At 38.8% G+C, this 57,671-nt stretch carries 61 protein-coding genes and 1 pseudogene (1 of these 62 running past the window's edge); 31 read left to right on the forward strand and 31 right to left on the reverse strand.

From position 1 onward, the window contains the following. The 5 genes from BST97_RS04705 to BST97_RS04725 form a co-directional block, all read left to right on the forward strand. Positions 1-660, forward strand: partial view of a glutaminyl-peptide cyclotransferase gene (locus tag BST97_RS04705; protein WP_085766147.1) — the 3' portion only. 393 nt of this gene lie to the left of the window's left edge; the window shows 660 of its 1,053 coding nt (coding positions 394-1,053); its start codon lies beyond the left edge, outside the window; the stop codon is at positions 658-660. A gap of 70 nt (positions 661-730) precedes the next feature. Beyond that, entirely contained in the window at positions 731-1,150 is a 420-nt protein-coding gene (locus BST97_RS04710; protein ID WP_085766148.1) for a hypothetical protein, read from the forward strand. 34 nt (positions 1,151-1,184) lie between these two features. Then, positions 1,185-1,592 (forward strand): acyl-CoA thioesterase, encoded by a 408-nt coding sequence (locus tag BST97_RS04715; protein ID WP_085766149.1) that lies wholly within the window; start codon positions 1,185-1,187, stop codon positions 1,590-1,592. A gap of 212 nt (positions 1,593-1,804) precedes the next feature. After that, positions 1,805-3,349 carry a hypothetical protein gene (locus tag BST97_RS04720; protein ID WP_085766150.1) on the forward strand — a complete coding sequence of 515 codons (1,545 nt, stop codon included), beginning with the start codon at positions 1,805-1,807 and terminating at the stop codon, positions 3,347-3,349. A 129-nt stretch (positions 3,350-3,478) separates the two neighbouring features. Continuing rightward, positions 3,479-4,351, forward strand: a complete 873-nt coding sequence (locus tag BST97_RS04725) for a DUF808 domain-containing protein (protein WP_085766151.1) — start codon at positions 3,479-3,481, stop codon at positions 4,349-4,351. 103 nt (positions 4,352-4,454) lie between these two features. On the opposite strand, the gene BST97_RS04730 is transcribed toward BST97_RS04725, so the two are convergent. Then, a complete protein-coding gene (locus tag BST97_RS04730) occupies positions 4,455-5,663 on the reverse strand; it encodes an acyloxyacyl hydrolase (RefSeq protein WP_085766152.1) in 1,209 nt (402 codons plus the stop codon). A gap of 90 nt (positions 5,664-5,753) precedes the next feature. Here BST97_RS04730 and BST97_RS04735 point away from each other — a divergent pair, with 90 nt between their 5' ends. Then, positions 5,754-6,734 (forward strand): DUF6588 family protein, encoded by a 981-nt coding sequence (locus BST97_RS04735; protein WP_085766153.1) that lies wholly within the window; start codon positions 5,754-5,756, stop codon positions 6,732-6,734. Between the two features lie 30 nt (positions 6,735-6,764). On the opposite strand, the gene BST97_RS16245 is transcribed toward BST97_RS04735, so the two are convergent. Continuing rightward, complete coding sequence (locus BST97_RS16245) at positions 6,765-6,890, reverse strand: hypothetical protein (RefSeq protein ID WP_262497059.1); 126 nt, start codon at positions 6,888-6,890, stop codon at positions 6,765-6,767. A 28-nt stretch (positions 6,891-6,918) separates the two neighbouring features. Between BST97_RS16245 and BST97_RS04740 the strand changes: the two genes are divergently transcribed. The 5 genes from BST97_RS04740 to BST97_RS04760 all read left to right on the forward strand — a co-directional run bounded on the left by BST97_RS04740 (position 6,919) and on the right by BST97_RS04760 (position 12,819). Next, positions 6,919-9,123, forward strand: coding sequence for a RelA/SpoT family protein (locus BST97_RS04740; RefSeq protein WP_085766154.1), 2,205 nt, complete (start codon positions 6,919-6,921; stop codon positions 9,121-9,123). Between the two features lie 6 nt (positions 9,124-9,129). Next, positions 9,130-9,597 carry a Fur family transcriptional regulator gene (locus BST97_RS04745; RefSeq protein ID WP_085766155.1) on the forward strand — a complete coding sequence of 156 codons (468 nt, stop codon included), beginning with the start codon at positions 9,130-9,132 and terminating at the stop codon, positions 9,595-9,597. After that, complete coding sequence (locus BST97_RS04750; protein WP_085766156.1) at positions 9,597-10,868, forward strand: adenylosuccinate synthase; 1,272 nt, start codon at positions 9,597-9,599, stop codon at positions 10,866-10,868. The genes BST97_RS04745 and BST97_RS04750 overlap by 1 nt, the downstream gene beginning before the upstream one ends. A 62-nt stretch (positions 10,869-10,930) precedes the next feature. Beyond that, the gene (locus BST97_RS04755) at positions 10,931-12,148 is read left to right on the forward strand and encodes a DUF1015 domain-containing protein (RefSeq protein ID WP_085766157.1); all 1,218 of its coding nucleotides are present in this window, start codon (positions 10,931-10,933) and stop codon (positions 12,146-12,148) included. Positions 12,149-12,150: 2 nt separating this feature from the next. Next, complete coding sequence (locus tag BST97_RS04760) at positions 12,151-12,819, forward strand: YggS family pyridoxal phosphate-dependent enzyme (protein WP_085766158.1); 669 nt, start codon at positions 12,151-12,153, stop codon at positions 12,817-12,819. Here BST97_RS04760 and BST97_RS04765 read toward each other — a convergent pair whose 3' ends face one another. After that, the gene (locus BST97_RS04765; RefSeq protein ID WP_085766159.1) at positions 12,820-13,482 is read right to left on the reverse strand and encodes a hypothetical protein; all 663 of its coding nucleotides are present in this window, start codon (positions 13,480-13,482) and stop codon (positions 12,820-12,822) included. A 498-nt stretch (positions 13,483-13,980) separates the two neighbouring features. Between BST97_RS04765 and BST97_RS04770 the strand changes: the two genes are divergently transcribed. Together BST97_RS04770 and BST97_RS04775 are read left to right on the forward strand one after the other, a co-directional pair. Beyond that, a complete protein-coding gene (locus BST97_RS04770; protein ID WP_085766160.1) occupies positions 13,981-15,090 on the forward strand; it encodes a M42 family metallopeptidase in 1,110 nt (369 codons plus the stop codon). A gap of 70 nt (positions 15,091-15,160) precedes the next feature. Next, entirely contained in the window at positions 15,161-15,853 is a 693-nt protein-coding gene (locus BST97_RS04775; protein ID WP_085766161.1) for an RluA family pseudouridine synthase, read from the forward strand. Between the two features lie 576 nt (positions 15,854-16,429). Here BST97_RS04775 and BST97_RS04780 read toward each other — a convergent pair. After that, a complete protein-coding gene (locus tag BST97_RS04780; protein ID WP_085766162.1) occupies positions 16,430-18,043 on the reverse strand; it encodes a SulP family inorganic anion transporter in 1,614 nt (537 codons plus the stop codon). Between the two features lie 129 nt (positions 18,044-18,172). After that, positions 18,173-18,523, reverse strand: a complete 351-nt coding sequence (locus tag BST97_RS04785; RefSeq protein WP_085766163.1) for a 4Fe-4S binding protein — start codon at positions 18,521-18,523, stop codon at positions 18,173-18,175. A 33-nt stretch (positions 18,524-18,556) separates the two neighbouring features. Here BST97_RS04785 and BST97_RS04790 point away from each other — a divergent pair, with 33 nt between their 5' ends. Further along, complete coding sequence (locus BST97_RS04790; protein WP_157111450.1) at positions 18,557-19,663, forward strand: acyl-CoA reductase; 1,107 nt, start codon at positions 18,557-18,559, stop codon at positions 19,661-19,663. A 234-nt stretch (positions 19,664-19,897) separates the two neighbouring features. On the opposite strand, the gene BST97_RS04795 is transcribed toward BST97_RS04790, so the two are convergent. Then, positions 19,898-20,269 carry an endonuclease domain-containing protein gene (locus BST97_RS04795; protein WP_085766164.1) on the reverse strand — a complete coding sequence of 124 codons (372 nt, stop codon included), beginning with the start codon at positions 20,267-20,269 and terminating at the stop codon, positions 19,898-19,900. Positions 20,270-20,577: 308 nt separating this feature from the next. Here BST97_RS04795 and serC point away from each other — a divergent pair, with 308 nt between their 5' ends. The 10 genes from serC (at position 20,578) to BST97_RS04845 (ending at position 27,991) form a co-directional block, all read left to right on the forward strand. Continuing rightward, positions 20,578-21,639: a 3-phosphoserine/phosphohydroxythreonine transaminase gene (gene serC, locus BST97_RS04800; RefSeq protein WP_085766165.1), complete on the forward strand. Its 1,062-nt coding sequence runs from the start codon at positions 20,578-20,580 to the stop codon at positions 21,637-21,639. Between the two features lie 4 nt (positions 21,640-21,643). Then, on the forward strand, positions 21,644-22,318 hold the full coding sequence (locus BST97_RS04805; protein ID WP_085766166.1) for a GldM family protein: 675 nt from the start codon (positions 21,644-21,646) through the stop codon (positions 22,316-22,318). A gap of 33 nt (positions 22,319-22,351) precedes the next feature. After that, positions 22,352-22,840, forward strand: a complete 489-nt coding sequence (locus tag BST97_RS04810) for an SRPBCC family protein (protein WP_085766167.1) — start codon at positions 22,352-22,354, stop codon at positions 22,838-22,840. Positions 22,841-23,109: 269 nt separating this feature from the next. After that, positions 23,110-23,775, forward strand: coding sequence for a ferredoxin reductase domain-containing protein (locus BST97_RS04815; RefSeq protein ID WP_085766168.1), 666 nt, complete (start codon positions 23,110-23,112; stop codon positions 23,773-23,775). 169 nt (positions 23,776-23,944) lie between these two features. Beyond that, positions 23,945-24,286, forward strand: coding sequence for a hypothetical protein (locus BST97_RS04820; protein WP_157111452.1), 342 nt, complete (start codon positions 23,945-23,947; stop codon positions 24,284-24,286). Positions 24,287-24,384: 98 nt separating this feature from the next. After that, the gene (locus tag BST97_RS04825) at positions 24,385-24,726 is read left to right on the forward strand and encodes a zinc ribbon domain-containing protein YjdM (RefSeq protein WP_085766170.1); all 342 of its coding nucleotides are present in this window, start codon (positions 24,385-24,387) and stop codon (positions 24,724-24,726) included. A 157-nt stretch (positions 24,727-24,883) separates the two neighbouring features. Then, positions 24,884-25,927: a hypothetical protein gene (locus tag BST97_RS04830; RefSeq protein ID WP_085766171.1), complete on the forward strand. Its 1,044-nt coding sequence runs from the start codon at positions 24,884-24,886 to the stop codon at positions 25,925-25,927. 316 nt (positions 25,928-26,243) lie between these two features. After that, entirely contained in the window at positions 26,244-26,783 is a 540-nt protein-coding gene (gene msrB, locus BST97_RS04835; RefSeq protein WP_085766172.1) for a peptide-methionine (R)-S-oxide reductase MsrB, read from the forward strand. Between the two features lie 98 nt (positions 26,784-26,881). After that, positions 26,882-27,493 (forward strand): CAP domain-containing protein, encoded by a 612-nt coding sequence (locus BST97_RS04840; RefSeq protein WP_157111453.1) that lies wholly within the window; start codon positions 26,882-26,884, stop codon positions 27,491-27,493. 222 nt (positions 27,494-27,715) lie between these two features. Further along, the gene (locus BST97_RS04845) at positions 27,716-27,991 is read left to right on the forward strand and encodes a hypothetical protein (protein WP_211277470.1); all 276 of its coding nucleotides are present in this window, start codon (positions 27,716-27,718) and stop codon (positions 27,989-27,991) included. 324 nt (positions 27,992-28,315) lie between these two features. Here BST97_RS04845 and BST97_RS04855 read toward each other — a convergent pair whose 3' ends face one another. The 4 genes from BST97_RS04855 to BST97_RS04870 form a co-directional block, all read right to left on the reverse strand. Beyond that, positions 28,316-28,618, reverse strand: coding sequence for a HigA family addiction module antitoxin (locus tag BST97_RS04855; RefSeq protein ID WP_085766176.1), 303 nt, complete (start codon positions 28,616-28,618; stop codon positions 28,316-28,318). Positions 28,619-28,630: 12 nt separating this feature from the next. Beyond that, positions 28,631-28,912 carry a type II toxin-antitoxin system RelE/ParE family toxin gene (locus BST97_RS04860; protein ID WP_085766177.1) on the reverse strand — a complete coding sequence of 94 codons (282 nt, stop codon included), beginning with the start codon at positions 28,910-28,912 and terminating at the stop codon, positions 28,631-28,633. Positions 28,913-29,109: 197 nt separating this feature from the next. Beyond that, a complete protein-coding gene (locus BST97_RS04865) occupies positions 29,110-29,637 on the reverse strand; it encodes a DMP19 family protein (RefSeq protein ID WP_085766178.1) in 528 nt (175 codons plus the stop codon). Positions 29,638-29,797: 160 nt separating this feature from the next. Beyond that, positions 29,798-30,385: a hypothetical protein gene (locus tag BST97_RS04870; protein ID WP_085766179.1), complete on the reverse strand. Its 588-nt coding sequence runs from the start codon at positions 30,383-30,385 to the stop codon at positions 29,798-29,800. A gap of 342 nt (positions 30,386-30,727) precedes the next feature. On the opposite strand from BST97_RS04870, the gene BST97_RS04875 reads away from it, so the two are divergent. After that, a complete protein-coding gene (locus tag BST97_RS04875) occupies positions 30,728-31,699 on the forward strand; it encodes an IS110 family RNA-guided transposase (protein ID WP_085765559.1) in 972 nt (323 codons plus the stop codon). Between the two features lie 162 nt (positions 31,700-31,861). Here BST97_RS04875 and BST97_RS04880 read toward each other — a convergent pair whose 3' ends face one another. From BST97_RS04880 to BST97_RS04900, 5 genes are all read right to left on the reverse strand, one after another. Further along, positions 31,862-32,251, reverse strand: coding sequence for a hypothetical protein (locus tag BST97_RS04880; RefSeq protein ID WP_157111457.1), 390 nt, complete (start codon positions 32,249-32,251; stop codon positions 31,862-31,864). A gap of 162 nt (positions 32,252-32,413) precedes the next feature. After that, positions 32,414-32,824, reverse strand: a complete 411-nt coding sequence (locus BST97_RS04885; RefSeq protein ID WP_085766181.1) for a putative toxin-antitoxin system toxin component, PIN family — start codon at positions 32,822-32,824, stop codon at positions 32,414-32,416. After that, on the reverse strand, positions 32,814-33,029 hold the full coding sequence (locus BST97_RS04890) for a hypothetical protein (RefSeq protein WP_085766182.1): 216 nt from the start codon (positions 33,027-33,029) through the stop codon (positions 32,814-32,816). Before BST97_RS04890 ends, BST97_RS04885 begins: the two co-directional genes overlap by 11 nt. A gap of 375 nt (positions 33,030-33,404) precedes the next feature. After that, positions 33,405-33,947 carry a phytanoyl-CoA dioxygenase family protein gene (locus BST97_RS04895; protein WP_317043461.1) on the reverse strand — a complete coding sequence of 181 codons (543 nt, stop codon included), beginning with the start codon at positions 33,945-33,947 and terminating at the stop codon, positions 33,405-33,407. A 156-nt stretch (positions 33,948-34,103) separates the two neighbouring features. Further along, a complete protein-coding gene (locus BST97_RS04900) occupies positions 34,104-34,808 on the reverse strand; it encodes a hypothetical protein (protein ID WP_211277471.1) in 705 nt (234 codons plus the stop codon). Positions 34,809-35,148: 340 nt separating this feature from the next. Here BST97_RS04900 and BST97_RS04905 point away from each other — a divergent pair, with 340 nt between their 5' ends. After that, positions 35,149-36,120 carry an IS110 family RNA-guided transposase gene (locus tag BST97_RS04905; RefSeq protein WP_085765559.1) on the forward strand — a complete coding sequence of 324 codons (972 nt, stop codon included), beginning with the start codon at positions 35,149-35,151 and terminating at the stop codon, positions 36,118-36,120. 164 nt (positions 36,121-36,284) lie between these two features. On the opposite strand, the gene BST97_RS04910 is transcribed toward BST97_RS04905, so the two are convergent. Together BST97_RS04910 and BST97_RS04915 are read right to left on the reverse strand one after the other, a co-directional pair. Next, the gene (locus BST97_RS04910; protein ID WP_157111459.1) at positions 36,285-36,884 is read right to left on the reverse strand and encodes a hypothetical protein; all 600 of its coding nucleotides are present in this window, start codon (positions 36,882-36,884) and stop codon (positions 36,285-36,287) included. Positions 36,885-36,924: 40 nt separating this feature from the next. Further along, entirely contained in the window at positions 36,925-37,395 is a 471-nt protein-coding gene (locus BST97_RS04915; RefSeq protein ID WP_157111461.1) for a hypothetical protein, read from the reverse strand. A gap of 357 nt (positions 37,396-37,752) precedes the next feature. Between BST97_RS04915 and BST97_RS04920 the strand changes: the two genes are divergently transcribed. Beyond that, the gene (locus tag BST97_RS04920; RefSeq protein ID WP_085765559.1) at positions 37,753-38,724 is read left to right on the forward strand and encodes an IS110 family RNA-guided transposase; all 972 of its coding nucleotides are present in this window, start codon (positions 37,753-37,755) and stop codon (positions 38,722-38,724) included. Positions 38,725-38,885: 161 nt separating this feature from the next. On the opposite strand, the gene BST97_RS04925 is transcribed toward BST97_RS04920, so the two are convergent. The 5 genes and pseudogenes from BST97_RS04925 to BST97_RS16380 all read right to left on the reverse strand — a co-directional run. Further along, a complete protein-coding gene (locus BST97_RS04925; protein ID WP_085766185.1) occupies positions 38,886-39,413 on the reverse strand; it encodes a hypothetical protein in 528 nt (175 codons plus the stop codon). Positions 39,414-39,742: 329 nt separating this feature from the next. Continuing rightward, positions 39,743-41,407, reverse strand: a complete 1,665-nt coding sequence (locus BST97_RS04930) for a DUF262 domain-containing protein (RefSeq protein ID WP_085766186.1) — start codon at positions 41,405-41,407, stop codon at positions 39,743-39,745. Further along, complete coding sequence (locus BST97_RS04935) at positions 41,407-41,601, reverse strand: hypothetical protein (protein ID WP_085766187.1); 195 nt, start codon at positions 41,599-41,601, stop codon at positions 41,407-41,409. Before BST97_RS04935 ends, BST97_RS04930 begins: the two co-directional genes overlap by 1 nt. A 265-nt stretch (positions 41,602-41,866) precedes the next feature. Then, on the reverse strand, positions 41,867-42,388 hold the full coding sequence (locus tag BST97_RS16070) for a hypothetical protein (protein WP_245833662.1): 522 nt from the start codon (positions 42,386-42,388) through the stop codon (positions 41,867-41,869). Positions 42,389-42,448: 60 nt separating this feature from the next. After that, positions 42,449-42,832 (reverse strand): annotated as a pseudogene (locus BST97_RS16380) (GTP pyrophosphokinase); the annotation flags it as partial. A gap of 105 nt (positions 42,833-42,937) precedes the next feature. Between BST97_RS16380 and BST97_RS04945 the strand changes: the two are divergent. Beyond that, a complete protein-coding gene (locus BST97_RS04945) occupies positions 42,938-43,843 on the forward strand; it encodes an IS982 family transposase (protein ID WP_085765538.1) in 906 nt (301 codons plus the stop codon). Positions 43,844-44,116: 273 nt separating this feature from the next. On the opposite strand, the gene BST97_RS04955 is transcribed toward BST97_RS04945, so the two are convergent. From BST97_RS04955 to BST97_RS04995, 9 genes are all read right to left on the reverse strand, one after another. Further along, entirely contained in the window at positions 44,117-45,124 is a 1,008-nt protein-coding gene (locus tag BST97_RS04955) for an RNA-directed DNA polymerase (RefSeq protein ID WP_169711528.1), read from the reverse strand. Positions 45,125-45,597: 473 nt separating this feature from the next. Beyond that, entirely contained in the window at positions 45,598-46,812 is a 1,215-nt protein-coding gene (locus BST97_RS04960; RefSeq protein WP_085766190.1) for a hypothetical protein, read from the reverse strand. Between the two features lie 272 nt (positions 46,813-47,084). After that, positions 47,085-47,291 carry a GDCCVxC domain-containing (seleno)protein gene (locus BST97_RS16075; protein ID WP_085766191.1) on the reverse strand — a complete coding sequence of 69 codons (207 nt, stop codon included), beginning with the start codon at positions 47,289-47,291 and terminating at the stop codon, positions 47,085-47,087. After that, the gene (merTP, locus tag BST97_RS04970; protein WP_085766192.1) at positions 47,291-47,890 is read right to left on the reverse strand and encodes a mercuric transport protein MerTP; all 600 of its coding nucleotides are present in this window, start codon (positions 47,888-47,890) and stop codon (positions 47,291-47,293) included. Before merTP ends, BST97_RS16075 begins: the two co-directional genes overlap by 1 nt. Then, positions 47,887-48,261 (reverse strand): ArsR/SmtB family transcription factor, encoded by a 375-nt coding sequence (locus BST97_RS04975; RefSeq protein ID WP_085766193.1) that lies wholly within the window; start codon positions 48,259-48,261, stop codon positions 47,887-47,889. The genes merTP and BST97_RS04975 overlap by 4 nt, the downstream gene beginning before the upstream one ends. Positions 48,262-48,595: 334 nt before the next feature. Continuing rightward, on the reverse strand, positions 48,596-49,045 hold the full coding sequence (locus BST97_RS04980) for a UPF0158 family protein (RefSeq protein WP_085766194.1): 450 nt from the start codon (positions 49,043-49,045) through the stop codon (positions 48,596-48,598). Further along, a complete protein-coding gene (locus BST97_RS04985) occupies positions 49,038-49,382 on the reverse strand; it encodes a DUF3024 domain-containing protein (protein WP_085766195.1) in 345 nt (114 codons plus the stop codon). Before BST97_RS04985 ends, BST97_RS04980 begins: the two co-directional genes overlap by 8 nt. A 179-nt stretch (positions 49,383-49,561) precedes the next feature. Beyond that, positions 49,562-50,536: a phospholipase D-like domain-containing protein gene (locus BST97_RS04990; RefSeq protein WP_169711529.1), complete on the reverse strand. Its 975-nt coding sequence runs from the start codon at positions 50,534-50,536 to the stop codon at positions 49,562-49,564. Positions 50,537-50,752: 216 nt separating this feature from the next. Further along, positions 50,753-51,301, reverse strand: coding sequence for a hypothetical protein (locus BST97_RS04995; protein WP_085766197.1), 549 nt, complete (start codon positions 51,299-51,301; stop codon positions 50,753-50,755). Between the two features lie 327 nt (positions 51,302-51,628). Here BST97_RS04995 and purL point away from each other — a divergent pair, with 327 nt between their 5' ends. The 3 genes from purL to BST97_RS05010 are packed head-to-tail and all read left to right on the forward strand — an operon-like array spanning position 51,629 to position 57,269. Continuing rightward, positions 51,629-55,342 carry a phosphoribosylformylglycinamidine synthase gene (purL, locus tag BST97_RS05000; protein WP_085766198.1) on the forward strand — a complete coding sequence of 1,238 codons (3,714 nt, stop codon included), beginning with the start codon at positions 51,629-51,631 and terminating at the stop codon, positions 55,340-55,342. Between the two features lie 17 nt (positions 55,343-55,359). Further along, positions 55,360-56,775 carry a tetratricopeptide repeat protein gene (locus tag BST97_RS05005; RefSeq protein ID WP_157111463.1) on the forward strand — a complete coding sequence of 472 codons (1,416 nt, stop codon included), beginning with the start codon at positions 55,360-55,362 and terminating at the stop codon, positions 56,773-56,775. A gap of 59 nt (positions 56,776-56,834) precedes the next feature. After that, positions 56,835-57,269: an ABA4-like family protein gene (locus BST97_RS05010; protein WP_085766200.1), complete on the forward strand. Its 435-nt coding sequence runs from the start codon at positions 56,835-56,837 to the stop codon at positions 57,267-57,269. Positions 57,270-57,671: the final 402 nt, after the last annotated feature.

Genomic DNA, 57,671 nt, shown 5'->3' on the forward strand with positions numbered 1-57,671 from the left:
CATGATGTAGCAAGTTATACTCAAGGCTTGGAGTTTTATGGTGACTCTTTATATGAGAGTACCGGTCAGTTTAACGAAAGTGACCTACGCATCACAAATGTGGAAACGGGAGAAACGATCAAGAAAATAGACCTACCCAGCAGTCAGTTTGCTGAGGGCATGACGATCATGAATGACAAGATTTATCAGCTTACCTGGCAAAGCGAGATCGGTTACATCTATGACCTTGGCCTGAATAAAGTAGGCGAATTTGCTTATAACGAGAGTAAAGAAGGCTGGGGACTGACTAATGATGGGGAGAAACTCTACAAAAGCGACGGTTCTGATAAAATATGGATCATAGATCCCGAGACCTTTAAAGAAGAGGGGTACATTCAAGTGGTTTCTAATAAAGAAGTCTACAAAAAAATAAACGAGCTTGAATTTATAGATGGTAAGATTTACGCAAATGTCTATCAGCAAAATGTGATCTTCATCATTGATCCCAAAACTGGAGGTATTGAAGCTGCGATTGACTTGCGTACCTTAAAAGAAGAAATTCCCAACTATAGTAGCAATGACAACGTACTTAACGGTATCGCTTACGATAAGAAAAACGATCGTCTTTTTGTGACGGGTAAGCGCTGGGAGAAGATGTTTGAGATTGAGGTGTTGAAATAATGCTTATCGCTTTGAGCTTTGCGCGTAGCGCATTTTGATTTTTCAAGAATAAGCTGAATCCGAGATTTGCATGAAGGAGAATTCTAAATCTGTTATCGTATTCTTAAGTGCCTTGTCTTTAGCAATTTTAATACCTGTCATTTTTGTCGCATTTAACTTTGGTTCTAATTTATGCAGTCAAACTGCGATTCAGGAATTTCACTCTCCTAACCATTTGCATAAAATAGTCCTAAGCCAGATGAATTGCGGAACCACAACGGATTTTACAACAGAAATCCATATTTTAGAAAGCGATGAAATTATAGAAAATGAAGAGATACTTTTTCAAGCTTTTTCCGACAATCTAGTAGCTCAATTTGAAGGAGTAATAGACATAGAGGTTGAGTGGTTAACTGATGAAAAAATTATTATCAAATTTGACAAAAAAGCTAGAAATTTTGAACTTGATAAGTCTTTAGACGGTTTTAAAATTAAGTACCAACGATTTTAGAGACTAAAAACAAACGGCAGATCTATAAAAATTCATGAGTAAAAACGAGCTACCTGTTTTCAAACAAACTTTTGATGTCCAGCCAGAACACATCGATGACCTAAATCATGTCAACAATGTGATTTATGTGCAATGGGTGAATGATATTGCTGTGGCGCATTGGAAAGAGGTTGCCACAGAACACTTGTTAGACACCTATAATTGGTTTTTAATCAAGCACACGATTGAATATAAAAGCGCTGCTGTTCTGGGCGACTCGATCCATGTGAGTACTTATGTAGGTCGAGCAACAAATGTGCGGTACGAGCGTTTTGTAGAAATTAGGAATGCTAAGACTGACGAATTATTAGTCAAAAGCACCTCAGACTGGTGTGCGGTAGATCAGAACGGTAAACCGCAACGCATTACTGATGAGTTGAGAAGGGTCTTTGAAGTGGATTAGGAGTTAGGAGTTAGGAGTTAGGAGTTAGGAGTTAAGAGTTAAGAGTTAAGAGTTAAGAGTTAAGAGTTAAGAGTTAAGAGTTAAGAAAAATCGCGTTTTTCTATTTGATGTCGAAATTCGCCAAATAAATTTTAGAGCCTGGCACTTGGTCCCGATAGCTATCGGGATTGGAACTTGGAACTTAATATCAAGCATTAAATGCTTAAGTTATAATGAAGAACTTATTTACGGTCGTAGTCATAATTATCGGAGTCATTTTGATCTCCTCATGTCGTAACGACTTTGATTTTGAATCAAGCACAGGGTCTTTGGAGTTTTCTCAAGACACGGTTTTTTTAGATACGGTTTTTAGTACAATCGGTAGTAGTACTCGAACTTTTAAAGTGTATAACCGTAGCGATGAAAATATTGTCATACCTACCGTAGGTCTGCGCGAGGGTATCGATTCTAAATACCGTTTATCAGTCGATGGCGTACCAGGAAAGGTTTTTGAAGATGTGGAATTGTTAGCTCAAGACTCTATGTTCATTCAAGTAGAAACTACAGTGGACATCACGGAAGTCAGCAACGGATCCGAATTTCTCTATGAAGATCAGATTGATTTTGATAGCGGTTCTAACTTACAGACCGTCGAATTAGTAACTCTTATTCAGGATGCTATTTTTCTATTTCCCGAACTAGAAGATGATGGTACAATCGCATGCATTCCTATAGGTACAGATCCCGAGGGCAATGAGATCTGCATCGAAGGCTTTGTACTCGATCCAAGTGAACTGCACTTTACCAATGAAAAACCCTACGTGATTTATGGTTTTGCCTTCGTTCCCAATGATCAAGTGATGACCGTGGATGCCGGCGCACGATTACATTTCCATAACAATAGTGGTATTATAGTAACCAATGAAGCCAGTATCCAAATAAACGGCGCTCTCTCCGCAACGGAGGAAATGGAAAACCAAGTCATTTTTGAAGGCGATCGCCTAGAACCACTTTATAGCGAAGTTGCGGGCCAATGGTCCACAATATGGTTAACTGCTGGGAGTAAGAACAATATTTTCAATTACACGACTATTAAAAACTCCAGCGTGGGTCTTTTAGTAGATAGTTTGAATACAAATTCAAATGGCGCCACTGTTCAAATCAATAACAGCCAAATCTTAAACTGTAGTAACAATGGAATACTCGCCACTACAGGGGAAATCGATGCAGAAAACCTAATCATAGGAAATACAGGACAGTCCTCTTTCGTAGGCCGTTTGGGTGGAAGTTATAATTTCAACAATTGTACGTTTGCTAATTACTGGAACAGCAGCTTTAGACAAGATCCTGTTGTTCTTCTTTCAAATGCTATCCCAAATGTCGCAGATCTTAGTGAAGATCTCATTCAAGCCAATTTCACCAATTCCATCATTTATGGGAATCGAGATATCGAGATTGCTTTATTAGACGATGAAACTTCAGCTTTCAATTTTAGTTTTTCAAATTCACTCCTGAGATTAAACGATCGGTTCAACGAATTGAGCGATCTACCAGCTTACGATTTTCAAAATACCAACTTATATAATCAAGTGATCTTTAACCAAGATCCGGCGTTTAAGAATGTGGATTTAAATCAATATCAGATCGATAATTCCAGTGCAGCAAATGCTCTAGCTAACCCTTTAACAGCAACGCAGCAAGATATTTCAGGAAATGATCGTAATGCTACCGCACCTGATGCTGGTGCCTATGAAAGTGAAGATTTGAGCGAGGACTAATCACATGCGCAACTCAACATCTACTACCCCAGTTCAGCAAAAGGTAAAACTCATTATTTACTGAAATAATTAGGGAAACCCTAGATTGAGATTTCTATTTTTGATGTCGACTAACAACCCTAGTATTTTATGGCTTCAAGTTTTTTTGCACTTTTTGACGACATTTCTGTTTTGATGGACGATGTAGCTTCCATGAGTAAGGTGGCTACAAAAAAAACTGCCGGAATCCTAGCCGATGATCTTGCCGTGAATGCAGATAAAGCCTCAGGATTTGTGTCAAAACGAGAGCTGCCCGTATTGTGGAAAATTGCAAAAGGCTCCTTACTCAATAAAGCCATCATTCTCCCCATAACTTTTTTACTGAGTGCATTTCTACCCGTGGCGATAATAGTCATTTTAGTAATTGGTGGAATCTATTTGGCATTTGAAGGGGCTGAGAAAATCTGGGAATACCTTTTCAAAAAGAAAGAGAACAAACAAGAAGTAAAACACGTTAAACTAACTCCTGAAGAGGTTTTAGAGCAAGAGAAAGAAAAAATTAAATCGGCTATTCTAGTAGATTTTATTTTGTCAGTGGAGATTGTAATCATTGCGCTGGGCACCGTTTTAGAAGAACCGTTGGAAGTGCAAATTGCGGTCACCACGGTTGTTGCTTTGCTAGCGACAGTGGGCGTTTATGGTATTGTTGCGCTTCTCGTGCGTATGGATGATGCTGGATTGCGACTCATCGCAGCCGCCGATGGTAAGGAAACTTTAGGCAGTAAAATAGGTCAGGGAATGGTGTTTGTCTTGCCTTGGATTGTAAAAGGACTGGCTATTTTAGGAACGCTCGCCATGATTCTTGTCGCTGGTGGTATTTTTGTCCACAACATTCATTTTTTTGAGGAGATCAATCCTGGGATGCCTTCTATGCTCTGGGAATTTCTAGTGGGTCTGGTTGTGGGATTAATCGCTTTTCTCCTTTTTAGTTTAGTAATGAAGTTGCTGGGTAAGAAGCATTAATACACTCTCAATTTTACTTGTTGTTTTTGTTTTTTCGCTTTCGCGAAAGCGAGACAACTACTTTCCACATTTCAATTAATCTAACGCGAGAGTTTGACCTACCTCAAAACGACTTACCAAACGTAAACATGAGCGGCACCGCTACGCCATCATTCTGATTGAAGATATTTCCATTAGAATAGTGAATGATCTTGAGTTCAAAATTATAACTATGATCCTTCCCAAAATAGGCTCCTACGCCCATAAAATCTTGGTAGGTAAACTCTGGACCGGTTTCAAAACCATCAATATTTTCTTTGCTTATGAAAGTAGGACCGATCAGTGAGTAATTGGCGTACATGGCAAATTGCTTTTCTCGCCAAAAGTAAAAGTCAATCTGCGGATAAATACTCAAAGCAAAAACCCAATCCTTATCCCCACTGCTTTCAAAAGCAGTGGCACTTGCTCCCCAACCCAATGCCAAAATCTTGCGCCCTTTATAAACGGTGCGGTGATAATTCAAATGAACAGTGTTACTAGCCTTCACATCTCCATACCAAAAAACAGGCACTCCAAGATTTTCAAAATTCCCTACCCTAGACTGGAAGGAGAAAAATTTGTTTGCAAAATACCCTATAAAATCATTGCTGTAACCCAGTTGCACAGTGTTTTTTGGGAAGAACACATCACTCGTTTCATGATATTCTTTGGGCACCAATTCTGATAAATTATACTGAAAACCAGCGGTAAACTGACTTATGGATCCTTGACTATCGTTATGCTTGGGGATGTACATCGCCTGTGCAGTCAAATCCCATCTGTTGTTCAATTTGTATTTCAAGCCGCCTACGGCCATTAAACTGAAATATTCTTCATCTTCAACTCCCCTATTCTGGCCCAGTAAAAATCCCTTTCTCGTTACGCGTGCCGGACCGGCCTCTGTATATAAGCTCCATTTATCGTTCAGGGCAAATTGCCTACTCAGTGTTAGAAACCAAGAATTCAAAAAGACACTTTTGGTCAAATTGGTACCGTTGACTTTATCAAATTCAAACCAAATTGCTGGACGCATGACACCGTACTGAATCGCCCAGTTCTCATTAAACTTATACCCGAGCATCAGTCGGCCAGAGAAAGGATTTTTTTTGTAGCCACTTGTGGTAAAACCCTCATTCAGAAGACTTTCATCGTAGGGATAATTTAAATAGCCCAGATTAACCTGAATGAACGTATTTCCTAGAAAAGGATAATCTTTTTTCTGATCCTCAGAGTCCTGACTGAATACCAGTAGTGGTACTAAAAAGACAATAAAAATGAAAACGTTTCTATGCATTATCTAACTTATGGCGAGCAAGATAATTAGAAAGCGGGTGTTCCTCCTATTTTGATTATTTTGCCCGCTTAATATTTTAATTAAGAACCGTTGAGCCGATATCATTTAGCAGTAATTGTTTTGTTTTTTTCGCTGTTTACCACGGCACAACCTGACCTAAATGATGTATTTCATGATTTCTTAATCATTCTGGATCGCTATAATGAACCAGCTGCTGAGGCCAGTACCCAGCAAACAGGTGCCGGTTATTACACTACAGCAAAAAGTCTTAAGAAATTTGAGTTTGCGGCCAGTATTGGTATCAGTGGTTTGCCCTTTCCTAATTCTAAACAATTTTTTGATGTACGAGAAGACGAGTTTCTGAATTTTACGATCAGGGATGCAGATCGCGCGAGCGTCCCCACCGCGTTGGGAGGTGAGAAACGTGTGTTTTTTGATTTTGAAATCGAGGGTGACGATTATGAATTTCAGGCATTGCCAGGTTTGGGAACTGATTTTTTTGCATTTCCCTACGTTCAGGGGCAGCTCGGTTTATGGAAAGAAACGGAGTTTATTATACGTTATGGACCACAAATCACGATTGAAAGTTCTGATTACGCTTTATACGGCGCAGGTTTAAAGCACAATTTGAGCCAGTATTTTCAAAAAGAAAATCGCAAATGGGAAGTAGCCTTTCTGACTAATATCAACTGGAGTGATTTCAATCTCAGGTACAAGCCTCTAGCGCTGGAGCCTGCGAGTGGCGATCCTGCCATTGCTGTTTTGGACGGTACACTCATCGATTTTTACTCTTTAAATGCAGGACTCATCGCAAGTCGTGACTGGAATTCATGGACGGTTTCTGGCGGTTTGATCTATACAAACAGCTGGATCGATTACCGACTCACGGGCGAGAAAAGTCAGTTTTTAGACATTTTCAACCAGGTTCTCGTCGCATTGAGCGAGCGCAAGACCAGCTTCAGGGCAGATCTGGGTGGGGCTTATAATTGGAGCGATTGGACGCTAGCGACGCAAGTGAGTTATTCCCAGTTTTTGAACTTCAACATTCAAGGGGTTTATCAGATTTTTTGATTGGTTGAATCATTGAGTTTCTACCGTTGCTTATTTGTTACGAATAGTTCTTAGTGGTTTACGCTTTCGCGAAAGCGGAATTATAAAATTAATCTTCAAAACTTCATTATTTAAGTCTTTTTGAAGCATTCTAAAGTGCGCTACAAATTGTGCCATAACTTAAAGAGTAGTAACTTTACTTTTCATGACTGAGGCTGAAATCAAAGAGGAGAACAAGTTAATTGCCAGAGGGTATAAAGACTTACTGGCAGTGAGTTACCAGACACTAACTGACGAGGATAAGAAACTCATACGTAAGGCGTTTGACATTGCCGTTGAAGCTCATGCGCCCCAAAGAAGAAAAAGTGGCGAGGCTTATATCTTTCACCCCATAGCCGTAGCAAAAATCGTGGCCAATGAAATAGGTCTGGACGCCACCGCAATCGCCGCCGCCCTACTCCACGACGTCGTCGAGGATACCGAGTACACTCTTGCTGATATTGAACAAATATTCAACGAGACCATTGCCCGAATCGTAGATGGGCTCACAAAAATTGCCCACCTTAAAAAAGATGCAGACATCTCCTCGCAAGCAGAGAATTTCAGAAAGATGTTGCTCACGCTTAATGATGACATAAGAGTAATCATTATCAAGATTGCAGACCGTTTGCACAACATGCAAACCATGGACAGCATGCCTGCGCACAAACAGGTAAAAATCGCCAGTGAGACGCTGTACATTTATGCGCCCATCGCTCACCGTTTGGGACTTTATAATATCAAGGTAGAGCTTGAGGATCTTGGCCTCAAATACACGGAGCCGGAGGTTTTCAATGACATCCAGCAATCCATTAAAGAAAGTAAAGAGGAACAGAAAGAATACATCGAGAATTTCAAAGCGGTTCTTGAAGATTCCTTACAGAAAGAAGGATTGCAATACACCATTTCTGGTAGACACAAGTCCGTTTACTCCATACGCAGGAAGATCCTCAAGCAAAACGTGGATTTTGATGAAGTGTACGACAAGTTTGCCGTACGTATCGTATTTAGGAGCGATCGAGCCAATGAGAAGTTTCTAGCCTGGAAAATCTACAGTATCGTAACCGATCACTTTAGGCCTAATCCCATTAGATTGCGCGACTGGATCAGCTCACCCAAAAGTACTGGTTACGAAGCCCTCCATATCACTGTTATGGGGCCCGATGGAAAATGGGTAGAAGTACAGATACGCAGTGAGCGCATGCATGAAATCGCAGAAAAAGGTTATGCTGCGCACTATAAGTATAAACAAGACGACAAAAAAGAAGATGGCCTAGAACAATGGCTGGGCAAGCTACAAGAAGCTCTTGAAAACCCTGATGTCAATGCTGTAGATTTTGTAGAACAATTCAAACTCAACCTTTACAGCAAAGAAATCTTTGTATTCACGCCACAAGGAGATCTGAAGTCATTGCCCAAAGGTGCTACTCCACTCGATTTTGCTTTTGCCATCCACACAGAAGTAGGAATGCATACCAGAGGAGCTCGAGTCAATGGTAAACTCGTGCCACTATCTCACGAACTCAAAAGTGGTGATCAAGTAGACATTATCACTTCAGAAAATCAGCGGCCTACTAAGAACTGGCTGGATTATGCGCAAACGGCTAGAGCGCGTTCCAAAATTAAAAGTGCGCTCAAACAAGATCAAAAAGAAATTGCAGAGGAAGGTAAAGCCGTCCTTGCCCGAAAATTGCGCGCCCAGAAAATCAGTCTTGACGAGAAAAGTGTGAACCAGATGGTGAACTACTTCAAGTTGAAAACCAGTCATGACCTTTTTTACCGAGTAGGCACAGGAAATATTGATAATAAGGCGATCAAGGATTTTGCGAGCAGTCGCAGCAACGCACTCTACAGCTTCATCAAAAACAAAATACGTAAGCCAAAGGAAAATCCAGATCTTTACAAAGAAGAGCTGACTCAGAATTATGATGAGTTGGTTTTTGGTAGGGAGATGGTGAAGCTGGATTATACGCTATCAAAATGCTGCAATCCGATTCCCGGCGATCCAGTATTTGGATTCACAACTGTAAGTGAGGGAATTAAAGTTCATAAAAACAACTGCCCAAACGCTATCAGCCTTCAAAGTAAATTTGCCTACCGCATCATCACGGCAAAGTGGATCGATTCCTCACAACAAGAACACAAAGCAGAGCTCAAACTTACAGGAATTGATAGAATGGGACTTGTTCAAGAAGTTACTCTCCTGATTTCTGAAAGCATGCACGTGAATATTAAGAATATCAATTTTGGGAGTGACGATGGCGTTTTTAATGGTAAAATCACTGTGGTAGTACCTAATATAGGCATGCTCAATAAACTCATTGAAAAACTGAAAAAGATCAACGGTATCGATAAGGTATCCAGACATTAAGATATTATGGAACAAATCAAACCCCATCTCGATAAAGAACAACAGATCGTTAAAGATGTTTTTACACAATTCTTAAACGATAACAAGCACCGTAAAACTCCTGAACGCTATGCCATTCTCAAGGAGATTTATAGCAGTGGTGAACACTTTGACATTGAGTCGCTTTATGGAAAGATGAAAGATCAAAATTATCGGGTAAGTCGTGCCACGCTTTACAATACTATTGAGTTGCTTATGGAATGTAAATTGGTACGCAAACACCAGTTTGGCGGGAATCAAAGCTACTACGAGCAATCCTATTTTGACCGCCAGCATGACCACCTTATACTTACAGATACAAACGAAGTAGTTGAGTTTTGTGACCCACGATTAGAGAATATTAAAAAGACTATAGAAGAAGTCTTTGATGTGACTATTACCAATCATTCTTTATACTTTTACGGCACTAAAAACATACCAGAAAAAAGCAACTAATGGCTGTAGATCTACTGCTCGGACTTCAATGGGGAGACGAGGGAAAAGGAAAGATTGTTGACGTACTCACCTCAAATTACGATATCATAGCGAGATTTCAGGGTGGGCCCAATGCTGGACACACACTGGAATTTGACGGGATAAAGCACGTATTGCGAACCATCCCAAGTGGTATTTTTCATGAAGACAGCATAAACATTATCGGTAATGGTGTGGTGATCGACCCAGTGGTTTTTGTTCAAGAACTAGATGGATTGGATCAATTTGATATCGATTACAAGAAAAATTTGAAGCTTTCGCGAAAAGCGCACCTCATACTGCCCACACACAGGCTGCTTGATGCAGCTAGCGAGACCTCAAAAGGAAAAGCTAAGATAGGCTCGACCCTTAAAGGAATAGGTCCTACCTATATGGACAAAACCGGTCGTAATGGGATACGCCTAGGTGATCTGGAAATGAAGGGCTGGAAGGACAAGTACAGGGCATTGGCTAACAAGCACGAAGCGCTGATCAGTTTTCACGATGTGGATATTCAGTACAATCTTCCTGAACTTGAAGAAGAGTTTTTTGCAGCAGTAGAACGTTTAAAAGAATTAGACTTTATCGATTCTGAAGAATTTCTACAAAAAGCTCAAAAAAATGGTAAAACCATACTTGCTGAGGGCGCTCAAGGAAGTTTGCTCGACATCGATTTTGGAACTTATCCATTTGTGACGTCAAGTAACACTACTGCAGCTGGTGCCTGTACTGGTTTGGGAGTTTCTCCACGACAGATCGGTGAGGTTTTTGGAATTTTCAAAGCCTACACCACACGAGTGGGTAGTGGCCCCTTCCCTACGGAACTTTTTGACGAAGTAGGCGGCAAAATGGCTAAAGTAGGTCATGAATTTGGCGCGGTAACGGGTCGTCCCAGACGTTGCGGCTGGCTGGATCTCGTTGCTTTGAAATATACCTGTCAGGTAAACGGAGTTTCCCAACTCATGATGATGAAGGGAGACGTGCTTTCAGGATTTGATGAGTTGAAAGTATGTACTGCCTACAAATACAACGGTGAAGAAATATACCACCTGCCCTACAACATTGAATCGGACAAGTTGGAGCCTGTCTACACCACCTTACCATGTTGGAAAGAGGACTTGACCCAAATGCAATCTGCAGATCAGTTTCCAAAAGAGTTGAATAATTACATAGACTTCCTTGAAAAAGAATTGGAAATCCCGATCAAGGTGGTAAGCGTAGGACCTGATCGTAAGCAGACTATTCACAGATAAATGCATCTATCGAATAACAATAATTCTCGCATCCTAAGATTACTAGCAATTAATGTGATTGAATGCCCTTAGTAAAACCTTTTAAAGCTACCCGAGCAACCTCAGACAAGGCTGCGCATCTCATATCGCGCACCTATCAAGACTATGATAAAAAGGAATTAAAGGCTCAGCTTAAGTACAATCCTTATAGTTTCTTGCAGATTCTAAATCCTGGATACAAATACAATCAGGAGATTTCTGGAGAAGAGCGTTTTAACCTCGTTCGCAATCGGTTTTTGGAATTTAAGGAGGAGGGATATTTAACGGAAGACGAGAATTCCTGTTTCTACATTTATGAAAACATAGATCCTCATCATACCTATACTGGGATCATTGCTTCCATGAGCACTGAAGATTATGAGAACAACATAATCAAAAAACATGAAGACACCTTGCATAATAAAGAGGTGTTGTTCAAAGATTATTTAAAAACCGTTGGTTTCAATGCAGAACCCGTTTTATTGACTTATCCTGACCAGTCAGAAATTGATGACATCATCAACCAAATCAAAACGACCGAACCGACCTATGATTTTTCTACTACAGATCATAATAGGCACAAAATCTGGTCAGTAAGCGATAATGCTGTAATTTCAGGGTTGCAGGCTCAATTTGAGCAAATGCCGCATCTTTACATTGCAGACGGACACCACAGATCGGCTAGTTCTGCGCTGCTTGCTGAGGAAATGGGTGCTGAAAAACAGAGCTACAATTATTTTATGAGCTTTCTGATTCCCGAGAGTCAGCTCAATATCTACGAGTTCAACAGAGGAATCATAGACCTCAACGGTCTTTCTAAGGAAGAATTTCTGATTAAGCTCGATCAGTATTTCAGAATACAAAACCGCGGCATGGAGTTGTATCAACCTTCAAAAAAGCACCATTTTTCCATGTATCTGGATGGAGATTTCTACAGCTTGTATTTGCGCAAAGATCTGATTACCATTGAAACGGCTCTCGACGATCTTGATTCTCAAATGTTATACGACCTGATCTTGAAACCTATTCTGGGAATTGAAGACCTACGCACTGACGACCGACTCATTTACAGTTACGGGAAGCACGACATGTTGAAAGTCAAAAAGAAAGTGGATCAAGGCCTGTTTGCCGTAGGCTTCGGTATGTTTCCTGCGACCGTGGAGCAAATTAAGTCCATCGCTGATGCTGATTTGAGAATGCCTCCCAAAAGTACCTTTGTAAGGCCCAAGCTTCCCAGCGGACTTCTAATCTATGAATTTTAGTTATGAGTGATATAGTAACTTCTTTATCTCGCTTTCGCGAAAGCGTACCTGAAAACGTCACCCTCGTAGCCGTAAGTAAAACAAAACCCAATGAGGATTTGCAAGAGGCTTATGAGGCTGGACAACGGGATTTTGGAGAAAACAAGATTCAAGAAATGACTCAAAAATGGGAAGACCTACCTGATGACATTAGATGGCATATGATAGGTCACACCCAGCGCAATAAGGTAAAATATATGGCGCCTTACGTACATCTCGTGCACGGCGTGGATTCCCCTCGATTGCTCAAGGAGATTAATAAGCAAGCCAAAAAGAACGAGCGCGTAATCGATTGCCTGCTACAAATTCACATAGCGCGAGAGCAAAGTAAATTTGGTTTTGATGAAGATGAATTAAAAGAATTCCTCAAATCTGACGCTTTCAAGGATTTACAAAACGTGCGCATTAAAGGTCTTATGGGAATGGCCACCTTTACTGATAATAAAGATCAGGTAAGAGAAGAGTTCAGAGGCCTTAAAAACTTCTATGAGACCTTGAAAAAAGACATCATCGAGCCACCTCATGAATTTGACACGCTCAGTATGGGAATGACTGGCGACTACAAAATTGCCATAGAAGAAGGTTCAAATATGATCAGGATAGGAAGCGCGATTTTTGGCGCAAGGAATTAATTATCTGATCGCGCTGCTGACGTTATAATCAGCAAATTTCTTCATGTAGTATTTAACCGAGGATCCGTATGCATCTCTGCTGGACAACCTACCGTTACTATTGAAAAAACGCTTGACGCCGCCAGGACCTGAAAGGTGGGCAGCAGCGAGAATTCCGCTTTCGGTCACCTTTATACCTCCTACCACCTTTCCATCATATTTCTCAATGTAAGATTTGAGATAATCGTGGTTGTAGTTCAAGTACTGATTAAAAACTCTTTCTTGAACACTAGGTGTATTAAGGAATAGAGAAGTGTTATAGACACCAAAATGCCTCAAAGTCACCGACCCGAACTGGTATTTTCCCAAATAGCCTAAGCTGTTCACCTGCTGGTAGCGACCCAGCGATTCCTTTCTGGCGAGAGCTTCCTTAAAAGCTATGTAACCTTTTGAAGGAATAAGGGGTGCCGAGTGATTGTAAAACTGGAAAGATGATGGATCGTAATCATCGCCCGCGTCATCAACATTAAAAAGCGGTCCTGAAAAATCAGGCTCAAAATCGTCTGCAAAAACCTTTGATTTGCCGAAGTTCTCAGATGAGTCTATTGACACATTTGACATTCCAAGGATGGAAAGACCTATCACGACAGGATAGATGAAGAAGATACTTAGTTGTGATCTCATAAGTGTTTTTTTCGAAAGCTGCTGTCACCCTTTCTAAAAAGCCGCGCAAAGATACTTCTACATTCTAATCGCAAAACAGTTTAATGTTAAATAACGTTATCTAAGACTAAACACTCAAATTTATGTGCTTGTAATCACTTGATTAACAATATGTTTGAGCACTATGATAGAATCAATCTAAAAAGAGGGAGATAGTTAATATTATCATAATTTTGGCTTTATTTTAGTCTTAAAGTAATCCATAATAGTCTGAATAACAAGTTAATGAAAACGTTGTAGTGTCAGATTTTTGAATTCGGGCAGTTCGACTTGAGAATTTGAGATGGAGTTACAGGGTGATGAGATGGTTTTTACGCTTTCGCGAAAGCGTATTAATGAACTATCTCTACTTATACTATAAGCAAGAAACTTTTGTATGAAATCAATCCTATCTATAGCGCCCTGTTTCACCTTTACTTTTGATCCCAATTAGTATCTTCACGCTTTAATTGAAGAACTATGGCAGGCGAAAGCTTATTGAACGACAAATCACTCGAATTTTTAGAAAAGTATCTAAACACTTCCTCCCCTACCGGTTATGAATGGAACGGTCAGAAGGTGTGGATGGATTATTTAAAACCTTACGTGGACACATTTATCACAGATAACTACGGTACCGCGGTAGGCGTTATCAATCCAGATGCAAAATTCAAGGTGGTCATAGAAGGACATGCTGATGAAATCTCGTGGTACGTGAATTATATTACCGATGATGGATTGATCTACGTGGTGCGTAACGGTGGCTCTGATCACCAGATTGCTCCCTCTAAGAAAGTAAATATCCACACTAAAAACGGAATTGTAACTGGAGTTTTTGGCTGGCCAGCAATCCATACCCGCGACAAATCTGATGAGAAATCTCCTAAATTGGATAATATTTTTATCGATGTGGGCGCAGAAGATAAAGCAGGTGTTGAAGCGCTAGGAGTTCATGTAGGTTGTGTGATCACTTACCCAGACGAATTCTTCGTATTGAATGAAAATAAATTTGTCTGCCGTGCGCTAGACAACCGCATGGGAGGCTTTATGATCGCAGAAGTTGCGAGACTCCTGAAAGAAAATGGTAAGGAATTGGATTTTGGACTGTACGTGACTAACAGCGTCCAGGAAGAAATAGGATTGCGCGGTGCAGAAATGATAACCCAAACCATCAAACCTAATGTCGCTATCGTGACTGATGTGACCCACGACACGACGACTCCTATGATCGATAAAAAGAAAGAAGGAGATGCTGCTATAGGAAAAGGACCCGTGGTCGCTTATGCCCCAGCAGTTCAGAATAGACTGCGCAATTTAATTCTTGACACGGCAGAGGAAAAAGAAATTCCATTTCAGAGAAGAGCCACTTCCAGATCTACTGGAACCGATACCGATGCATTTGCCTACTCAAATGGTGGCGTACCGAGTGCTTTGATTTCGTTACCATTAAGATATATGCACACCACAGTTGAGATGGTTCATCGCGATGACGTGGAAAACGTCATACGCATGATATATGAGTCTTTGCTCAAAATCAATAATGATCACAACTTCTCTTATTTTGAGGGGGATCAGGATCGGTTGATTTAATTAGTTTACTAATCTTACGGCCTCTACATTGATTTAAAAAATTGACATAGAGGTCTTTTTTTAGTTTGTTTTGAAAATAGATGATCGCATTCTTTATGAGGACAACCATCTTATCGCAGTTAATAAACTCTCAGGAGAGTTAACACAAGGCGATAAGACTGGTGATACTACATTGCCTGATCTCGTTAAAGATTACATTGCTCGTAAATACAATAAACCAGGAGCTGTTTATTTGGGTGTGATTCACAGATTAGATCGACCTACCAGCGGTACGGTGATTTTTGCACGTACTTCAAAAGCTCTTCCACGCATGAATAAGCTCTTCAATCAGCGAGAGACTGATAAAACCTATTGGACGATTGTTGAGGGAAAACCCGCTCAAAAACAAGCCCGATTAGAACATTACTTGGTCCGTAACCCCAAGCAAAACAAAAGCTACTCACACGATCACGAAGTGCCTCATTCAAAGAAAGCAATTCTTACTTATCAAACCCTGCTGGAGCTAGATCACTATACGCTTCTGGAAATCCATTTAGAAACAGGCAGACATCATCAGATCAGAAGCCAACTCCATAAAATAGGATGTTCCATCAAAGGGGATTTGAAATACGGCGCAAAGCGAAGTAACAAAGATGGCAGCATACATCTGCACTCCAGATCGTTGAGCTTTATCCATCCCGTCAAAAAAGAACCCGTTCACATCATTGCACCACCTAATCAACAGGATAGCTTGTGGCGGACTGTTTCGGAAAATCGAAAATAGTAAGCGGGCCGGCTCTTCGACTCCGCTCAGACTAACAATTGAGAACAGAAAGCCTCCTCCGAGGGGGTTGGGGGTGTTTAATTCCCCTATTTAAAATCGAGATCGAAAAGCCAATTCCCCTACCCTAAAGGGTGTGGCTTTTCCAATTACATTTTTATTTCGAATTAGTGGAAACTCTGCCCTTCAGGGTTAGGGAAAAGGCTTCGGTAAAAAGATTTATGATGTCATGCTGAGTCTGTCGAAGCATATCTTAAATTACCTTAAAATGGTGGCTGAGGCTCTCGAAGTCCGGAATTCAAAATCCGAATCAAACTGCAAACTGACCACTTTAAGCGCCCTTCGAGTACTATGCCCTCAGGGCTCGGCTTTTAATAGTATAACCGAGGGCTGAGGCTCTCGAAGCCCGAAATACGAATTCCAACTGCAACTGACTACTGCCACTCTAAGCGCCCTTCCATCGCTACATCCTCATGGCTCGGAATCTGAAATTTAAATGAGGACTGAGGCTCTCGAAGCCCGAAAATGCGAGTTTCAGCGACAACCGCCTACTGCCTAATGCCTATAGCTTACTGCCTACTAAACCTCCGCATCCATCAAATCGGTAGCGATGTGGTAGCGAGGATCCTCTACACTGGTCTCAATAATGGTTTCAAACTCGGGATTGCGGCGCATGAGCAGCTCCTTACATTCCGGACTTAGATGGGTCAATTTGATCTGTTTCCCTTGATCGAGGTATTTATTGGCCACATTTCTTAAAGCTTCGATTCCGCTATGGTCTTGTACCCTACTTTCCATAAAATCGATCTCGATCTTTTCTGGATCTTCCTTGGGATCGAACTTGGCGTTAAAATCTGTTACTGACCCAAAGAATAATGGTCCCCAAATTTCATAGACTTTGGTTCCATCTTCCTTGATCTTTTTTCGTGCGCGGATGCGTTTTGCATTCTGCCATGCAAAAACTAACGCACTCATAATCACCCCTACGATTACCGCAATAGCGAGATCCTTCCAAACCGTAATCGCACTTACCGCGATAAGAACGAGAAGATCTGCCAGCGGAATTTTATTGATAATCCTGAAACTACTCCAAGCAAAAGTTCCGATCACGACCATAAACATGACTCCTACAAGCGCTGCGATGGGAATTTGTTCAATAATCGGTGCTCCAAATAAGATAAACATCAATAATGCAACGGCAGCAACCACGCCAGAAAGCCTTCCTCGACCACCTGAATTTACATTGATGATGGACTGACCGATCATGGCACAGCCTCCCATTCCACCGAAGAGCCCATTCACAATATTTGCCGATCCTTGCGCGACGCATTCACGGTTACCACTACCTCTAGTTTCCGTTAACTCATCTACAAGATTTAAGGTCATCAATGATTCCACAAGACCTACAGCGGCAAGTGATAAAGCTGTAACCAGAACAAGCCCCCAGTTTCCAGCCATGGTATCAAACAGCGTAAAAATTTGAAATTGGAATTCTGGTAAAGATCCTTGAAGACCTGAACCACCACCGTCTCTAATAAAACTACCTACGGTTGCAACGTCGACTTTGAACAGAATAGTAATAGCTGCAACTACTACAATTCCCGTAAGAGCCGCTGGGACTGCTTTTGTCAACTTGGGTAAAAAATACATTATGGCCATGGTAAGCGCAACCAGTCCCAGCATGATATAAAGTGGTGTGCCTTCTAACCATGTTTTGGCATCGCCTTCACCAGTCGTGAAGAAATCAAGCTGCGCGAGAAAAATCACGATCGCCAGACCGTTTACAAATCCCATCATCACGGGATGCGGAATCAATCTTACAAACTTCCCAAGCTTGAAAACTCCTGCCGAGATCTGTATAGCACCAACGATTAGCAGAGTGATAAAAAGCCACTGCAGTCCCAGATTTTCCATGGGCTGGGCGAGTTCCATTCCTACCTCATTTCCTTTATTGATCAGGTTGATCATTACTACGGCCATAGCTCCCGTTGCACCAGAAATCATTCCCGGTCGTCCACCAAATAATGAAGTAATTAATCCCATCATAAAGGCTCCGTAAAGTCCTATCATGGGATCAACACCTGCAAAAAACGCAAATGCAACCGCTTCGGGAACAAGCGCTAGTGCTACTGTAAGTCCAGAAAGAATGTCATTTTTTGGATTGCCTACAAAATTGTTGAAAAGCTTAACCATAGCCTTGAAATTAAGCGCGCAAAAGTACTCATTAAATCGTAATTAATGAGCTCATAAGACTCTTAGACAATAGTAGCACTTCTCCAGAGCGACTCTAACCCAAGTAAAATAATTTGAGCTTAGGCTTAATTAGTTCTTATGCATAAAAGACTGCTTGGCACGCAGCTCAGCCTCGGTCTCAACGATATCTTCATCAGGCACACAGCAATCTACTGGGCAAACCGCAGCACATTGAGGCTCTTCATGAAAACCTACACACTCGGTACACTTATCAGGTACGATGTAGTAAAACTCATCACTCACCGGTTCTTGAGTCTCATTGGCATCCACTTCTTTACCGCTGGGGAGCACGACATTGCCATCCAGATCGGTACCATCGGCGTAACGCCAGTCGTCTGCGGCTTCATAAATGGCCGTGTTGGGACATTCTGGTTCACAGGCTCCACAATTGATACACTCGTCTGTAATGATGATTGCCATGGGTTTGGTACTTTTGCGCAAAAATAGGTTCTGGTGGGTAAAATCTCAATTAATAGCACGTTAAATGGTCGTATTTCCGCTTTCGCGAAAGCGGGATCTCTTCTCACCTCCTACCTCAACGGCAAACTAGGAGAAAGTCAAGAAGCCCACTGGGAAGAAAGGATCGACACCGCCCTACAAACAGCCGAGGCCAAAAACCCCTGGTTCACGCAAGAAAATCTCGAGTACTGCCTGCAACAATGGAGCGAGGCACTGCAACAAGAAAAGCTGAAAGCCTGGCTGACTCCTTATCATTTACAGAATATATCACCAAAAACCATCGCAATCGTCGCTGCCGGAAATATACCCCTCGTGGGGTTGCACGACGTGATGACGGTGATCCTGACCGGGCACCGTGCGCTGATTAAAGTATCTGGAAATGATGACGTTTTGCTGCCACTTATACTGGACATCGCTACACATTTCCTTCCTGAGCTCGCAGATTCTTATGTTTTCACAAAGGAAAAATTAGAGGATTACGATGCGGTCATCGCTACAGGAAGCGACAACACGGCAAGGTATTTTGAGTACTATTTTGGTAATAAGCCACATATTATACGCAAGAACCGCAACAGTATAGCGGTACTCACAGGTGAAGAGAGTATTGAGGACATGATAGCTCTAAGTGAGGATGTTTTCAGGTATTTTGGACTGGGTTGCAGGAGCGTTAGCCACTTAAAAGTTCCACGTGGTTACAACTTTGATCGCTTCTTCAACGGTATGTATTCTAAACGCGATCTTATCAATAACCGGAAGTACCTCAACAACTACGATTACAACAAAGCGGTGTACTTGATGAGCGAGTTTGATTGTCTGGATAATGAATTTTTGATCATTAAACAAGAAGAAAACAGCTACACCTCTCCTATCGCGTCCTTAGGCTATTCCTATTATGACGATCTAGGTGAAATCGCCTCTGAAATCTCTAGTAATCAGGAAGAACTGCAATGTGTGGTAAGCTCTGCCGAGACTCGGGATAAAATAGGACTGGAAAGTTTGAAAGCTCCTCAATTTGTAGATTTTGGCATGACGCAACAGCCCCAACTCAGCGATTATGCTGATGGTGTGGATACAGTTGATTTTTTGATAGGATTATCCTAGAGTAAATTTCTAGTTAGCGCTGAACATTCTTTGTCCTGCGGACATTTCCACTTCGTCTCCGCTCAGCTCGACGCCTAAAGGGAAATTGATATCAAGTCCTATTCCCTTGAAGGAAGGGTTAGAGATGGGTGTTCACTCATACGTGTTACACCCTTTGTCCTGCGGACATTTCCCTCAAGGGAAATTTTATGTTATAGCTCCCTTCCCTCGAGGGAAGGGCTGGGGATGGGTGTTCTACGTCGCTCTCAACTCATCTATCCTACATTTTAAATCATCGAGAACCTTAAAGGGTTGATTTAAAACATCATCATTACTGAATCTCATGAATCGAACTCCTAACTTTTCTATTCTACCCTGTCTAGTTGCATCTTCTAAAAATTGATGGTCGTGATATTTACCATCAATCTCAATCGCTAGACCTACTTCCTTAATATAAAAATCAACGACATAATCCAAAATGGGCATCTGTCGTCGTAAAACTATATTCAAATCACTTGATTTCACAAGGTTCCAAAACTTTATTTCCGCTTTAGTCGGATTTTTTCTAAGCCTTCTGGATAAATCTCTAGCGGCAGGTGAATATGGTAGAATATGGTGGTTGCGCATGTCAAGTCAAATATAATTGCTCGTAATCAATTTGTGAGAAAGAACGCTCCCTTCCCTTGAGAGAAGGGCTGGGGTTGGGTGTTCTCTCATAGATGTTGCACCCTTTGCCTATCGGCATTTCTACTTCAACACCGCTCAGAGCGACGCCTCAAGGGAAATTTTATGTTATAGCTCCCTTCTCTTGAGGGAAGGGCTGGGGTTGGGTGTAAACACGAGAATATCTCCTAGCATTAATATTTAGACTAAAATTTAATCGGATTTCCCATTTTGCTTTTGCATTTTTGTAGTTCACTTTTTAAAACTACACGATGCTCAAGTACAATTTTAGCGCCGGACCTTGCGTCCTTCCACAAGAAGTTTTTAAAAAAGCGGCAGATGCTGTTTTGGATTTTAACGACCTCAGTATTCTTGAGATCTCGCACCGAAGCAAGGATTTTGTGCAGGTGATGGAACAAGCGCAATCTTTAGCTTTCGAGCATCTGGGATTACAGGATAAAGGCTATAAAGCTTTGTTTTTAGGTGGAGGTGCCAGCATGCAATTCTTGATGTGTGCCTATAATCTACTTGAAAATAAAGCTGCTTACCTCAATACGGGAACCTGGAGTGCCAAAGCGATCAAAGAGGCAAAAATGTTTGGCGAAGTGATCGAAGTCGCCTCTTCTAAAGACAGTAACTACAATCACATTCCCAAAAGCTACAGCGTCCCGAGTGATGTTGATTATTTCCACTTCCAGACGAACAATACGATCTTTGGAACACAACTTCAGGAAACACCTAGCGTAGAAGTACCAATCGTTTGTGATATGAGTAGTGATATTTTCTCTAGACAGCGAGATTTTGACAAGTACGATTTGATCTATGCCGGTGCACAGAAAAATATGGGTCCTGCCGGTGCGACGCTTGTTGTAGTAAAAGAAGAAATTTTAGGCAAAGTCTCTCGTAGCATTCCTTCTATGCTCGATTATAAAGTGCATATTTCTAAAGACAGTATGTTCAACACGCCGCCCGTATTCCCTATTTATGTGAGTATGCTGACCATGCAATGGCTTAAAGACAATGGCGGAATTTCATGGATCGAAGAATTGAATAATAAAAAAGCTGGATTGATTTACAATGAAATTGACCGCAATCCGCTGTTTGAAGGTTTTGTGACTGATAAAGCTGATCGTTCTAAAATGAACGCCACTTTTGTATTAAAAGATGAAGCTCACAAAGACGCCTTTGACCAGCTTTGGAAAGATGCTGGAATCAACGGCCTTAACGGTCATCGTTCGGTAGGCGGTTATCGTGCCAGTATGTATAACGCTCTAAGTGTCGAAGCTGTGGAAACTCTGGTGAGTGTGATGCAGGAGTTGGAGAGGAAGGGATAGAGTAATGAGAACCTACCTCTATTTCATACTTACTTTAGCTTCTTTTTTTGGAATTGGGCAAACTGAGAGTTCATTCTTAGATTTTGAGATTCAAAACATTGAAGTTTCCAGGGACTCTATTCAACCCATCTTATCGCGTGAAGTGATCTATGTCGCCATGAAAAATGAAATCCAAATTTGGGTGCCGGGTGCTGAAAAAGTTGATGTTAAAAATAAAGAGGTTAAAAAAATCGATGGTCACGGCACTTTTACGATTAGAGTGATAAGTCCTCGACAACAGATTTTAAATCTAGAAATTGAAGCTGTCTTTCCTGATGGATCAAAAAGTGAATATGAAGTTCCACTTAGGATAAAAACACTTGGCAAACCCTATGTAGAAATCAACGGTTTCAACGGCAGCCAGACGTTGAGTGTAAATGAGCTTCAAAACGCAGAGATTACAGTAAGCATAAAAGATCCTTACTTTGATAGCAGGTTTAGCGTTGAAAGATTTATTATCATAATAGATGATAAACCTTACCGAATTGAAGGTAATCAAATAACAGAACAAGTTTTTAAAGTAATTAAATCATCAATAAGTAAGGAATATTTGTTTACCAACGTAGCATACTCATTATTAAATTCCGAAATGTACGTTTGTAAAGTTCATCCCCTCAAAGTACGAATCGAGAATGAATAATAATTCTTATTCTATTCTAATAAGACTTGTAGTATGCCCACCATCCATCTCGAGACTATCATAAAGGCGGATATCGAAATCGTCTTTGATCTCTCTCGCAGCATCGACCTCCATACGGTCTCTGCTGGTCAAACTGGTGAGACTGCGATTGCGGGCAAAACGAGTGGGTTGATAGGTTTAAACGAGAGCGTGACTTGGCGTGCGAGACATTTTGGTATTAATCAAACGCTTACCTCTAAAATCACTGCATACGATAGACCATTATATTTTGTAGACGAAATGGTAAACGGCGCCTTCAAATCTTTTAAACACGAGCATCATCTCAGACGCTCACCACAAGGCACGCTTATGACTGATTGTTTTCAGTATCAGTCGCCTTTCGGAATTCTGGGAAATCTTGCCGATTTCCTTTTTCTCAAAAAATACATGAAAAACTTCCTGACGGAGCGCAACCAAGTCCTCAAACAATATGCAGAATCGGGAGTTGGTAAGAATCTACTTTCTCAAAATACTGATTCTTGATTAGGTCTTCTGCCTATTTCTAGGTTTATCTGTGCTGCATTTGATGTAATTTTTTTCATACAACAGCTTTTAATGTTCTCGCTTTTATGTTCTAGCTTTCGCGAAAGCGAAACAATAATCAACCTCATTGCTAATCAAAGAAACGATTACGTTTATCAAGAGCATAAAATGAGAAAACAGCGTTAAAGTATCTCTAACATAGCGTTTCTTTAATAAGCTCTAAATCATTATGAATTAACTTTCTGTCTCCATATAAAAACTAGACTGAAATGGCACACCACGTAAAAATTCTCAACATAGCAAACGTAACTCATGACGTAAAACGAATTACGGTTCAAAAACCCAAAGATTATCATTTTATACCAGGTCAAGCCACGGAAGTTGCTGTAGATAAAGACGGTTATCGCGATAAAAAACGTCCGTTTACCTTTACTTCCCTACCCAGCAACCACCATCTAGAATTTACCATTAAGATTTATCCTGACCACAATGGTGTGACTGATGAGATAGGAATGCTTGAGGAAGGCGACGGTTTGATCTTAGATGATGCCTGGGGAGCGATTGAGTATAAAGGACCAGGAACATTTATAGCCGGTGGCGCTGGAGTGACTCCATTTATTTCCATTCTTAACCACCTACGCGCTGACCAGCAAATCAATGGCAACCGATTGATATTTTCTAACAAGACCAGCGATGATGTGATTTTGGAGAAAAGCTTCCGCCAGATGCTGGGCGAGAATTTTGTATCAACTCTGACTCAGGAGCAGAAAGAAGGTCATGAGCAAAGGCGCATAGACAAAGAATTTTTGAAAAATCATATCTCTGACTTCTCTCAAAACTTCTATGTGTGTGGTCCAGATGCCATGGTGGAGGATATCAACAAACAACTAGAAGAGCTGGGAGCCAATGCGGATGCACTGGTTTTTGAAGAGTAATACCGAGTGTACTTGAACTTCAAGTCATCAAAATATAATTAATTCTTAATTTAGGACGCTTAACAATTTATGCTTTTAAATGGATAATTATGTCTTGATGACTATTCTTTGTTTGCTCGGAATAGCGCTCCTCTATCTAGGTTTTCATTTGCGTTCCAAAACAAAAAAGATGGAAACTTACGGGAGACGTGTTACCGCAAAAATTGTAAAACACGTAGAAAAGGTGAGCAGAGATACTGAGGGAATGTCAACAACCTATTACTATCCAATCATTGAGTTTAAGGGCAGTGAGGGCAGATTAATTCAACAGGAGCTTAAACTTGGAACAACTATCAAATCTCGCAAAAAGACGATGAATATCATTTATTTACTCGAAGATGAAGAGTACGAGATTTTGATCGATAATGCATTTTTGAAGCATTGGTTACCAAATATTCTTATGTGTTTAGGATTAACTCTCATTATAGTAGGTCTGGTGATGACACTTCCTGATTTTTTCAATCGGACTTGAATCCTTAATGGAATCAATATTTATCAAGAGCTTCAAAGCAAAGAGCTCTTTCTTATAGGATTTAAACTAAATTTGCCCCTTAAAAAATCCGCAACTCCATGTCAGATGAAATGAAACCCTGTCCAAAGTGTAATTCGCCTTACGGTTATTCTCTTGGCAATGAAATCTATGCCTGCCCAGAATGCTATCACGAGTGGAATCCCAACCAGAAAATAGAAGTTGAAACGCCCAAAATATTGGACTCCAACGGTAATGAGTTGAGTGACGGTGATGCAGTGATCGTCATAAAAGATCTACCGGTCAAGGGTGCTCCAAAACCCGTTAAAGCAGGGACAAAGGTCAAAAACATTCGCCTCACTGATGGCGATCACAACATCGATTGCAAGATCGATGGTTTTGGCGCGATGAGCTTAAAATCTGAGTTTGTGAGGAAGGCATAGTCAGTTGATCTTGATTATTGTAGGCTATTTAGAGCTAAAGAGCTATTAATAAGTTGCCGAAATAATTTCATATATTTTCAGACATTAATTATCAATATTTGTTCATTCAATAAGTCTGAATTAAATCATTAATGCTCAGAACTAAAATTAGCTGCTTATGACCCGTGATATCAAACTATTTCTGCTAGTTGTAATTTTCTTAAATATCCTAAATGCACAGAGGTATTACGACCAGCAAACTGGAGAAGAATATGAAATAACGCAGCAGACAGATCAGAAAATCATCCATGCTTTTTTGAAAGAAAATAAAGCTAAAGCCATAGAATTTAATCCAGACAGGAATTCTAACTATCCTCTCCGAATTAAAAACCGTAGAGGTAATTGGGTCCTTTACGACTCGCGACAAGAAAGCTTCATCTTCAAGGAAGAAGGAAAAAGATATAGCTTTGAGTTTCCTGACTCACATTTAAGCATTAATGACCTCGCCATCGCTCACAGAAAAAAGAAGAAGTATTTAGTGAACTTAATGGAAGAGGAAATATTTGATAAAATCAGTTTTGATCAATTTAAGCCTATTGTTGCGATGGATACTCTTCACCGTTATAATGAACAAGATGAGTTGGAGCCCATGATTTCAAGCCATATAACTTCCATTGCTATTCAAAGCAATGAAAAATGGGGCTTGGTGGAGCTGTCTGGTGAGGTGTATTTAAGTAGAAACTATTTATATGACTTTCCAGAAGATATTCCCGCCGCTACTGGTTTTCAGGGATTTCAGCTCGAGATGATGGAAAATTTGAGGAAAGATCGTAATTTAGATCAGCTCGTTGAATTAGATGATAATGGTTACCATTTTAAAGGCCGAAAGAGAAAAAGTAAACTCTGGGGAGTATACTCGGGTGAAGGTGTTGCTCGCAACGACATTCCTGCAGAATACGAGAAAATCGTGTATCACAATGGATCCAGTGAACTCTATGAAGTTTGGAAGGATGGTAAGGTAGGTTATTATAATAGGATGCACGAGTTGGTCTTTGAACCTGAATTTGAAGACTTAGTATTATTCAACCTTGATTATACGTACGGCTGCGCCCTAAAGAAAGATGGTAAATGGCAACTTTATTATGTGGACGCTCCAAAAAAGATGGTAGAAGGACAAGCTGAAACTTTAGAAGGGTTGCGGGAATTGTGGTTGAATAGATAAACCTTTTTCATACAATGGACTTTTCTATAGCAACGATGGATTTTGGCGCGATGAGCTTAAAATCTGAGTCTGTGAGGAAGGTTTAAGTCTATTTTCAACAAATGACAGAATTCCATTTTAAGCTATTCATATAGTTACTCGTATTACTTTAATTAACCGTGTCGCTTTCGCGAAAGCGGGATAGAATCAACAAGATTAACCCAATTTAAGACCTCAAAGTCTTATAAAAATGAGAAAACGTATTAGCGGAAGGCTAAAGCCCTAGCCCGTGGCATAGTTATGGTTTAATTTTAAGCGATAATCAAAAATTACCATTATGAGGTCTTCACTTCTATTTATACTGGGCTTAGCGTTTTTAACCGCTTCTTGCCAAAACACAACTACAAACAAAACCACTGAAGAGCGCTCCTACCCTATCGAAAAATCTGAGGAGGAATGGAAAAAACAACTGACCAGCAATCAATATGACGTGCTGCGCAGAGAAGGAACCGAGCGCCCATTTGCAAACGAATACTGGGACAATAAGAAAAAAGGAATCTATTACTCTGCCGCGACCGGACAGCCGCTTTTCAGTTCAGAGCATAAATTCAAATCAGGCACGGGATGGCCTAGTTTCTATAAGCCGATCAGCGAAGATGCTGTTCTAGAATTCAGTGATAGAAAGCTGGGGTATGTACGCACAGAGATAGTGGACAGCGGTAGCGGCTCGCATTTGGGACATGTTTTTAACGACGGTCCTGAACCTACCGGACTGAGATATTGCATGAACTCGGCAGCGCTGATTTTTGTTGCCGAAGGCGAGGAACTACCAGAGATCGTAAAAGAGTGGCAAAAAAACCATGAGGATAAGTTGTAATCGACACCGATGCAACGGGTCTTTTATCGAAAAATCCTTCAAATGATTCATCTTAAATGACTTAACCGATTAAATTAGGTCATTTATAAACAGATCAAATGAAATTTATAACCATGAAGCATGCCTTTGTATGGATTACTGCCATGCTTTTTTCATGTCTATTGAGCGGTCAGATTAGCTCGCAATGGTCAGTTGGCGAAATTGAACAAGCTAATACTGCTATGAATGTGACCTATCTCGATCCCATTGAAAAAGAAACCATCACGACAATAAACTTAGCGAGACTGTTCCCGCAAAAATTTGTCGAGTATGAGCTCAAAAATTTTAATGGAACAAGGAAGTATGGCGATTATTTAAGAAGTTCTTCCTACAAAAAATCCCTCATGCAGTACTTGAAGACTGTGAAGCCCTTGCCTGCTCTACAGCCTAATGCAGCAATGGCAAGCAATGCGAGCTGCTTTGCCATTGAGCTGGGACAGTCGGGACGTACGGGTCACAAACGCACGAGTTGTGAAAAAATCGCTTATGCAGAGTGTATTTCCTACGGTATGACTACCGGTAAAGAAGTAGCCATGCAATTATTGATAGATCATGACGTGCCTTCCCTGGGCCACAGAAAAATATGTTTCAATTCTCGTTACTCAAAAATAGGTGTGGGACACTTGAGTCATAAAAAATGGGGTCAATGCACAGTTCTAGAACTCATCTAGCAGACACTAATTCTAAAGTTTTATAATGCTGTCAGTAACCCCAGAGTCAATTGCTGCATTTGAGCGTTTACAGTCATGATTTTTAGGGTGTATCTTATTTACTTTGTTAGCGCTTAAATCTTTGCTATAAAACGTATTCTATTTTCACTGGTTTTGCTCGTTATGGGTACATTAGGTTTTGCTCAAACTGATTTTATCCTAAAGCCTACACAAAGCATGTTGATGACAGGCAAAAGGCCTGGTCAGGATGCAACGATCAATCCATTTGAAGGCGAAGAATGTTTTGCCTTGGTTGAAAATATAGGAGAACGTAGTTTTTCTGTACGTATCCAGTTCAAGGACGAGATCGTTGAAGAGGTCACGGTAAAAAAGGGAGAGACCAAGAGTCTCAAATTGAAAAAAGACTATCAGCTTTATTTAGATCCCAACGCACAAGGTGTAGCAAAAGCTCGCGTGGATTATAGGAAACCACCCAGAGCTAGCATCAATAGATATTAGCTATACAATTTTTAAAGACAATATTAAAATGCACGTCTTGACGATGTGCGTTTTTTTTGCAAATCATTCCAACTTAATCTTAAATTCAGCAACAAGCTCCTGAAACAGACTTTTTCGATTGTCAGATCCGGACTGCCATATGACGATGGCTACGTTTCCCGTCTGGTCAAGGAGTAAAAATGAAATTAAAAAAATTGGTGGTGGCAATGGCTTGTTGGACTGGAAGCAAGCCTGATATGGTTTGTCCCATTTCAACAATGCCACATAGCTGGATCGTGCCTAAAATTAATAAGGAATTTGCTTGGTTTTAAACTCAGTTCTTTGTTAGGCAACGTTTTTATTTTCGTATTTTTTTATTCCGTCCAATTCCGCTTTTTTTTCATCACGCTCTTCTTCGATGTCATAATCATTTTGAAGTCCAAGCCAGAATTTCGCAGAATTCCCAAAATATTTACTCAAACGTAGAGCAGTATCCGCCGTTATTCTACGTCTACCTTTTATTATTTCCGAAATCCTAGTTTGCGGTATTTTTAAATCTTTAGAAAGTCTATAAGCTGAAATTTCAAGTGGCTCAAGAAATTCAAAATTCAAAACTTCTCCTGGATGTACATTTGCTAATTTTTCCATTTCTTTTGTTTTTTAATGATAGTCAATTATTTCAACTTCTCTTGCGTTTCCGTTTTCCCATTGAAATATTATCCGCCATTGTTTGTTAATTCTAATACTATAAAAATCGTTTAGTTTTCCAGTCAGTTTTTCTAGTCGGTTAGAAGGAGGAATTCTTAAATCTGCAATATCTTGTGAGTTGTTAAGCATTCTCAATTTTCTCCGTCCAACATTCTGAATTTCAATCGGCATTTTTTTAACTCGGATACCGTTCCATATTTTTTTGGTTTCTTTTGAACCAAACGATATTATCATAATAATTTTTTACGTTACTAACGTCAAAGGTAAGTAGAAAATTTGTTTTGTGTAAATGTTGCCTAACGGTCTCGTATAACCGTCAGTTACGGGATTAAAGTTAATAATTTTCGGTTTAGGACTGACGTTAGCAATTCCGAGTGGATTCGGACGTAGTCGAATCCGCCGTAATTGCGGTTATACATTGTTGTAACACGTTATTTTTCAAAATCCGATTTGTTTTTTAGTATAAAAGCTATTAGTAATTCCGTCAAATCATCATTGTATTCGTAAAATTCCGAATCACATTTATTCCAGTTCTCTTCAGCTTTTTCTTCAATTAGCTCCAATTTATTTTGTCTTTCAGCTCTATCTTTTGGTACAGTTCCGTTTTCAAATTCCGAATTTGCTTTTTTAACTATTTCCGCTGTTTTATTTGCTCCAATTTTAGTCAGAGCATCAATGGTTTCATTGGCATAATTTCCGCTCGAGTTGAAGTAAAATTGATTAAATCCGCCATTATTAATTTCACGTTCTAAATTTTCAACAATCAACAAGACTATTTGTGATTCGTTCAGTCGGTCAATCTTTTCTCCAAATTCACATTTTTTGTTCAGATATGAGTCAATTTCGGTTACAATCATATCTCGTCTTTCCATTTTCAGAACTTTGTCCAAATCAAATTCAGTTTGCGAACTTGCATTGGCTGAAAATATTGATGCTATGAATATTAAAAGTTTTTTCAAAGGTTGGTTTTAATGTGTTACAACGTGTTTGTGTATGGTTAGTTGCGTGGTTAAGCAACTAAATTAGCAAACTTTTACGAACCCGAGAAAATTCCGCAGGAATTTTCGCAAGTAAGCACTTAAAAAGCAATTAATTATACACGATGTTGTAAACAGTTTTTTATCCATCGTAACCAAACCATTGATTAAAGCATTTAACTTTTTTTGTGTCAATTTCCTCGAATTTGTTCTCGACTAAATTCACTTTCCAAACTTTTAAAATATGGTCATTGTCAAAAAACTCTTTGTCTTGGTCATTTACAATTCCAAATATAAATTTTTCATTAGGATTTTCAGTCAATTCGCAGTCTGTAGGTTCAGAGAATAATTTTGATTTGTCGGTAATAAGTTGAACTTCATCAAGTATTTTAAAATTCACTTTAGAAGAATTATCTCGTATAATTTGTTCCAAAACAAGAACTTGTAAACTGTCTTTTTGAATATAAGAAAGAGATTTTTCAGTTCCGTCCAGAACCATTCCAACTATTTCTGTAAATCCATTATATTTATCCAAATCTGTAATTTTTCGGTAGACCGAATTTTCAGGGTTGGTTCTTGGCTTTAGATTGTCAGAGTCGGACTCCGCTGTTGAAACTTCGTTTTCAAGTTCAATTTTGGAATCAGTTTTTATATCCGATGTTTTCTTTCCTTTTTGACAACTAAATGTCAAAGTCAAAACTAGAATTATTATGCTTTTCTCGATTTTCATAAATTGTTTACAACGGTCTCGGCTATGAGTAGTTGCGTGGGTTAGCACTTAACTTTGTAAGTACGCACCAAACTGAAAATCCGCAAGGATTTTCAGAAGTAGGCGAGAACAAGCAATTACTTATAGCCATCTTAAGTTTGATTTCAGTTAATTTTATTAGATAAACCAGAAAGAACAAAAGAGAGGATTAAGGTCAATATAGCCAGAGGAACTTTAGATTCCGTCAACATTGATGATCACCTCTCTTTTCCACTTTTAGTTCGTTCAGTTCTGTGAGACCTTTGGATCTCGTTTTTAAGTTGTTGAAGCCTAGGTGGATCGTTCTTTCCCAATTAAATATCTATGGATAAATATAGTAAAATCCACGGTGTGGATATCAGTAAGGATTTCTTTGATGTAATTGACGATCTGGGCAACCACTACCAGTTTGACAACAGCCTGAATGGTTTCAGGAAGTACCTCAAGACATTGGACGCTGAGAGCCTTGTTGTCATGGAGGCGACGGGCTATTACCACTATCTGCTGGCTCAGTTCCTGCACGACTCTGACATCGCCGTCTCGGTAGTCAATCCATTGTCGGTAAAGCGTTTTCTGCAGATGAAGCTTACCAAGGTAAAGACCGACAAGAGCGATGCAATGGGCATCAGGGACTATGCAATGGTCAATGAGGTTCCGCTCTACGATGGCAAGGGAGCCGTACAGGCGGAATGTCTACAATTGCTGGCCCTGATGGACATCTACCTCAAACAGCGCACTCAGGTCAAAAACAAGATCCACGGAGAGAAGGTACTGGGCACGCCTTCAAAAGCGGTGTTTGGTTCCTTAAAAAGAACCTTGAAGATGCTGGACAGGGAACTGGTCTCGCTCAACGAGCGCCTATTGTCGCTGGTCAAGCAGGATCAACAGGTACAGCTTACCAATCTTAAGAGCATACCTGGTCTGGGCGATAGGACATCTGCGCTGTTGATCGTACTCACAGAGGGCTTTACCAAGTTTGACAACGCCTCACAGCTGCGTAACTATGCCGGCATCACACCCACGATAAGGCGGTCTGGCAGCAGCATAAGGGGTAGGAGCAGAATAAGCAAGGTGGGCAACCGAAAGCTTCGTAACCACTTGTTTTTGTGCGCTTTCTCTGCAAGTAGACACAACAAGGCATGTAGGGAGCTCTACGAACGTATCACGGCCAAGGGCAAGAGCAAGAAGTTGGCACTTATCGCCGTATCCAACAAACTATTGAAACAGGCATTTGCCATTGCAAAATCCGGCCTGCCCTATGACGATGGCTACGTTTCCCGTCTGGTCAAGGAGTAGAAATGAAGTTAAAAAATACTGGTGGTGTTGATGGCTTGTTGGACTGGAGGCAAACCTGATAGGGTTTGTCCCATTTCAACAATGCCACGTAGCCGGATCGTGCCTAAAATTAACGAGTAATTTGCTTGGTTTTAAACTCAGTTCTTTGTTGTGTGCAGTATTTTATTCAGTTTTTGTTATTTCACTTTTATATACAAAATCATTATCAATGTCGAATTTTGATTCCTGCGTATATTTATTTCCATTAACATTTGTGATTTTCACAATCAAATCAGGTGTCGGCTTATCTTTTGGTCTAGATTTCCAAAACGCTTCATTTCCGTCTAAAAATTTCAGTCGATAACTACAATCGTCAATCCAGATTATTTTCAGCGTTATTTTCTTTTCTCCATATTGTTCAGTTTGAATAGAGTCATTTCTTTGAATTTTAGCTTTTAAAATTCCGTTTTCAATATTCTGAAATTCACCTATTTTAAATTTATCACAATTTTCTTGCGAGTAAGAAAGTCCGCAAACCAAAATTGAAATCGATAGTGAGATTATTCTTTTCATAAGTTTTGTTTTCATATTGCACACAACGGTTTTGTGTATGATTAGTGGCGTGTTCCAAGCACGAAATATAGTAAATAAGCACCAAATAGAAAATCCGCGAGGATTTTCGTAAGTAGGCGAGAACCAGCCATTAATTATACACGGTGTTGTACCACGTACTTTTTATTCAGTTCGTTCTATAAATTCAGAAAAAGTCAAAATTTTGGTATTCTCAATCTTTTCTAAAATCAATAAGTCCTTATCTCCAGTAATTAAATAATTTGCTTTCGAATCAACTGATAAGTTTAGTAAAAAGTTATCCTTTTCATCACGACAGATTTTTATGTCAGACGTAACTTTTACTAATTTTCCAAATTGGTCAAAATACTCAAGAAATTTTTCAATATCTTTCTTTGAGAAATACTTTTTAAACTTCGGTCGGCTTACAACATCAATAAATTCTTCCAATAATTCGTTGGAAAAAATCAATATGACTTTTTTGTTTTCAATCAATTTATCGATTTGACTGAATTTTTTGGAAATCAGAAAGCTAATCCAAAGATTTGTATCAAGGATTATTTTCTTATTTTTCATATCGTGATTTTCTCACTTGCTCAACTTCTTTTGTTATTTCATCTAATGAAATTTCGTCATTAGATTTCGCTCTTATTTTTTTAAGCAAAGAAGAGAAGTCCGACTTATATTTTTCTTTATTAATCTTAATCAAGTTTAAATCCGCCAAATCTTTTAGCAGTTTTTTCGCTTTTGGGTTTATTATGTCAATTCGGATTGTTTCCATTTCTTTAATTTTCTATAAATCTACTGAATTATATTCAAATCCTGAATTTTTTCAGTATGTGGTACAACGGTCTCGTATAACCGTCAGTTACGGGATTAAAGTTAATGATTTTCGGTTTAGCACTGACGTTAGCAATTCCGAGTGGATTCGGACGTAGTCGAATCCGCCGTAATTGCGGTTATACATTGTTGTGTGCTGGCTTTTTTATTCCATAATGTTCTAACCAATTCAGCGATTTAGTCAGATTATGTTTATTAAATTCTAAATGTATTACTCGTCTTTTCTTTCCGTTTGTTGTTCTGTTCGAAGCGTGTAAAGTCAAAGGTTTCATTAACATTGCTCCGCCTTTTTCGACTTCACAGATAAATTCATTTTCTAAATTCCAATCTTTGATTCAGCTCGAATTATTCCTTTGAGATGCGATTTAGGAATTACTTTTAAAGCTCCGTTATTTTTGTCCGTTTTGTCTAAATGAATTCGGATTGTTATCGTGTCTTCCAAAACCTCAATTGGTGGTTGAACTCCGTATTGACCTTTTTTAAAAGTCCAATTTGTATAATTTTCCAATTCCGTTTTTTGGTCAACCGAAATGCTCAAATCTTGATGATAAGCAACAAACCAATTCGATTCGCTTGGTTTGTCAAAATAGATTGCTTTGGTCAGAAAATATTCAGATTCGGAAAGTTCGGAAATTAATTCAATCAGCTTTTCGTTAAACAGCAACTCACTCAATTCAGGTACATTTTTGATTAATTGTCTAATCGCAAATAAATCCTTTGTTTTCATAAACGAATTTCCGTCCTGTTCAGCATTTTCTATACAAGCTAAAATTCCATTTATTTCTTTGTCCAAATACAAGTCAGCTAAAACGGAAAAACCATTTTCTTCAAGTTCTATTTTGTTCTTTTCGTAGTTCATTTTTCAGCTTGCACACAACGGTCTCGTATAACCGTCAGTTACGGGTTAATATGCGTTAATTTTCGGTTAAGCACTGGCGTTAGCAATTCCGAGTGGATTCGGACGTAGTCGAATCCGCCGTAATTGCGGTTATACATTGTTGTACACCGTTTTTTATTATTTGTCAAAGCCATTAAATTCCATTCTTTTCATTGTCGGACAATGATTAACCACAATATTAAATTCAGACACTTTTTCTTTTGGTGTCACGTACCATTCGCCAAAACTATAAGTTAGCAAATAGACATTTTCAAATTCGGTTGGTTTTATGGTCAGTTCAGTTTTTTCAGTTTCCGTTTTTTGTGGAACAGTTCTTAATTCCAATGAGATTTCATTTTCCGTTATTTTCCTCAAATCAGATATCAAGTCAGCATCAGGTTCCAATTGATAAAAGAAGAGAACCGAACTCTCATTTATCTCAAAAGCAGTTTTGTTTCCATCACAAGGTTCATAAATCACAAACTCATTGTTTAATTTCTTTAAACTTATCCAATGTTTTGGGAATTGTTTTAAGTCAATCTTTATTGGTTTGTGTTTTTTTGAAATTTCCTTTTCGTGATAAGCAATTGCGTCATTATCCAATCGGTTTGGTTTCCAATTAACCAGTTTTTCAAAATTTTCTGAATTCCGAGTTGTGTCGATAAATAACTGATGTTTGGAAAGGTCAAGATTTTTCGGATTGTTCTTTTCCAAAATCGTGTCCAAGTCAACTTTCCAAGCAGGAATTTCAGTCGGTTTATTTTCCGCTTTTTCTGGTTTAGTTTTCTCTTTACAAGAAACCAAAATTCCAAATATTAATGCTATGTAGATTGCTTTTCTCAAATGGTGTACAACGGTCTCGGCTATGAGTAGTTGCGTGGTTTAGCACTTAACTTTGCAAGTACACACCAAACTGAAAATCCGCGAGGATTTTCAGAAGTAGGCGAGAACAAGCAATTACTTATAGCCATCTTAAGTTTGATTTCAGTTAATTTTATTAGATAAACCAGAAAGAACAAAAGAGAGGATTAAGGTCAATATAGCCAGAGGAACTTTAGATTCCGTCAACATTGATGATCACCTCTCTTTTCCACTTTTAGTTCGTTCAGTTCTGTGAGACCTTTGGATCTCGTTTTTAAGTTGTTGAAGCCTAGGTGGATCGTTCTTTCCCAATTAAATATCTATGGATAAATATAGTAAAATCCACGGTGTGGATATCAGTAAGGATTTCTTTGATGTAATTGACGATCTGGGCAACCACTACCAGTTTGACAACAGCCTGAATGGTTTCAGGAAGTACCTCAAGACATTGGACGCTGAGAGCCTTGTTGTCATGGAGGCGACGGGCTATTACCACTATCTGCTGGCTCAGTTCCTGCACGACTCTGACATCGCCGTCTCGGTAGTCAATCCATTGTCGGTAAAGCGTTTTCTGCAGATGAAGCTTACCAAGGTAAAGACCGACAAGAGCGATGCAATGGGCATCAGGGACTATGCAATGGTCAATGAGGTTCCGCTCTACGATGGCAAGGGAGCCGTACAGGCGGAATGTCTACAATTGCTGGCCCTGATGGACATCTACCTCAAACAGCGCACTCAGGTCAAAAACAAGATCCACGGAGAGAAGGTACTGGGCACGCCTTCAAAAGCGGTGTTTGGTTCCTTAAAAAGAACCTTGAAGATGCTGGACAGGGAACTGGTCTCGCTCAACGAGCGCCTATTGTCGCTGGTCAAGCAGGATCAACAGGTACAGCTTACCAATCTTAAGAGCATACCTGGTCTGGGCGATAGGACATCTGCGCTGTTGATCGTACTCACAGAGGGCTTTACCAAGTTTGACAACGCCTCACAGCTGCGTAACTATGCCGGCATCACACCCACGATAAGGCGGTCTGGCAGCAGCATAAGGGGTAGGAGCAGAATAAGCAAGGTGGGCAACCGAAAGCTTCGTAACCACTTGTTTTTGTGCGCTTTCTCTGCAAGTAGACACAACAAGGCATGTAGGGAGCTCTACGAACGTATCACGGCCAAGGGCAAGAGCAAGAAGTTGGCACTTATCGCCGTATCCAACAAACTATTGAAACAGGCATTTGCCATTGCAAAATCCGGCCTGCCCTATGACGATGGCTACGTTTCCCGTCTGGTCAAGGAGTAGAAATGAAGTTAAAAAATACTGGTGGTGTTGATGGCTTGTTGGACTGGAGGCAAACCTGATAGGGTTTGTCCCATTTCAACAATGCCACGTAGCCGGATCGTGCCTAAAATTAACGAGTAATTTGCTTGGTTTTAAACTCAGTTCTTTGTTGGCAATAGTGTTTTTTAATAAATTAATAATCTAATGTCTAAATTTTTGTCAAAAGTCATAAAGGTTTTTAATTCTAAATTTAAATTAATTAAATCCTTTTCTGCTTCGAGAAGTTCTTTAATTAATTCATTTTCAGATTGGTCAATTATTTCAACTTCGTAGCCTTTATTACTCGTTAAAGACAACTTTCCATTCAGTTCTGGAATTTTCTCATTATCTGAGCTAATTTTAAAATCAATCGTTCTTTTTTTACTTGATGTATTAGTTGAATTGACTTCTGATATTGTTATTTTTCCCTCAATTAGTCCAAACCAATTTTCAAGTATATCTTTTATCGTTTTATATTTTTGTCTTTCCTCTAATTGCCATAATAATTCTTGATAAAGGTTTTTTAATAGTTCAAAAAAGTCTTTATTGAAATTAGAACTTACAATTCTTAAAAACTCCTTTTCTTGGTCATATAAAAAATTCGGTGAATACTTTTCTATGGTTTTTAAAATCGAACTGTCTTTAATTTCAGAGCCTTCGTGAATTATTTTATTTCTTATGGATTGAATATCTTTTAGTTTGGATATATACTTTTCAAATGGTTCAATTGGTATATCTATAACCAATTCTAGATAATTAAATGATGATAGTAGATAATCTCTCTGACTAAAATGTGAAAGCTTTATTTTTTTTTGCAAATGTTTGCGAAGACAACTCACATATTTTACTTAAGAAATTTTCATTTAATGAGTAAAGTCCAATTAAGGTAGACTTACTAAAAAGGTCTAAAAAATCTGAATATTTAGCTTTTATCTCTTCAATATCCTCTTGTTTTTTGTGTGCTAAATAGTCTATTCCTGAAATATGAGTAGCGTAAGCAATGTTGTTTTGGTCGTTAGGGTCACTATCTCCAATTGTTTCATCGTATTTTTGTTGAGCACTTTTTTCCGATTTTTTATACCGTTCAGTTAAAGCGTCTAATTCTTCTTGCCAACTTTTTAAATAATTTTTAATTGTACTCGAATGTTGTTTTTCAAATAACTCAAGCTGTTCATCTATTGCTATAAATGATTTCTCGAGTTGTTCAATCTTCCGTTGATTGTTCAAGAAGTGAAATGTAATTTGAAATGGTGTCATTGAGTTTTTTTAGACATTATTGCCAACGTGTTTGGCTATGGTTTTGTTGCGTGAAAATCCGCGAGGATTTTCCCCCGTAAACCGAAGATAGCAAATTTGCGAGGACTTTCCAGTAGGAAAGTCAGAAGCAATGAACTATAGCCGGCTTAAGTTTGATTTCAGTTAATTTTATTAGATAAACCAGAAAGAACAAAAGAGAGGATTAAGGTCAATATAGCCAGAGGAACTTTAGATTCCGTCAACATTGATGATCACCTCTCTTTTCCACTTTTAGTTCGTTCAGTTCTGTGAGACCTTTGGATCTCGTTTTTAAGTTGTTGAAGCCTAGGTGGATCGTTCTTTCCCAATTAAATATCTATGGATAAATATAGTAAAATCCACGGTGTGGATATCAGTAAGGATTTCTTTGATGTAATTGACGATCTGGGCAACCACTACCAGTTTGACAACAGCCTGAATGGTTTCAGGAAGTACCTCAAGACATTGGACGCTGAGAGCCTTGTTGTCATGGAGGCGACGGGCTATTACCACTATCTGCTGGCTCAGTTCCTGCACGACTCTGACATCGCCGTCTCGGTAGTCAATCCATTGTCGGTAAAGCGTTTTCTGCAGATGAAGCTTACCAAGGTAAAGACCGACAAGAGCGATGCAATGGGCATCAGGGACTATGCAATGGTCAATGAGGTTCCGCTCTACGATGGCAAGGGAGCCGTACAGGCGGAATGTCTACAATTGCTGGCCCTGATGGACATCTACCTCAAACAGCGCACTCAGGTCAAAAACAAGATCCACGGAGAGAAGGTACTGGGCACGCCTTCAAAAGCGGTGTTTGGTTCCTTAAAAAGAACCTTGAAGATGCTGGACAGGGAACTGGTCTCGCTCAACGAGCGCCTATTGTCGCTGGTCAAGCAGGATCAACAGGTACAGCTTACCAATCTTAAGAGCATACCTGGTCTGGGCGATAGGACATCTGCGCTGTTGATCGTACTCACAGAGGGCTTTACCAAGTTTGACAACGCCTCACAGCTGCGTAACTATGCCGGCATCACACCCACGATAAGGCGGTCTGGCAGCAGCATAAGGGGTAGGAGCAGAATAAGCAAGGTGGGCAACCGAAAGCTTCGTAACCACTTGTTTTTGTGCGCTTTCTCTGCAAGTAGACACAACAAGGCATGTAGGGAGCTCTACGAACGTATCACGGCCAAGGGCAAGAGCAAGAAGTTGGCACTTATCGCCGTATCCAACAAACTATTGAAACAGGCATTTGCCATTGCAAAATCCGGCCTGCCCTATGACGATGGCTACGTTTCCCGTCTGGTCAAGGAGTAGAAATGAAGTTAAAAAATACTGGTGGTGTTGATGGCTTGTTGGACTGGAGGCAAACCTGATAGGGTTTGTCCCATTTCAACAATGCCACGTAGCCGGATCGTGCCTAAAATTAACGAGTAATTTGCTTGGTTTTAAACTCAGTTCTTTGTTGTGCAACGTACTTATTTTTCCGTATCTATTAACCAAGCGTTTTTGTATTCCGTTGCTTTAGTTAATTCTTGTTTTAATTTTTCTCGGTTTAAATCCAATTCGGAATATTCTGCTCTTTCATAGAGTAGGTTGTATGCCGATTGATGAAGTCCGTATTTTTTTAATTTATAAAAGTCCGCTTTTGCTTTTTCCGAATTCAGATTGTCGTTATCAAACTCAATTTTTAATAAATCAACCAAAGTGTCATTTACAAACTTATTTTGGTTATTAAGTCGTTTTTTGTCCGATTTCATAGAGTTAAATTCTCGGATTATTTGATAAACGATTGAGTCGTTATTCTCCGCTTTTCTGCGGTTCCAAAATTCAGTGTAATACTTGGTTTGTATTTCGGGATTGTTGTAAGTCAATTGCAAACTGTCAATTAGATTCTCAAAATTCCGCTTTATATAAATTCCTTCGATAAGGAAATGACTTTCGCTTTTTGAAATCAGATTCTCAAGTTTTCCATATCCAAACTTTTTAAACGATTCGTGAACCATTTTTAGTTTTCGGGTTTTCTAATCCAAGAGTTTCTTGTCCAATCTCCATTTCTCAAATCGAAAAATGAAATTTGATTTTCTGCATAAAATTCCAATTCAGATTTCTTGTGCTTTTTACAAGACAGAAATAGAAAAATCAAAAGTGAAATTGTTAGCAGTTTGTTCATTTTGGGTATGTTGCACAACGGTTAGTATATGAAAAGTAGGCGATTACGAAGCACCAAATTTTCGGTTAAGTACAAAGTTTGATACGAGCCAAAAGCCTTGAATTTACTGCTATTTCGCCTATTTTTTATATACATTGTTACCTGCTGTGTTTTCTTATTTCGTCATAGTTTTGAAGTGTCAAAGTACTCTTTTGCAAAGTCCGAAATGCATTTATGCCGTTCTGTAATTTCCGTTTCTGTCCATTGCTTTTTTTCTCTGATTTCGGTGTAGCTGGATAAAGCAGTGTCCTGAAACAATTCACTTTTCTTGTCAAACGATTTGTTGCCAAACTTACTGTTTTGGCTCTGTGTCAATAAAGCCAAGTTGCCTGCAAGTTGTAAAAAGTTCTTTCGAAAATCTTCGCTGTATTTTTCGTCTGTTGGGTTCTGTGGCTTGATATGTTCAATTGTGTAGCTATTGTAAAGGTCTTTGTCCAACAATGCACCTGAACGATTTTTAAGTCTTAAACTATTCTCATATTGCCACAATACAAACTTGATTGTATTTCGGTTGTAATGCCATTTCTCGTTGTCAAAATAGTTTGTAATTATGTTCTTAAATCTGTCTCCGTCATTCCAATACCACTTAAATCCTGTTTCAGTTACGTTCTTAATGTCTTGATATAGATTGTCAATGTTGTAGGTAACTTTTGGGTTGAAATATTGCTTTGAATAATTGGGCAAATAGTCTGTACGATAGTCGCCAAGTTTGAGTTTGAAGCAAAGCACTTCTAATAATTTTAAAATCTTTTTGAAGGTATCGCCTGTTACTTCTCCTTTGTAGAAAATTGTCAGCAAAACAAGTTTCCAATTTGCTTCATTGCCAACAAAAAACAGATTTGTAATTTCTGATTGATTTTTATTACTCACAATGCTTTTGGCACTATGGGTTAGTTCAACGAAATTTTCAAAGAACAGCTTTATCCATTGTGTTTTATTTTCTTCTTTATTTAGTTTTTCCTTTATTGCTTCAATATTACCGCCAATGTTGAAAAACAAATTGCAGTAGTTGTCTAAAAGTTCGTTTTCTGTGAAGTAGCCTTCAACGGCTTCAATGTATCTATATGTTTTGGAAATAATGCTTTGAATTTCAGCAATATCATTGTTTGCTTGCTCGTTGTTGGTGCTTTGAATGTAAATCTGGTGCATTAAATATGCTTTGATTACTTCAAATCTTGAAAGCTCTTTTCCACGGTTATTTTGATATTCAAAAACTTGTGTCGCTTCAACTTTGTTGGTAATAAAAAATGTGCTTATTACAGCATTTTCTAATGTTTGTTGAATTAAGTCTAAGCTCTCGTTTTCAAGTTTACTCAACTCATTTTCAAAGAAGTTAAATGCTTCAATAATTCTCTTTTGCGAAATAGTTTCAGTATCGTCAATTGCTGATACCAAATGTTTTTGAGTAACTTTTTTGAAAATTACTTGGTCGTCATCAATAGTTTTAAAAACGTCTGTCAAATACGTTTCTCTAATACTGTCAACGTTTTGGTCTTTTGTGATTTTGATTTTTGCGATTGCTGAAAGAAAAAGTATTGTTGTTGTTAGCCTTTGCTGACCGTCAATTATAAAAAGTGTGTTTCCATCCTTTTCAAAAAGGAATTGTCCCAAATAGTATTTTTTTCCTTTCTGCTCCAATAGGTCGTCAAGAAATTGTGAGCATTGTTTATCTCCCCAACTATATGCACGTTGATATGCTGGTATTCTTACATTTTTAGAATTAATAAAAAGTTGCTGAATGTTTTCAGCAACCTTATTTTCATTCAATGTTTTTGTCAGATTGCTCATTATGCACATCTTGTGTTTTGGTGTTTACATTTTTCATCATAAGTCTTTATCCAAGAACCTTCATCACATACAAAGAAGTTTGAGCCTATTCCAACTACAGTTTTTCCTGAGGAAGACATAGTTGAAATATGTTTTCCTTTTTCGTCATAAGTCTTAATCCAACTTCCATCTGTTTTTACGTCTGATAATGCCATTTTCTATTATTTAAATGATTTTGCCTACTCTATTCGGTTTTCGGCTTTCCCGTTTATTCTGCAAATGTCGAAAGTCAGTCCGCCAAAATATGTCGTTGTTGTTTTGCACGGTCTTCTTTTTTACATAGCAGGTAACGGTCTTGTATAACAATCAGTTGCGGGTTGTTTAGAAACTAAGATAGCTAAAATTACCGACTTTTATGCTTGCGCGGTTGTGTCCGTAGGACACAAAGCCGCAATTGTTGTTATACGGTGTTAGGCACAGTTATTTGCCCTTTATTTCATCGAACGTATTTAATAGAGGAGTCCAATGAATTAACTTTCTTAATTTCTTATTAGATATATCGATTGTATCATCTATCATAATAAGAAGTATCAGTAAAATATCTGTTGCAACAGCATAAATTTCTGATTCATTTACTGAATTAAAAACTTTAATAAATTCCTTCAAATATGTATTAAAAGATTTTTTATTCTTATCTATGAAAGCATCTAAATCTTGAATATTTTTCAATTTTGATTGATTTAATGTCTCTATCAATCTAGAATAAAAAATTTGAAAACGTTCTTGTTCTTCTAATTCAAATCTAGGCTCGTCTAAAAAACCCAAACTCTCAGCAACACTTACAATATCTTTAATTTTTGTATTATCGCTTAGATACGAATGAAGAGAAATATTATTGAATTCAATGTTTAAATCTCCCTTTTCAATAGAATCTTCAATTTCAAAATTTAACTTTTGAGTTTCGTTTTTTATTGACAAGAATTGCTCATCTGCAAGTTCCAATAAAGCACTTAATCTGTATATTTTTCTTTTTAATGAGCTCGGTATTTCGCCTTTAGTTTTATATCTAAGTTTGTGGTCAATCGCTGCCCAAGAATGTTGTAGAATTGTTCTTATTTGAATTTCGGCGTTTAATGTTTTAAATTTTTTCCACTCAGAAAGCTTATCTCGTTTTTTTCCAATTTTTAATATATAATGAAGTGATTGATATCCAAACTTGTCTGGAGTATTAATTTTTGTTTTATCTACACTTTTCTCATTGTCAATTTTAAATTCTGCTTCAATGAGTTCCGCTATTTTGTAGATGTCTTCAGTATAATATGTTACTATTCTTATTCCACATAGATCAGTTATATCCTTTATTGGGTCAGTGTAATTTTTGTCTGGACGATTGATTTTTTCTTTAAAACTACTTGTTGATTTAGTTCTGCTCTCTATTGAAACTATATCTACCCGTTGTGCTAGTTAAAATTAAAAAACAGATTAAAAAAAGACCGTGCATTTTGTTGATATTCAGTATATTAATGGTTCCTAATCTGTAATTCTGATACCATGCACGATCTACCTGCAATGTACAAAAAACACCTTTCCTACCTCATTGATCTCTACCAAACCGTCACGGTGGACGGAAACTTCATCAAGCGACCGGTCAACACGAAAATGAATGACCTGGAGGTCATGGCACTCGCCATTACCGGAGAGGCGGCCTCGATCCCCAGCGAGAACCTATTGTTTGCCAAGATAAAGAAGCACTTTCGCGAGGACTTTCCCATGCTGGTCGACCGCACCAGGTTCAACCGGCGCAGGCGCTCGCTCGAGCCACGCTTCAAGGAGTCCGCGGGACTCTTGGGCGACCGTATGGATGATGGCAGATCTGCCCTTCTGGTGGACTCGATGCCCTGTCCCATCGTGCACAACGCCAGGGAGCACCGCATGAAGATCTGTATGGAAGATCTGGGCACGGCTCCGAGAAAGGGCTACTCGGCGGTTGACCGCCGCTACTACATTGGATACAAGCTCCACCTGCTCATGAGTACGCAGGGCATCTTCCATGACATGGCAGTGACCCCAGCAAACGTACACGACATAAAGTTCCTGAAGGAAAGGCAGTACGACGGTAGCGAGGAGAGGCAGATCATCGGCGATCGAGGCTATATATCCAGGGAGCTCCAGGCAGATCTGTTCACAAGCTACGGTATAGAACTTCTCACCCCACCCAGGAAAAACCAGCTGGTCAAAAGCGCATTCTCGCCCGAGAGGAGAAAGAACCGTAAGTTTATAGAGACAAGGTTTTCACAGTTATGCTCCCAGTTCTCCATCAAGATCAACCTGGCAAAGAGCTTCAAGGGCTTCCTGACAAGGGTCTCAAGCAAACTGGCCGCAGTTGCCATGCTGCAGATGTTCAATAGGGAAAACAACAGACCAATAAATAGGATCAGGCATGCATGGAACTACTAGCACAACGGGTTATATCTATTTGAGCTTCCTTAATAATCTCTTCAATTAAACTCGTTAGCTTACTTTCGAAATTCTCGTAAAGCGGTCTTATTAAACTATATTCATTTATAATATCACTCATTTTCTTCTAATTGTGCCTAACGGTCGCGGCTATGAGTAGTTGCGTGATTTAGCGATTAACTTTGAAAGTACACACCAAACTGAAAATCCGCGAGGATTTTCAGAAGTAGGCGAGAACAAGCAATTACTTATAGCCATTGTTGTGGTGCGTTATTATATTTTTAGTTCTTCAATTCGTTCTAATATTCTTTCTTTATCAAAATCAATTTTATTCTTTTCATAGAAGACAATTAGATTGTAATGAAAGAAATTAAAGTGATATTCTTCAATTAATGTATCTAAAATTTTCAGAAACTCTTTTTTATCTTCTTCATTAAGCTGATTGTATACTTTAGTCATTAACCAATTATTCATCATACTTATGAACTCCTTGTCGAATAAATAAGCTAAAACTTTATGTTTACTCGAAGTTTCAAATAGCTTAAAATCTTGATTTAATATTCTTCGTAGAACAGAATGTTCTTTGAATGAGATTCGTTTATCTTTCCACTCAATATATTTTTTAATTCCTCGATTAATATTTTCTTTATTCTTTTTGTCTCCTAAAAGTTCAAAAATTTCAAATGCCCAATATTGATTAAATTTTTCTGGATTATCAAAATATTCAACTTTTCCTGTATTTATATTTAAACCTATTTTTGATAATAATTTAGATGCTTCATAAACTAAATATTGTGCGTCTTCTTTTGTTTTTGTGTAGAATAATTGGTCGTCCGCATATCTTAAATATTTAGCATCCAATTCATCACATTTTTTCTTAATTTCTTTGTCAAAATCTTGAAGATAAAAATTAGCTAAAAGTCTTGAACTATCACTAATTTCATCTTGAGGTAATCCGACTGACTTCTTTGAATAGCCTTGAAATTTTTTGTTCCAATTACTCAAAAAATGAGTTAATAAATCAATGTAAAACAATTTGTTGCGTGGTGAAGCTAAATATAACTTCTTACCTAATAAATCGATACTCACATTGTCATAAAAATTAGCAATGTCTAATTTAACCACAATTTTATGTTCGTCCGAATTATTGTTTGTAAACGCTTTTTTTTGAAAGTCAGACCAATTTTCTGTCCATAAAAATGGGTTGTAACTATTTGAAGGTGCAGAATCTAATAGTTCTAATTCATCTCCTTCTTCTTTAAATCTAATTTGATTCCCCAAACGCCAACCTCCGTAAGTTCCTTCAACATAATTTCCTGCTATTTCATCCTCTAAAATTTTAGTGCAGAAATAAAAAAGAAAATAGTCTTTTGGGTGAAAAGTTGGTGTAATTCTCGCTACATAATTGGCTTTATTAATAATTATGTAATCTCTTGGTGTGGATGGGTGATATTTAAATTCCGTAATCTCTCTGTGAAGATTTTCGGCAATTTCATTTCTTACAATTGGACTTGAATGAGGAATTATACTTTCGTTTAATTTTTTGAAAAACTTTTTGGAAAGAAATTTTTAAAAGATTCAATATCTATCATTCAGGTCGTTTTTTTTTAATGCACCACAACGGTCTCGGCTATGAGTAGTTGCGTGGGTTAGTACATAACTTTGCAAGTACACACCAAGCTGAAAATCCGCGAGGATTTTCAGAAGTAGGCGAGAACAAGCAATTACTTATAGCCATTGTTGTGCATAGTGCTTTATTTTCCCATTTTAGAGATTGCATTAATAATTTTTTCAAATCCGCTTACTGAAAGTTCTTCAGTCTCTTTGTCATTGCCTAATACGTTTGATTTGTCATTGCCAAAGTATTTTTCTACGAGTTTGGATTTTATTTCCTGTTTTTTTGTTTCGTCCAACATCTCGATGAAAGTATCGACCGATGCTAATTCCAATTCAGCTGTTCGATTTAAGGTTTCAAGTTTTCTGTGTTTACTTGATTCTTTAGCTGCATATGTCGCTGGATAAGACAAAGCTGCTGCTGCAACTAAACGAATAATTGATTTAGTCCAATTAAAACCGTCTGAACTTAAATCAATTATTGTCCAAACAAGAAGTCCTGAAAAAACAGCCATAAATCCAACAGCAATCCACCTCCATAAATTAGCTGTGCTTTTGTGTTCGTTTGCGATTATTTGATAGTTACCTGTTACACCTACGTTACCAATCACATTGACGATTTTCTTCGCATCTTCAAGTTTCTGTTCTAAACTTTCAACAAGTGAAGATGTGTCCGTGTCAATCGTGCTTTTTAATTCATCAATTTCTTCTCTAAACTCTTCTTTAGCATCGTCAATTTCTGACCTATATGTTTTTTTGTCATTTTGAAATTCTTGATTGTGTTGAGACTTCAAATTGTCAAAATTCGTTTGAAATGTTGAAGTTAAATTTTGAATTTCGTTTTCCTTTGTTTCGAGAAGTTCAAGTATTCGTTGTAGTTCAGTTTCTTTATTATCAAGGTCAGTTTTGAAATCTTCTAATTCAGATTTTAGTTCAGAGTTCTCTTTTTCTAAATTTTTATACTTGCCTTTTGCTGTTTTTTCAAAATTTGCAACTTTTCTCGAAAAATTGAAGTCAGTTTTGGAATATGGAATTGGAAAATTCTTTACTCTATTGATTGCTGTATTAAAACTATTAATAGCATTTGTAATGTGTCCAATGTTATTGTTTCCTAAATAAGAATTTATATTACTGACTCCTGTTTGCAATTCGTTGGATGCAGCATCTATGTCTTTTTTCTGAACTAATTCTGGTAAGATTAGTTTTACTCTTTGGTTTATAAAATCGAAAACAGTTTGAAAGAAAGATAAGTTCTCTAAATCAATTTTTTCTTTAGCCTCGTCATTTGACAATATTTCTTCAAGTGAATTTAATCTGTCAAAAATTGGATGTTCTTCAAATTCTTCTGCTTTCATTTTTTTGTTTTCGCATTATGCACAACGGTCTTGTATATGAAAAGTAGCAGATTTTACACACTAACTTTTCGGTTTGGTACTGACGTTAAATTTATAAAAATCACTTTAGATTAAGCACTTAAACCGCTATTTTTTATATACGTTGTTACCCACTGGCTTTATTCCGTTCAGCTTGGTTTTCAGCGTTGGCAAAGACATACTCTTTTGCAATTTTGGGCTTGAGTGTTGGTTGGTGCGAATTGCAAATGTGTATGGCTTTTAGCGTTGGCTTTTTAACAACAACTTTTATTTTCTTGAATTGGTGGACAAGCAACTGTTCCGTATGAGCAATAAACACAGCAATCTCCTTCTTTTGGTTTCAAAACCGTTTTACAGTTCTCGCATTCGTAGAAAAATTGACAAGCGTTTGTTGGCATATCTTCTACTTTTTTATGTCCGCAATTAGGACAAGTGATTTCTGATTTTAATTTGACTTCCATTAGTTTTCTTTTTTATCGGTTACTTTATAACCTGTTGAGTTTATTGCATTCTCGATTTCTGTTTCGTTGGTTTTGGTTTTGTCAAATTCAACGATTGCATTTCCATTTTCGTAAGACGCTTTTGAGTTCACAATTCCGTTGAGCTTATTTACTTCGTGATTTACGTGTTCTTCGCAACTCGCACAAGTCATTCCGCTTATTTTAAATTCAGTCGTTTTAATGTCCGATTTGTCAACTACGATTATTTGTTTGTCTGTATTTGGGTAAAATATTCCTGAATAGTATGGAAAAGCCAACATTACAATTGCAAATACAGTTACGATTCCTAAAAACTTTTTTGATTGAATAAATTTTGGTTTTTCGTCCGTCTCACATTCGCAGTCAATTTCTTTTTGAGGTTTTAGTTTTTGATACCAAGCAAAACCAAGAACTAAAATTGTCAGTCCGATTAAATAAGGTCTAAAAGGTTCAATCCAAGAAAATGCAGAAGCAATTCCGCTTGTTCCTGCGATTAGAGCCAAAACTGGTGTAATACAACACAAGGAAGCTGTAATTGCAGTTAACAAACCTGCACCAATTAATTTGTTTTCACTTTTCATATCGTTTCTAAAATTTTGTTTTTATCAAGTATCTCAAAAAACGGATTTAGTAATTTTTCATATTCAGTCGTAAGTGAGTAAAAAATCGTTTGAGCATCTCTTTCTGTTTCTAATAGATTTCGGTCTTTCATTTTCCTTAAATGTTGAGAAATAGCTGAAATGTTCATTCCGAGAATGTCGCTCAAATCACAAACACAAAGTCTTTTTTCCTCAAAGAGTAGGTAGAGTATTTTCAGTCGAACGCTATTTCCGACCAATGAAAGTCCGTTTGCCAAATAGTCGAACGATTCGTTTAATTCCGAAACTGTGTCTTTGCAACGGTTTATTTGTTCAATATCGGCTTGTTGTCTTATGCAAGAATTATTTTCCATATAACAAAGTTACGTATATTTCTTATTTAAGCAAATACTTAAATACATAAATTTCAAGCATTGGGAAAATTTTAGCTCTTTTGGTTATTATAGCGTTGGATTTGTGTGTCGGAAAAAAACGAAAGTGCTAAAATGTGCGGTTGGTTTTCAGCTTGTGGGTAACGGTCGTGGCTATGAGTAGTGCGGGTGCAAAAACGCACTTTCCTTTCGGTTGGGTACAGAGCCAAAACCTTGTTTTCTGGTTTTTTATCTTATTATTTCAAAAAGCCAAAACAAGGTTTTGGCGGTCATTGCAAATTAGCAATTTCTTATGGGTTAAGCACCTAATCCCGTATTACTTATAGCCGTTGTTGTGCGCTGGCTTTCCGCGCTCTAATTCATTTCTCACTCTTTTTTCGAGTTCATTTTGTTTAAATTCAAACCATTTTTGTCTAAAATCAGAATGGTCAATTTTACGCTTAAAATTCTGAAATGGCTTTTTGTTCGCTAAGAGGTTTTCCAATTCTGACCTTAGATTTTGGTCAGATATCTGCTTCACAAAAAGTTCCATTATTTTGAACGACTCAAAACTTTCTAATGTCTCAATTTTTATAAAATCAGCTTTATGATTTTCCACTTTTTCTAAACTGTCACTAAAAGCTTCTTTAAAATCTTCCTCGTCCGCAAATTGTGAAAAACTCGGAATTGCAATTATTTCATCAGTTTTGAAATTGTAATAACAATCAAATCCGCAATCTAATTCTTGCGCTATTTCTTTAATGATATTTTGTTTAAAATTATCCAAAAAAACAAGCGTGTTTATCTTCTTTTATAATTTCTATGATTTTATCTAAATAAGTAGAATTTGGAAACGGTTCGTAAATCTCCCAATTTCCACTTGCTCTCATCCAATATAAATTCCATTCCTTTCTTGATTTGTAGTATCGGATTTTGGCAAAGTCAAATTGTTGTTTCTTTTTTGCGTCTTGCCAATCTGGTCGAATTTCAAACAGGATTACAACTTTTCCGTCATACGAATATCCAATATCAACTTGTTCTCTAATTTCAGGATTTTCGGGACGTAATGATTCCACGTATTCCTTAATTGTAGATTCATTTATGTCAATAGTTGTGTTTTTCATTTAGTTACGAATTTTTTCAGCTTGCGCACAACGGTCTTGTATAACAATCAGTTGCGGATTGATTAAAAACTAAGATAGCTAAAATTACCGACTTTTATGCTTGCGCGGTTGTGTCCGCAGGACACAAAGCCGCAATTGTTGTTATACGGTGTTGGTAGCAGTTGTTGTTCTTTATTGGTTTATTCGTTTTCTAATTCCGAAACTAAATTCTTTATGTCAACACGATAAAAGTCTTCTCGTCCATTGTCTAATGAATAAAATTTAACTACAAGTTTTGCATACAAATCAATTGTAAAAATCAATTTCATTCGTGCTTTTCTAGCAGGTAATTTTGGTAAACCTCTAATAATAACTCCTCCAATTTGTCCATTCGCTCCTTTATTTGGCATTCTTTTGTTTTCGTTCGCTAACTCTTTGTCTCCGTAATAAATTATACTTTTGCAAGAAACTTGATTATCAGCACTAGTAAAAACTTCTCGTGTTATTTTAACAGGCAATAAAGTGCCTTTTTCTACTCCAACCAAATATTGATTATCTTTCAGTCCAGCTCCAATTGAACATTTCAATTTTCGTTTAGCGTATAGTTCAAGTTTTATAGCTTCTTTTTGAACTTTTATATTTTCAGGTGATATTTTAAATGCTTCTTGGACGATTTCAGGTCTGTTTGTAGCTTTTGCTTCATAAATAATATCATTTGCAAGATATTCTCTAGAATTTAACCCGTTAAACTCGTCAATCTCGAATTTGGTCAATTTCTTTACTTCATTAACTAATTCAAGTCCACTTTTTAAAGAATCAAATTCTTTTCTAAATGCACTAATTGTCTCGTTTTCTTGTTTTATTAAAAGAATATTTTCGTTGTTTTTGCTTTCAGCAAAATATGTCCAATTATAAGAACCATTAATTAAAACTGTATTGTCAATCACACAGAACTTGTTATGCATTGGATTGTCAGAGTCGGAAAAATAAAGTTCTCCACCTAAATCAATAAATTTTTGAAAATTTAAACCATTTTCTCTATTATTTATAAAGTCATTATGTACAATTAATGAAACCTTTATTCCATTTTCTTTTTTTTCACAGAGCTTGTCAAAAAGTTCGTGATTTGTAAACCAATAAATAGCAACTACAATTTCTTTTTCCGCTTGATTCAATTCGGATAAGATTTGTGCTCTAATGTTATGAAAAAACGGATTTATCAAATTTTATGGATTTTTGTTTCAATTGCTACCAACGGTCTCGTATAACCGTCAGTTACGGATTTAAAGTTAATAATTTTCGGTTAAGCACTGACGTTAGAAATTCCGAGTGGATTCGGACGTAGTCGAATCCGCCGTAATTGCGGTTATACATTGTTGTAACACGTTTTTTTAGTATAATTTTTCACTTATTTTCATTACTTGTAAACTGTCATTTTGTTTATCCATAAAAAAAGCGGAAGGTCCGAGTGGATTCGCAATAGCTAAAATTCCATAATCTTTATTAAACATTACTGGACTCATTCCGTCAATAATCGGCTCTTTCATTTCGTACATATCAAACCAAATTTCAGAGTTCGAATTACTCCGAATAGTTTTGCTTTCATACTTTACGTAATCAGTTAAGTTAAATTGAATTTCTTGATTTTTGGTCAAGTAACTTACTCTTAAATTCCGAGTCGAATCTGTCGTACTTTTATATTCATATTTGATTATCGAATCACGAACGGTTTTTATGAGTAAATATTCCGTTCGAAGTTTCAGATTGTCATTAGATGTTATTCCGTATAAATATCTCGATTCCGTAAAAATTGATTTTGTGTCGGTAGGTATTTCAGCGTATCTTTTTTGAACATAAAAGAATAAATAAATCGCATAAGCTAAAGCCGAAACTATAACTATAGCAAATACGAAAATTAATATGTCTTTAGTTTTTCTCAAATGTGTTACAACTAGTGTATATCCGCAATATACCTTTTTTACCCATAAACACCCCCACAATTACACTAATTCATTCATAATCAGCAATATATTCGGTTTCAAATATTTATAAACGATCATCAAATGCTTAACAAGCATTTGTCCTTAAATAATAAATTACTGATTACTAAATATTTACAATTGATGACGTACTAGTAAAAATAGCATTTATACCATCTAAAAATGAGCTTGTCACCACGATCTCCCATCAAGAACATCACCCCTTACCCACTCCATTTTAACACTTAAAAAAGTATCTTTGCGAGCATCAACAAAAAAGCCTACTTGATGATCACTTTCTACGGAATTCCCAGCCAAAAAGTCTACGCTGTTCAGACCTCAAAACAACTATCTGAGGAGGACAACAAAAAACTGGAATGGCTCTTCGGTGGGAGCTCAAGACTGGATCAGGATAACATTTCAGGCTTTTTTACCGGCCCTCGAGCGACGACCATTACACCGTGGTCCACAAATGCCGTAGAGATCACTCAAAACATGCAAATCGCAGGCATTTCCCGCATCGAGGAATTTCACGCCTGTGAAGAAAATACGGACTTTGATAAGATGTTGCTGCAAAAGTTCGATGGAATTGATCAGCAACAATTTGACATCAATGTGGAGGCAGAAGGTGTCCTTGAGATCGACGACATTGCGGCTTACAACATGCAAGAAGGCCTCGCATTAATCGATGATGAAATCGATTACCTCATCGCTCTTTCTGAAAAGTTGGGCAGAAAACTCACCGACTCAGAAGTATTCGGGTTTTCTCAAGTCAATTCAGAGCATTGCCGTCACAAAATCTTCAACGGAACTTTTGTAATCGATGGCGAGGAAAAACCTACTTCCCTTTTCAAGTTGATCAAGGAGACCAGCAAGCAGAATCCTAACGAGATCGTCAGTGCTTATTCTGATAACGTAGCGTTTATCAACGGTCCAGAATCAGAACAATTTGCTCCAGCCACACCAGAAAAACCAGATTATTACCAGACGAGTCTGTTTGATTCTGTCATCTCGCTAAAAGCAGAAACCCACAATTTTCCCACGACCGTGGAGCCTTTTAACGGCGCTGCAACGGGATCAGGTGGTGAGATCAGGGACCGCCTCGCCGGTGGTCAGGGTTCGCTCCCACTCGCTGGAACAGCGGTTTACATGACCAGCTACTCGCGACTTGCTGAAAATCGCCCATGGGAAAACGGTTTCAAAGAGCGCGACTGGTTGTACCAGACGCCCATGGACATCTTGATCAAAGCTTCAAACGGCGCCAGCGACTTCGGGAATAAATTCGGCCAGCCTTTGATTACAGGTTCTGTACTCACATTTGAACATGATGAGGAAATAGAAAGGTCCCTGAGCGGAGCCGAAGGGCCGCTCAATGACCACGGAGCCGAAGGGCCGACAAATCCGGCACCTCGCAAACTAGGCTACGACAAAGTCATCATGCAAGCCGGCGGTGTAGGCTACGGTAAAAAATCACAGGCGCTTAAGAAAACACCAGCGCCAGGAGATGACATCATCGTTATGGGTGGTGACAACTACCGCATAGGAATGGGCGGCGCTGCCGTAAGTAGCGCAGATACAGGTTCAATGGACAGCGGTATCGAGCTGAACGCGGTACAACGCTCTAACCCAGAGATGCAAAAACGTGCCTCAAACGCCATACGCGGTCTTGTGGAAAGCGATGAAAACCCCATCAAATCCATTCACGACCACGGCGCTGGTGGCCACCTCAACTGCCTGTCAGAATTGGTTGAAGAAACGGGTGGTGTCATCGATGTAGAAAAATTACCGGTGGGCGACCCTACGCTTTCGCGAAAGGAGCTCATCGGAAACGAGTCCCAAGAACGCATGGGGCTGGTGATGGAAGAAAAAGATACTCCCATTTTGGAGCAAATCGCTGCTCGTGAGCGCGCGCCTTTGTATAAAGTGGGTAAAGTGACTGGAGACAACAAATTTGTCTTTAGCGAAAAAGACGGTCGCAGCCCCATGGATCTGGCGCTGGAATATATGTTCGGTTCTAGTCCTAAAACGGTGATGAACGATGCGAGTATCGATCGCAAATACAAAGACGTCAGCTATGAGAACGATAAACTGGATGAATATCTAGAGAACGTTTTAAAACTGGAAGCGGTGGCTTGCAAGGACTGGTTGACTAACAAAGTAGACCGTTGTGTTACCGGTCGGGTGGCTAAACAACAAACTTGTGGCGAGTTGCAGTTACCGCTTAACAACGTGGCGGTCATGGCGATGGATTACAAGGGAAAGAACGGCGTAGCGACTACCTTGGGACACGCACCGGTGGCTGCCTTGATCGACCCGGCGGCCGGATCCCGCAATGCGATTGCAGAGGCCTTGACCAACTTGATTTTTGCGCCGCTGGAAAAAGGATTGAAGGGTGTGAGTTTGAGTGCCAACTGGATGTGGCCCTGCAACAATCCTGGTGAGGATGCCCGTCTCTACACGGCCGTTGAAGCGGTGAGCAAATTTGCTATCGACCTCGGCATCAATATTCCTACCGGTAAGGACAGCCTGAGCATGAAGCAAAAATATCCAGACATGGACGTGCTTGCTCCGGGAACGGTGATCATCAGTACCGTGGGTTCTTGCGACGACATCACAAAGGTGGTCGAGCCTGTCCTGCAGCCTAACACAAACGCTCCCATCTATTACATCAATCTCAGTGGTTCCGCCCCTGAATTGGGTGGTTCCAGTTTAGCCCAAACTATGAACGCTGTGGGTGCAACATGTCCAGATGTTGTTGATGTTTCCGCTTTCGCGAAAGCGTACCAAATCATACAGAGTCTCGTAAAAGAAGAAAAAATACTCGCAGGTCACGACATCTCGAGCGGTGGCTTGATTACAACCCTTCTCGAAATGTGCTTCCCGAGTCAAAACGTCGGGATGAAAATCTCGATTCAGGAATGTGGAGAAGATCGTATCAAAACCCTTTTTGCCGAAAACGCGGGTCTCGTCCTCCAACTTACTGATGATGAAGCGGCAGAAGCTCTAGAGGGAATCGGTTTACCAGTTTACAAATTGGGATACGCAACTACAGGTTCAGAACTTGATGTCGATGGGCACAAAATAGATATTGCCCAAGCCAGAGACACCTGGTATGAGACCTCGCACCTACTCGATCGCCAGCAGTCCAAAAAAGGCATGGCCGACGAGCGCGCTAAAAATTACAAGCAACAGCCGCTGCGTTTTGAATTTCCACAGCATTTTGATGGAAAATTACCAGAAAACCCAGCAAAAAAACCGATTGCCGCGGTAATACGTGAAAAAGGAAGCAACAGCGAGCGCGAGATGGCACGAGCCATGCATCTTGCTGGTTTCCAAGTTCGTGACGTGCACATGACCGATCTGATCTCAGGTCGTGAAACCTTGGAAGATGTGCAGTTCATCGCAGCCGTAGGTGGTTTCTCAAACAGCGATGTTTTGGGAAGTGCCAAAGGCTGGGCAGGAGCGTTTCTGTACAATGATAAAGCTAATATAGCGCTGAAGAATTTCTTTGATCGAGAAGACACTTTGAGTCTTGGAGTCTGTAACGGTTGCCAACTTTTCGTCGAATTGGGATTGATCAATCCAGATCACGATCAAAAGCCAAAAATGCTTCATAACGAATCGGGTAAATTTGAGTGCCAGTTTACCAGCGTAAGCATAGAAGAAAACAATAGCGTGATGTTGAAGTCGCTCGCTGGATCGACTTTGGGAATATGGGCGGCTCATGGCGAAGGTAAATTTGAGCTACCGTTAGAGCGATCTCAATATAAAATTCCTGCAACATACGCTTACGATGGCTATCCCGCAAACCCAAATAGATCTGATTATAATGCTGCCATGCTTTGCAGTGATGATGGCCGCCACTTGGTCATGATGCCGCATCTCGAGCGCAGCACTTTCCCATGGAATTGGGCGCATTATCCTAAAGATAGAAAGGGAGATAAAGTCACTCCTTGGTTGGAAGCTTTTGTGAATGCGAGGAAGTGGGTAGAAGAGCAGTAATCAAAATCAGAGGATCCATGATTGAACTCAAAAAATTAAATATTACGAACGACCCTTCTTTTTTAAGTGACAAATCTGGTCTGGATCGTTTTGGTGAGGCTTTATTGAGTGATATTCAATACGATGTTTCAAAGAATAAAAGAAACGTTTTTAAACGTATCGATAGGGCAATTAAGAAATATCCCAACGTTCCCCAGTTCAAAAATGCCCTGATGTCCTATTACATGATCAACGACGATCATGAAAAAGGGTATAAATACAACAGATACATCTTAAAAAAGCACCCAGACTATCCTTACGCAACCATTAATCTTGCGGCGGAGTATGTTCAAACTGGTGATCTGGATGAAGCTTTGGACGTTTTGGGATCTGATTTCTCAATCGCAAAGATATTTCCAGAAAGAACTGTTTTTCATGAAGATGAGGTTTTTGCCTTTTATCACGTGGTCGCTTGCTATTTTTTAGCACAAAATGATCCGGGTAAGGCAGAGGATATTTTGGATAACCTGAAAGAAATCAATGGTCAGCATTTTAAATTGGAAATTCTAGAAGAACAAATTTTCAGGACTACGATGATGATGGCGGTAGATAGAAATATTTTAGATTCTGATTTATCTGATGATTTTGAAGGAAACTATACCGGTGAGGATCCTGATTATATTCCCGTATATCACAATAAAGAGTTTGAGGAACATATTTATCAAAACGATATCGATGCGTATTTGCCTGTCGTGAATATGATCAATGACAATGATTTTGAATCTAGCGACCTTATTCTCCCGCTTCAACATGCTGTTAAAAAATACCCGCAATTTTCAGAAGCCTTTTCATCTGACAGATTGGGTCAAGAACACATCAATTTTCATATTCACGCCATAATTTGTCTTTGTTACTATAAAGTACCTCTTGCTTTAAAGCACCTATTAGAATTTATTGATCAAGATTCTGGTTTCTATGAATTTTACATAGGAGATCTAGGAGAAGATATTATCGTACCCGCAATCGTTAAACAAACTCAAGAGTTGGATGAGCTAGCGGAATTTACTTGTAATGAAGGTGTCTATACCTACAGCAGAGCTCTAGCGGGTTCTGCACTTGTAAATGCCCCTATTTACGGAGATTTTTCAATGAAAACCGTGGAATCCTCCGTCGCAAAGGTGCTGGATTTTTATATTTCAATTGAGGAGGCTGAAATTGTAGATAGGGACTTTTTGGGGCTTTTTGTGTCTAATCTAGTGGATGTTAATTTAAAATCTAGGCTTGATAAGATTAAGAAATTATACGATCAAGGAAAAGTAAGTAAAGGGATCGCGGGAACCTATCAAGAAGTCGAGGAGGATACGAATTATGGAACGAGCCAGAACTATCATAAACCTCTGCCTAATAGTCTAGAGGAATTCTATAAATCCATTAACAAGAAATGGAATTGGTAAAAAAGTTTGCTTGAGATAATGTTTGTAAATTAACAAAGATTCAGAAAAGTATAAGTTAAATGGACAATGAGCTCATTTTTCAGATCGTCAATACCGCCGTGCTACCCATGTGGCTCATGCTTTTGCTAGCACCCAATAACAAAGTCACAAAATGGCTGATCAAAATGCCATTGGTGCCTGTAAGTCTTGCGGTTTGTTACGTGATTTTAGTCATTCCGGGACTCTCTCAAGCAAATCCAGAAGATTTCCAAACGCTAAAAGGCTTAACGAAACTATTTGCTACAGAAGATGCGGTATTGGCCGGCTGGATTCATTACTTGGTTTTTGATCTTGCCGTAGGCATGTGGCTTGTCGTTCAAAACAGAACGGTAAAACTTCATAAATGGCTGATGTTTCCCATTCTCTTATTGACCTTCATGATGGGCCCTGCGGGATTTTTACTGTTTCATATAATCAAATGGATTCGTTATCAGGTTAATAAAAGCAGAAATTGAGGGTAAAGATTCAAGAGATAAGAATCAAGAGACAAGAGGAAAAAAGCTCCAAATGAAATTCCAAACTCCAAATTCCAAGTTCCAAACTTCAAATTGCAATCGGATTGACTTGATTTGCGATATTCTGAGTACTCTTTCCCGCGGTCGCTGAGAGGTGGTCACTGAGCGGAGTCGAAGCAAGTCAAAGCGAAAGCAGAAATAATTAGATAAGCCAAACCGCATCTCGCATCACCTCATCCCTAATGCCAAATGCCAAAATCTTACAAACGGATGCTATCCGCCGCTCACAAACTCTAAACTCCTATTTAAATTCTGAACTCTGAATTCATAACTCTAAATTTCCACAAACGAACTTCAAGTACTGCGCCCTTAGTCCTCGCATTTGCTCATTCAAAAGATAAT

Source organism: Nonlabens spongiae, assembly GCF_002117125.1.
In the GTDB taxonomy this organism is placed as follows: domain Bacteria; phylum Bacteroidota; class Bacteroidia; order Flavobacteriales; family Flavobacteriaceae; genus Nonlabens; species Nonlabens spongiae.

Bases quoted from the DNA above. Each gene is read 5' to 3' on its own strand.
- BST97_RS04845 (WP_211277470.1), top strand. From the start codon at position 27,716: ATGACAGGCAAAAGGCCTGGTCAGGATGCAACGATCAATCCATTTGAA.
- BST97_RS04810 (WP_085766167.1), top strand. From the start codon at position 22,352: ATGCCCACCATCCATCTCGAGACTATCATAAAGGCGGATATCGAAATC.
- BST97_RS05005 (WP_157111463.1), top strand. From the start codon at position 55,360: ATGATTGAACTCAAAAAATTAAATATTACGAACGACCCTTCTTTTTTA.
- BST97_RS04830 (WP_085766171.1), top strand. From the start codon at position 24,884: ATGACCCGTGATATCAAACTATTTCTGCTAGTTGTAATTTTCTTAAAT.
- BST97_RS05010 (WP_085766200.1), top strand. From the start codon at position 56,835: ATGGACAATGAGCTCATTTTTCAGATCGTCAATACCGCCGTGCTACCC.
- BST97_RS04720 (WP_085766150.1), top strand. From the start codon at position 1,805: ATGAAGAACTTATTTACGGTCGTAGTCATAATTATCGGAGTCATTTTG.
- BST97_RS04960 (WP_085766190.1), bottom strand. From the start codon at position 46,812: ATGAAAGCAGAAGAATTTGAAGAACATCCAATTTTTGACAGATTAAAT.
- BST97_RS04815 (WP_085766168.1), top strand. From the start codon at position 23,110: ATGGCACACCACGTAAAAATTCTCAACATAGCAAACGTAACTCATGAC.
- BST97_RS04985 (WP_085766195.1), bottom strand. From the start codon at position 49,382: ATGAAAAACACAACTATTGACATAAATGAATCTACAATTAAGGAATAC.
- BST97_RS04765 (WP_085766159.1), bottom strand. From the start codon at position 13,482: ATGAGATCACAACTAAGTATCTTCTTCATCTATCCTGTCGTGATAGGT.
- BST97_RS04805 (WP_085766166.1), top strand. From the start codon at position 21,644: ATGAGAACCTACCTCTATTTCATACTTACTTTAGCTTCTTTTTTTGGA.
- BST97_RS16075 (WP_085766191.1), bottom strand. From the start codon at position 47,291: ATGGAAGTCAAATTAAAATCAGAAATCACTTGTCCTAATTGCGGACAT.
- BST97_RS04795 (WP_085766164.1), bottom strand. From the start codon at position 20,269: ATGCGCAACCACCATATTCTACCATATTCACCTGCCGCTAGAGATTTA.
- BST97_RS04825 (WP_085766170.1), top strand. From the start codon at position 24,385: ATGTCAGATGAAATGAAACCCTGTCCAAAGTGTAATTCGCCTTACGGT.
- serC (WP_085766165.1), top strand. From the start codon at position 20,578: ATGCTCAAGTACAATTTTAGCGCCGGACCTTGCGTCCTTCCACAAGAA.
- BST97_RS04920 (WP_085765559.1), top strand. From the start codon at position 37,753: ATGGATAAATATAGTAAAATCCACGGTGTGGATATCAGTAAGGATTTC.
- BST97_RS04885 (WP_085766181.1), bottom strand. From the start codon at position 32,824: ATGAAAAATAAGAAAATAATCCTTGATACAAATCTTTGGATTAGCTTT.
- BST97_RS04745 (WP_085766155.1), top strand. From the start codon at position 9,130: ATGGAACAAATCAAACCCCATCTCGATAAAGAACAACAGATCGTTAAA.
- merTP (WP_085766192.1), bottom strand. From the start codon at position 47,890: ATGAAAAGTGAAAACAAATTAATTGGTGCAGGTTTGTTAACTGCAATT.
- BST97_RS04975 (WP_085766193.1), bottom strand. From the start codon at position 48,261: ATGGAAAATAATTCTTGCATAAGACAACAAGCCGATATTGAACAAATA.
- BST97_RS04740 (WP_085766154.1), top strand. From the start codon at position 6,919: ATGACTGAGGCTGAAATCAAAGAGGAGAACAAGTTAATTGCCAGAGGG.
- BST97_RS04930 (WP_085766186.1), bottom strand. From the start codon at position 41,407: ATGAGCAATCTGACAAAAACATTGAATGAAAATAAGGTTGCTGAAAAC.
- BST97_RS04750 (WP_085766156.1), top strand. From the start codon at position 9,597: ATGGCTGTAGATCTACTGCTCGGACTTCAATGGGGAGACGAGGGAAAA.
- BST97_RS04875 (WP_085765559.1), top strand. From the start codon at position 30,728: ATGGATAAATATAGTAAAATCCACGGTGTGGATATCAGTAAGGATTTC.
- BST97_RS04925 (WP_085766185.1), bottom strand. From the start codon at position 39,413: ATGGTTCACGAATCGTTTAAAAAGTTTGGATATGGAAAACTTGAGAAT.
- BST97_RS04730 (WP_085766152.1), bottom strand. From the start codon at position 5,663: ATGCATAGAAACGTTTTCATTTTTATTGTCTTTTTAGTACCACTACTG.
- BST97_RS04770 (WP_085766160.1), top strand. From the start codon at position 13,981: ATGGCAGGCGAAAGCTTATTGAACGACAAATCACTCGAATTTTTAGAA.
- BST97_RS04860 (WP_085766177.1), bottom strand. From the start codon at position 28,912: ATGATAATATCGTTTGGTTCAAAAGAAACCAAAAAAATATGGAACGGT.
- BST97_RS04890 (WP_085766182.1), bottom strand. From the start codon at position 33,029: ATGGAAACAATCCGAATTGACATAATAAACCCAAAAGCGAAAAAACTG.
- BST97_RS04880 (WP_157111457.1), bottom strand. From the start codon at position 32,251: ATGAAAAGAATAATCTCACTATCGATTTCAATTTTGGTTTGCGGACTT.
- msrB (WP_085766172.1), top strand. From the start codon at position 26,244: ATGAGGTCTTCACTTCTATTTATACTGGGCTTAGCGTTTTTAACCGCT.
- BST97_RS04755 (WP_085766157.1), top strand. From the start codon at position 10,931: ATGCCCTTAGTAAAACCTTTTAAAGCTACCCGAGCAACCTCAGACAAG.
- BST97_RS04840 (WP_157111453.1), top strand. From the start codon at position 26,882: ATGAAATTTATAACCATGAAGCATGCCTTTGTATGGATTACTGCCATG.
- BST97_RS04715 (WP_085766149.1), top strand. From the start codon at position 1,185: ATGAGTAAAAACGAGCTACCTGTTTTCAAACAAACTTTTGATGTCCAG.
- purL (WP_085766198.1), top strand. From the start codon at position 51,629: ATGATCACTTTCTACGGAATTCCCAGCCAAAAAGTCTACGCTGTTCAG.
- BST97_RS04915 (WP_157111461.1), bottom strand. From the start codon at position 37,395: ATGACACCATTTCAAATTACATTTCACTTCTTGAACAATCAACGGAAG.
- BST97_RS04935 (WP_085766187.1), bottom strand. From the start codon at position 41,601: ATGGCATTATCAGACGTAAAAACAGATGGAAGTTGGATTAAGACTTAT.
- BST97_RS04780 (WP_085766162.1), bottom strand. From the start codon at position 18,043: ATGGTTAAGCTTTTCAACAATTTTGTAGGCAATCCAAAAAATGACATT.
- BST97_RS16245 (WP_262497059.1), bottom strand. From the start codon at position 6,890: ATGGCACAATTTGTAGCGCACTTTAGAATGCTTCAAAAAGACTTAAAT.
- BST97_RS04785 (WP_085766163.1), bottom strand. From the start codon at position 18,523: ATGGCAATCATCATTACAGACGAGTGTATCAATTGTGGAGCCTGTGAA.
- BST97_RS04895 (WP_317043461.1), bottom strand. From the start codon at position 33,947: ATGAACTACGAAAAGAACAAAATAGAACTTGAAGAAAATGGTTTTTCC.
- BST97_RS04760 (WP_085766158.1), top strand. From the start codon at position 12,151: ATGAGTGATATAGTAACTTCTTTATCTCGCTTTCGCGAAAGCGTACCT.
- BST97_RS04945 (WP_085765538.1), top strand. From the start codon at position 42,938: ATGCACGATCTACCTGCAATGTACAAAAAACACCTTTCCTACCTCATT.
- BST97_RS04905 (WP_085765559.1), top strand. From the start codon at position 35,149: ATGGATAAATATAGTAAAATCCACGGTGTGGATATCAGTAAGGATTTC.
- BST97_RS04820 (WP_157111452.1), top strand. From the start codon at position 23,945: ATGGAAACTTACGGGAGACGTGTTACCGCAAAAATTGTAAAACACGTA.
- BST97_RS04870 (WP_085766179.1), bottom strand. From the start codon at position 30,385: ATGAAAATCGAGAAAAGCATAATAATTCTAGTTTTGACTTTGACATTT.
- BST97_RS04725 (WP_085766151.1), top strand. From the start codon at position 3,479: ATGGCTTCAAGTTTTTTTGCACTTTTTGACGACATTTCTGTTTTGATG.
- BST97_RS04855 (WP_085766176.1), bottom strand. From the start codon at position 28,618: ATGGAAAAATTAGCAAATGTACATCCAGGAGAAGTTTTGAATTTTGAA.
- BST97_RS04710 (WP_085766148.1), top strand. From the start codon at position 731: ATGAAGGAGAATTCTAAATCTGTTATCGTATTCTTAAGTGCCTTGTCT.